This window comes from Salsuginibacillus halophilus (assembly GCF_003014715.1).
Taxonomy (GTDB): domain Bacteria; phylum Bacillota; class Bacilli; order Bacillales; family Marinococcaceae; genus Salsuginibacillus; species Salsuginibacillus halophilus.
The window spans coordinates 173,014-228,721 of record NZ_PYAV01000004.1; the positions used below are offsets into that span (position 1 = coordinate 173,014).

At 50.1% G+C, this 55,708-nt stretch carries 62 protein-coding genes and 1 pseudogene (2 of these 63 running past the window's edge); 40 read left to right on the forward strand and 23 right to left on the reverse strand.

Translation table 11 applies throughout. The annotated features are described in order from the left end of the window. Nucleotides 1-736, reverse strand: the 5' portion of a protein-coding gene (locus B0H94_RS04710) for a MurR/RpiR family transcriptional regulator (RefSeq protein WP_106588101.1). Its footprint begins 152 nt before the window's first position; only the first 736 of its 888 coding nucleotides appear in the window; the start codon lies at nt 734-736; the stop codon falls past the left edge of the window. A 317-nt stretch (nt 737-1,053) separates the two neighbouring features. On the opposite strand from B0H94_RS04710, the gene gnd reads away from it, so the two are divergent. The 4 genes from gnd to B0H94_RS04730 all read left to right on the forward strand — a co-directional run bounded on the left by gnd (nt 1,054) and on the right by B0H94_RS04730 (nt 5,290). After that, nucleotides 1,054-1,953, forward strand: coding sequence for a phosphogluconate dehydrogenase (NAD(+)-dependent, decarboxylating) (gnd, locus tag B0H94_RS04715; protein ID WP_106588102.1), 900 nt, complete (start codon nt 1,054-1,056; stop codon nt 1,951-1,953). A gap of 80 nt (nt 1,954-2,033) precedes the next feature. Next, nucleotides 2,034-2,528 carry a tripartite tricarboxylate transporter TctB family protein gene (locus tag B0H94_RS04720; protein WP_106588103.1) on the forward strand — a complete coding sequence of 165 codons (495 nt, stop codon included), beginning with the start codon at nt 2,034-2,036 and terminating at the stop codon, nt 2,526-2,528. Nucleotides 2,529-2,672: 144 nt separating this feature from the next. After that, the gene (locus B0H94_RS04725) at nt 2,673-3,737 is read left to right on the forward strand and encodes a tripartite tricarboxylate transporter substrate binding protein (protein WP_106588104.1); all 1,065 of its coding nucleotides are present in this window, start codon (nt 2,673-2,675) and stop codon (nt 3,735-3,737) included. Nucleotides 3,738-3,808: 71 nt separating this feature from the next. Continuing rightward, nucleotides 3,809-5,290: a tripartite tricarboxylate transporter permease gene (locus B0H94_RS04730; protein ID WP_106588105.1), complete on the forward strand. Its 1,482-nt coding sequence runs from the start codon at nt 3,809-3,811 to the stop codon at nt 5,288-5,290. Between the two features lie 96 nt (nt 5,291-5,386). Here the strand turns inward: B0H94_RS04730 and B0H94_RS14970 are convergent, their stop codons facing one another. Beyond that, on the reverse strand, nt 5,387-5,644 hold the full coding sequence (locus B0H94_RS14970; protein WP_146139915.1) for a hypothetical protein: 258 nt from the start codon (nt 5,642-5,644) through the stop codon (nt 5,387-5,389). Between the two features lie 79 nt (nt 5,645-5,723). Between B0H94_RS14970 and B0H94_RS04740 the strand changes: the two genes are divergently transcribed. From B0H94_RS04740 to B0H94_RS04750, 4 genes are all read left to right on the forward strand, one after another. Then, nucleotides 5,724-6,845 carry an NAD(P)/FAD-dependent oxidoreductase gene (locus B0H94_RS04740; protein WP_106588107.1) on the forward strand — a complete coding sequence of 374 codons (1,122 nt, stop codon included), beginning with the start codon at nt 5,724-5,726 and terminating at the stop codon, nt 6,843-6,845. A 26-nt stretch (nt 6,846-6,871) separates the two neighbouring features. Beyond that, nucleotides 6,872-7,033 (forward strand): hypothetical protein, encoded by a 162-nt coding sequence (locus B0H94_RS15100; RefSeq protein ID WP_181315261.1) that lies wholly within the window; start codon nt 6,872-6,874, stop codon nt 7,031-7,033. A 107-nt stretch (nt 7,034-7,140) separates the two neighbouring features. Next, nucleotides 7,141-8,037, forward strand: a complete 897-nt coding sequence (locus B0H94_RS04745) for an AEC family transporter (RefSeq protein WP_106588108.1) — start codon at nt 7,141-7,143, stop codon at nt 8,035-8,037. A 112-nt stretch (nt 8,038-8,149) separates the two neighbouring features. Beyond that, a complete protein-coding gene (locus B0H94_RS04750) occupies nt 8,150-8,473 on the forward strand; it encodes a hypothetical protein (protein ID WP_106588109.1) in 324 nt (107 codons plus the stop codon). A 72-nt stretch (nt 8,474-8,545) separates the two neighbouring features. Here the strand turns inward: B0H94_RS04750 and B0H94_RS15105 are convergent, their stop codons facing one another. After that, a complete protein-coding gene (locus B0H94_RS15105; protein WP_181315262.1) occupies nt 8,546-8,710 on the reverse strand; it encodes a hypothetical protein in 165 nt (54 codons plus the stop codon). A gap of 13 nt (nt 8,711-8,723) precedes the next feature. Further along, nucleotides 8,724-10,811: a thioredoxin domain-containing protein gene (locus B0H94_RS04755; RefSeq protein WP_106588110.1), complete on the reverse strand. Its 2,088-nt coding sequence runs from the start codon at nt 10,809-10,811 to the stop codon at nt 8,724-8,726. A 129-nt stretch (nt 10,812-10,940) separates the two neighbouring features. Here B0H94_RS04755 and B0H94_RS14975 point away from each other — a divergent pair, with 129 nt between their 5' ends. Then, nucleotides 10,941-11,243 (forward strand): hypothetical protein, encoded by a 303-nt coding sequence (locus B0H94_RS14975; protein ID WP_181315263.1) that lies wholly within the window; start codon nt 10,941-10,943, stop codon nt 11,241-11,243. Beyond that, a complete protein-coding gene (locus B0H94_RS14980) occupies nt 11,188-11,700 on the forward strand; it encodes a hypothetical protein (RefSeq protein WP_181315264.1) in 513 nt (170 codons plus the stop codon). The genes B0H94_RS14975 and B0H94_RS14980 overlap by 56 nt, the downstream gene beginning before the upstream one ends. On the opposite strand, the gene B0H94_RS04765 is transcribed toward B0H94_RS14980, so the two are convergent. Continuing rightward, nucleotides 11,660-12,442, reverse strand: coding sequence for a polysaccharide deacetylase family protein (locus B0H94_RS04765; RefSeq protein ID WP_245893904.1), 783 nt, complete (start codon nt 12,440-12,442; stop codon nt 11,660-11,662). The genes B0H94_RS14980 and B0H94_RS04765 overlap by 41 nt on opposite strands. 60 nt (nt 12,443-12,502) lie before the next feature. After that, nucleotides 12,503-12,940, reverse strand: a complete 438-nt coding sequence (dut, locus tag B0H94_RS04770; protein ID WP_427909927.1) for a dUTP diphosphatase — start codon at nt 12,938-12,940, stop codon at nt 12,503-12,505. A gap of 184 nt (nt 12,941-13,124) precedes the next feature. Between dut and B0H94_RS04775 the strand changes: the two genes are divergently transcribed. From B0H94_RS04775 to B0H94_RS04785, 3 genes are read left to right on the forward strand one after another with little or no spacing between them, the layout of a single operon-like run. After that, nucleotides 13,125-13,985 carry a transporter substrate-binding domain-containing protein gene (locus B0H94_RS04775; RefSeq protein ID WP_106588113.1) on the forward strand — a complete coding sequence of 287 codons (861 nt, stop codon included), beginning with the start codon at nt 13,125-13,127 and terminating at the stop codon, nt 13,983-13,985. Nucleotides 13,986-14,018: 33 nt separating this feature from the next. Next, complete coding sequence (locus B0H94_RS04780; protein ID WP_106588114.1) at nt 14,019-14,678, forward strand: amino acid ABC transporter permease; 660 nt, start codon at nt 14,019-14,021, stop codon at nt 14,676-14,678. Continuing rightward, nucleotides 14,671-15,393 (forward strand): amino acid ABC transporter ATP-binding protein, encoded by a 723-nt coding sequence (locus B0H94_RS04785; RefSeq protein ID WP_106588115.1) that lies wholly within the window; start codon nt 14,671-14,673, stop codon nt 15,391-15,393. The genes B0H94_RS04780 and B0H94_RS04785 overlap by 8 nt, the downstream gene beginning before the upstream one ends. Before the next feature lie 13 nt (nt 15,394-15,406). Here B0H94_RS04785 and B0H94_RS15500 read toward each other — a convergent pair whose 3' ends face one another. After that, nucleotides 15,407-15,901 (reverse strand): hypothetical protein, encoded by a 495-nt coding sequence (locus B0H94_RS15500; protein ID WP_427909928.1) that lies wholly within the window; start codon nt 15,899-15,901, stop codon nt 15,407-15,409. Between the two features lie 330 nt (nt 15,902-16,231). Between B0H94_RS15500 and B0H94_RS04795 the strand changes: the two genes are divergently transcribed. Next, nucleotides 16,232-16,432: a hypothetical protein gene (locus B0H94_RS04795; protein WP_106588117.1), complete on the forward strand. Its 201-nt coding sequence runs from the start codon at nt 16,232-16,234 to the stop codon at nt 16,430-16,432. Here the strand turns inward: B0H94_RS04795 and B0H94_RS04800 are convergent. Continuing rightward, nucleotides 16,345-16,842 carry a single-stranded DNA-binding protein gene (locus B0H94_RS04800; RefSeq protein WP_106588118.1) on the reverse strand — a complete coding sequence of 166 codons (498 nt, stop codon included), beginning with the start codon at nt 16,840-16,842 and terminating at the stop codon, nt 16,345-16,347. The two genes, B0H94_RS04795 and B0H94_RS04800, sit on opposite strands and share 88 nt — an antisense overlap. Before the next feature lie 157 nt (nt 16,843-16,999). Between B0H94_RS04800 and B0H94_RS04805 the strand changes: the two genes are divergently transcribed. The 3 genes from B0H94_RS04805 to B0H94_RS04815 all read left to right on the forward strand — a co-directional run bounded on the left by B0H94_RS04805 (nt 17,000) and on the right by B0H94_RS04815 (nt 22,591). Beyond that, on the forward strand, nt 17,000-20,137 hold the full coding sequence (locus B0H94_RS04805) for an efflux RND transporter permease subunit (RefSeq protein ID WP_106588119.1): 3,138 nt from the start codon (nt 17,000-17,002) through the stop codon (nt 20,135-20,137). Further along, entirely contained in the window at nt 20,134-21,015 is an 882-nt protein-coding gene (galU, locus tag B0H94_RS04810; RefSeq protein ID WP_106588120.1) for a UTP--glucose-1-phosphate uridylyltransferase GalU, read from the forward strand. Before B0H94_RS04805 ends, galU begins: the two co-directional genes overlap by 4 nt. Nucleotides 21,016-21,097: 82 nt before the next feature. Further along, on the forward strand, nt 21,098-22,591 hold the full coding sequence (locus tag B0H94_RS04815) for an S-layer homology domain-containing protein (protein WP_106588121.1): 1,494 nt from the start codon (nt 21,098-21,100) through the stop codon (nt 22,589-22,591). Nucleotides 22,592-22,617: 26 nt separating this feature from the next. On the opposite strand, the gene B0H94_RS15505 is transcribed toward B0H94_RS04815, so the two are convergent. From B0H94_RS15505 to B0H94_RS04830, 3 genes are all read right to left on the reverse strand, one after another. Continuing rightward, nucleotides 22,618-23,076, reverse strand: a complete 459-nt coding sequence (locus tag B0H94_RS15505) for a hypothetical protein (RefSeq protein ID WP_106588122.1) — start codon at nt 23,074-23,076, stop codon at nt 22,618-22,620. Then, nucleotides 22,982-23,986, reverse strand: coding sequence for an LCP family protein (locus B0H94_RS04825; RefSeq protein ID WP_245893905.1), 1,005 nt, complete (start codon nt 23,984-23,986; stop codon nt 22,982-22,984). The genes B0H94_RS15505 and B0H94_RS04825 overlap by 95 nt, the downstream gene beginning before the upstream one ends. 180 nt (nt 23,987-24,166) lie before the next feature. Then, nucleotides 24,167-24,826 carry a YigZ family protein gene (locus B0H94_RS04830; protein WP_106588124.1) on the reverse strand — a complete coding sequence of 220 codons (660 nt, stop codon included), beginning with the start codon at nt 24,824-24,826 and terminating at the stop codon, nt 24,167-24,169. Nucleotides 24,827-25,157: 331 nt separating this feature from the next. Between B0H94_RS04830 and B0H94_RS04835 the strand changes: the two genes are divergently transcribed. Continuing rightward, complete coding sequence (locus tag B0H94_RS04835; protein WP_106588125.1) at nt 25,158-26,312, forward strand: sensor histidine kinase; 1,155 nt, start codon at nt 25,158-25,160, stop codon at nt 26,310-26,312. Nucleotides 26,313-26,436: 124 nt separating this feature from the next. Beyond that, a complete protein-coding gene (locus B0H94_RS04840) occupies nt 26,437-27,156 on the forward strand; it encodes a response regulator (RefSeq protein ID WP_106588126.1) in 720 nt (239 codons plus the stop codon). Here the strand turns inward: B0H94_RS04840 and B0H94_RS14985 are convergent. Next, complete coding sequence (locus B0H94_RS14985) at nt 27,153-27,734, reverse strand: hypothetical protein (RefSeq protein WP_146139918.1); 582 nt, start codon at nt 27,732-27,734, stop codon at nt 27,153-27,155. The genes B0H94_RS04840 and B0H94_RS14985 overlap by 4 nt on opposite strands. Continuing rightward, nucleotides 27,703-28,785: a DUF3800 domain-containing protein gene (locus B0H94_RS04850; RefSeq protein ID WP_106588128.1), complete on the reverse strand. Its 1,083-nt coding sequence runs from the start codon at nt 28,783-28,785 to the stop codon at nt 27,703-27,705. The genes B0H94_RS14985 and B0H94_RS04850 overlap by 32 nt, the downstream gene beginning before the upstream one ends. A 152-nt stretch (nt 28,786-28,937) precedes the next feature. On the opposite strand from B0H94_RS04850, the gene B0H94_RS04855 reads away from it, so the two are divergent. Next, nucleotides 28,938-29,288, forward strand: a complete 351-nt coding sequence (locus B0H94_RS04855; RefSeq protein WP_146139919.1) for a hypothetical protein — start codon at nt 28,938-28,940, stop codon at nt 29,286-29,288. Nucleotides 29,289-29,332: 44 nt separating this feature from the next. Then, complete coding sequence (locus tag B0H94_RS04860; RefSeq protein WP_106588130.1) at nt 29,333-30,184, forward strand: DegV family protein; 852 nt, start codon at nt 29,333-29,335, stop codon at nt 30,182-30,184. Nucleotides 30,185-30,255: 71 nt separating this feature from the next. On the opposite strand, the gene B0H94_RS04865 is transcribed toward B0H94_RS04860, so the two are convergent. Continuing rightward, nucleotides 30,256-30,696, reverse strand: a complete 441-nt coding sequence (locus tag B0H94_RS04865; RefSeq protein ID WP_106588131.1) for a YaiI/YqxD family protein — start codon at nt 30,694-30,696, stop codon at nt 30,256-30,258. A 369-nt stretch (nt 30,697-31,065) separates the two neighbouring features. Here B0H94_RS04865 and B0H94_RS14990 point away from each other — a divergent pair, with 369 nt between their 5' ends. After that, entirely contained in the window at nt 31,066-31,383 is a 318-nt protein-coding gene (locus tag B0H94_RS14990; protein ID WP_146139920.1) for a hypothetical protein, read from the forward strand. A 132-nt stretch (nt 31,384-31,515) separates the two neighbouring features. After that, the gene (locus tag B0H94_RS04870) at nt 31,516-32,898 is read left to right on the forward strand and encodes an ATP-dependent helicase ComFA (RefSeq protein WP_106588132.1); all 1,383 of its coding nucleotides are present in this window, start codon (nt 31,516-31,518) and stop codon (nt 32,896-32,898) included. Here B0H94_RS04870 and B0H94_RS15115 read toward each other — a convergent pair. Continuing rightward, nucleotides 32,895-33,143, reverse strand: a complete 249-nt coding sequence (locus B0H94_RS15115) for a hypothetical protein (protein ID WP_181315267.1) — start codon at nt 33,141-33,143, stop codon at nt 32,895-32,897. The two genes, B0H94_RS04870 and B0H94_RS15115, sit on opposite strands and share 4 nt — an antisense overlap. A 63-nt stretch (nt 33,144-33,206) precedes the next feature. Between B0H94_RS15115 and B0H94_RS15120 the strand changes: the two genes are divergently transcribed. The 10 genes from B0H94_RS15120 (at nt 33,207) to B0H94_RS04920 (ending at nt 41,475) form a co-directional block, all read left to right on the forward strand. Then, nucleotides 33,207-33,662 (forward strand): ComF family protein, encoded by a 456-nt coding sequence (locus B0H94_RS15120; protein WP_181315268.1) that lies wholly within the window; start codon nt 33,207-33,209, stop codon nt 33,660-33,662. A 38-nt stretch (nt 33,663-33,700) separates the two neighbouring features. Further along, complete coding sequence (locus B0H94_RS04880) at nt 33,701-34,141, forward strand: TIGR03826 family flagellar region protein (protein WP_106588134.1); 441 nt, start codon at nt 33,701-33,703, stop codon at nt 34,139-34,141. A 97-nt stretch (nt 34,142-34,238) separates the two neighbouring features. After that, entirely contained in the window at nt 34,239-34,499 is a 261-nt protein-coding gene (flgM, locus tag B0H94_RS04885; RefSeq protein WP_106588135.1) for a flagellar biosynthesis anti-sigma factor FlgM, read from the forward strand. 454 nt (nt 34,500-34,953) lie between these two features. Then, nucleotides 34,954-35,454 (forward strand): flagellar protein FlgN, encoded by a 501-nt coding sequence (locus B0H94_RS04890; protein ID WP_106588136.1) that lies wholly within the window; start codon nt 34,954-34,956, stop codon nt 35,452-35,454. Nucleotides 35,455-35,859: 405 nt separating this feature from the next. Next, nucleotides 35,860-37,875, forward strand: a complete 2,016-nt coding sequence (gene flgK / locus B0H94_RS04895; RefSeq protein ID WP_181315269.1) for a flagellar hook-associated protein FlgK — start codon at nt 35,860-35,862, stop codon at nt 37,873-37,875. Nucleotides 37,876-37,908: 33 nt separating this feature from the next. Then, entirely contained in the window at nt 37,909-39,021 is a 1,113-nt protein-coding gene (gene flgL, locus B0H94_RS04900) for a flagellar hook-associated protein FlgL (RefSeq protein ID WP_106588138.1), read from the forward strand. Nucleotides 39,022-39,057: 36 nt separating this feature from the next. After that, nucleotides 39,058-39,645 (forward strand): DUF6470 family protein, encoded by a 588-nt coding sequence (locus B0H94_RS04905; RefSeq protein ID WP_106588139.1) that lies wholly within the window; start codon nt 39,058-39,060, stop codon nt 39,643-39,645. A 284-nt stretch (nt 39,646-39,929) separates the two neighbouring features. Continuing rightward, on the forward strand, nt 39,930-40,382 hold the full coding sequence (gene fliW, locus B0H94_RS04910) for a flagellar assembly protein FliW (protein WP_106588140.1): 453 nt from the start codon (nt 39,930-39,932) through the stop codon (nt 40,380-40,382). Beyond that, the gene (gene csrA / locus B0H94_RS04915) at nt 40,382-40,609 is read left to right on the forward strand and encodes a carbon storage regulator CsrA (RefSeq protein WP_106588141.1); all 228 of its coding nucleotides are present in this window, start codon (nt 40,382-40,384) and stop codon (nt 40,607-40,609) included. The genes fliW and csrA overlap by 1 nt, the downstream gene beginning before the upstream one ends. Before the next feature lie 179 nt (nt 40,610-40,788). After that, nucleotides 40,789-41,475: a response regulator transcription factor gene (locus tag B0H94_RS04920; RefSeq protein ID WP_106588142.1), complete on the forward strand. Its 687-nt coding sequence runs from the start codon at nt 40,789-40,791 to the stop codon at nt 41,473-41,475. Here B0H94_RS04920 and B0H94_RS04925 read toward each other — a convergent pair. After that, nucleotides 41,472-41,945 (reverse strand): competence protein ComK, encoded by a 474-nt coding sequence (locus tag B0H94_RS04925; RefSeq protein WP_106588143.1) that lies wholly within the window; start codon nt 41,943-41,945, stop codon nt 41,472-41,474. The genes B0H94_RS04920 and B0H94_RS04925 overlap by 4 nt on opposite strands. A 514-nt stretch (nt 41,946-42,459) precedes the next feature. Here B0H94_RS04925 and B0H94_RS04930 point away from each other — a divergent pair. Both B0H94_RS04930 and B0H94_RS04935 read left to right on the forward strand, forming a co-directional pair. Continuing rightward, entirely contained in the window at nt 42,460-43,908 is a 1,449-nt protein-coding gene (locus B0H94_RS04930) for a flagellin N-terminal helical domain-containing protein (RefSeq protein WP_106588144.1), read from the forward strand. Nucleotides 43,909-43,986: 78 nt separating this feature from the next. Then, the gene (locus B0H94_RS04935) at nt 43,987-44,574 is read left to right on the forward strand and encodes a hypothetical protein (protein WP_106588145.1); all 588 of its coding nucleotides are present in this window, start codon (nt 43,987-43,989) and stop codon (nt 44,572-44,574) included. A gap of 267 nt (nt 44,575-44,841) precedes the next feature. On the opposite strand, the pseudogene deoA reads toward B0H94_RS04935, so the two are convergent. Beyond that, a pseudogene (deoA, locus tag B0H94_RS04940) lies at nt 44,842-45,105 on the reverse strand (pyrimidine-nucleoside phosphorylase); the annotation flags it as partial. A 174-nt stretch (nt 45,106-45,279) separates the two neighbouring features. Next, nucleotides 45,280-45,579 (reverse strand): hypothetical protein, encoded by a 300-nt coding sequence (locus B0H94_RS04945; RefSeq protein ID WP_106588147.1) that lies wholly within the window; start codon nt 45,577-45,579, stop codon nt 45,280-45,282. Between the two features lie 527 nt (nt 45,580-46,106). On the opposite strand from B0H94_RS04945, the gene B0H94_RS04950 reads away from it, so the two are divergent. The 3 genes from B0H94_RS04950 (at nt 46,107) to B0H94_RS04960 (ending at nt 51,043) form a co-directional block, all read left to right on the forward strand. After that, nucleotides 46,107-47,327 (forward strand): Fic family protein, encoded by a 1,221-nt coding sequence (locus B0H94_RS04950; protein WP_106588148.1) that lies wholly within the window; start codon nt 46,107-46,109, stop codon nt 47,325-47,327. 265 nt (nt 47,328-47,592) lie between these two features. Continuing rightward, complete coding sequence (locus B0H94_RS04955; RefSeq protein WP_106588149.1) at nt 47,593-48,399, forward strand: flagellin N-terminal helical domain-containing protein; 807 nt, start codon at nt 47,593-47,595, stop codon at nt 48,397-48,399. Between the two features lie 433 nt (nt 48,400-48,832). Continuing rightward, nucleotides 48,833-51,043, forward strand: coding sequence for an S-layer homology domain-containing protein (locus B0H94_RS04960; RefSeq protein WP_106588150.1), 2,211 nt, complete (start codon nt 48,833-48,835; stop codon nt 51,041-51,043). Between the two features lie 302 nt (nt 51,044-51,345). Here the strand turns inward: B0H94_RS04960 and B0H94_RS04965 are convergent, their stop codons facing one another. Both B0H94_RS04965 and B0H94_RS04970 read right to left on the reverse strand, forming a co-directional pair. Continuing rightward, entirely contained in the window at nt 51,346-52,296 is a 951-nt protein-coding gene (locus B0H94_RS04965; protein ID WP_106588151.1) for a nuclease-related domain-containing protein, read from the reverse strand. A gap of 253 nt (nt 52,297-52,549) precedes the next feature. After that, on the reverse strand, nt 52,550-52,900 hold the full coding sequence (locus tag B0H94_RS04970; RefSeq protein ID WP_106588152.1) for a DUF4870 domain-containing protein: 351 nt from the start codon (nt 52,898-52,900) through the stop codon (nt 52,550-52,552). Between the two features lie 440 nt (nt 52,901-53,340). Here B0H94_RS04970 and B0H94_RS04975 point away from each other — a divergent pair, with 440 nt between their 5' ends. Further along, nucleotides 53,341-54,210 (forward strand): pirin family protein, encoded by an 870-nt coding sequence (locus tag B0H94_RS04975; RefSeq protein WP_106588153.1) that lies wholly within the window; start codon nt 53,341-53,343, stop codon nt 54,208-54,210. Nucleotides 54,211-54,247: 37 nt separating this feature from the next. Here B0H94_RS04975 and B0H94_RS04980 read toward each other — a convergent pair whose 3' ends face one another. From B0H94_RS04980 to B0H94_RS04990, 3 genes are read right to left on the reverse strand one after another with little or no spacing between them, the layout of a single operon-like run. Continuing rightward, nucleotides 54,248-54,628 carry a DUF4870 domain-containing protein gene (locus tag B0H94_RS04980; RefSeq protein ID WP_106588154.1) on the reverse strand — a complete coding sequence of 127 codons (381 nt, stop codon included), beginning with the start codon at nt 54,626-54,628 and terminating at the stop codon, nt 54,248-54,250. A gap of 31 nt (nt 54,629-54,659) precedes the next feature. Continuing rightward, the gene (locus tag B0H94_RS04985) at nt 54,660-54,932 is read right to left on the reverse strand and encodes a DUF4190 domain-containing protein (protein ID WP_106588155.1); all 273 of its coding nucleotides are present in this window, start codon (nt 54,930-54,932) and stop codon (nt 54,660-54,662) included. Between the two features lie 51 nt (nt 54,933-54,983). Beyond that, nucleotides 54,984-55,325, reverse strand: a complete 342-nt coding sequence (locus tag B0H94_RS04990; RefSeq protein WP_106588156.1) for a DUF4870 domain-containing protein — start codon at nt 55,323-55,325, stop codon at nt 54,984-54,986. Between the two features lie 362 nt (nt 55,326-55,687). On the opposite strand from B0H94_RS04990, the gene mqo reads away from it, so the two are divergent. Next, a protein-coding gene (mqo, locus tag B0H94_RS04995; protein WP_106588157.1) for a malate dehydrogenase (quinone) crosses the window boundary here: on the forward strand, nt 55,688-55,708 show its start. Its footprint extends 1,488 nt past the window's final position; 21 of the gene's 1,509 nt are visible here — the first part of the coding sequence; its start codon is at nt 55,688-55,690; its stop codon lies beyond the right edge, outside the window.

Consider the following 55,708-nt stretch of genomic DNA (forward strand, 5'->3'; position numbering starts at 1 on the left):
CAGTTGAGACCGTATAAAGCGGCACATCAACCCCTTGACTTAATGGTGATTTTGCAAGTGTTGTAATCCCGATCGTTGCGGCTCCATGTTCTTTAGCAATTTCAAGGGCTTGCAGGATGTCCCGGTTTGTGCCGGAGTGGGAAATAAAAACCGCCGTATCTTCTTCAGTTAGCTGAGAAGCAGCCATCACTTGAAAGTGGGAATCACTGTAAGAAGCTGTTTGCAGCCCGGTCCGCATAAATTTATGGTGTGCATCGTGCGCAATTACCCCGGAGCCGCCATTGCCATAAAACTCAATACGCTTTGCATTAGAAATAAGTTGTACAGCCTGCTGTAAATAATCGTTTTCCATGACAGATAACGTTTCTTCAAGAGAACGTATATTGGAACGGAATACCCGTTCAGCAACTGTACGTTCATCATCACTTTCTTGAATCGTTTCATGAATATCTGTCATTTCATTTTCAACATTTTCAGAAGCAAGGGCAATTTTCATTGCTTGATAGCCTTTAAAACCGATGCGTTTACAAAAACGAAAGACGGTCGCTTCAGCAACGTTAATTTCTTCAGCGACTTCACTAATGGTGGAGTGAACGATAACTTCCGGATGGTTCAAAATATAATCAGCGATTTTGCGTTCTTTTTCTCGGAAATCTGCATAAAGGGCTCGTATTCTATGTTTACAGTGGCTCGTTTCGACAGTAGTCAAAGTTATACCCCTTTCAGAAAATGTCATTGTTAACAAAAATATAGCACGAACTTTGGCGCTGCATGAAGAAAACGATTACAAAAATGCGAAAAAATTTTTCATTTACTTAAGGGAAGCTTTAAGGGAACATTGAAACTCAATTCATATCTCCATTGTACACATGCCAATATTTCTGTAGCAAAAAAGCAATTTCGAGAGATTAGCTCTTAAAGATATTATAAAAGAAAGCGCTTAATAAAAAAATATTTTTTCAAAAAAACCTATTGAAAATGAAAAAATTTATCTTATAATGTGAATTACAGACGAAATCGTCAGAAATTATTTACACCTAAAGGAGTGGAACGATGGACATCGGATTGATCGGTTTAGGAAAAATGGGATCTAATCTAGCAAAAAATCTGCTCGACCATCATCACAACGTTGTCGCAAACGATGTCAATCCAGATGCGGTGGATGAAGTCAAAGCTGCCGGGGGGGTCCCTGCTTATTCCGTTACAGAAGTTGTGAATCAACTTGAATCACCGCGGGCCATTTGGCTGATGGTGCCGGCCGGAGACGTTACAAAACAGGTTGTAACAGAGCTTCGTGACCAGCTTGAAGCAGGAGACGTCATTATAGACGGGGGTAATTCCAACTATAAAGAGTCACTTGCACGGGCAGAAGAGTTAAAAGAAAAAGGGATTCACTTTATTGATGCCGGTACAAGCGGTGGGGTAGAAGGTGCACGAAACGGGGCCTGCATTATGATCGGCGGCGACCGGGAAGTTGTTGCTCCCCTTGAAGATATGTTTTTTGATATCACAATTGAAAACGGTTACCTGCACGCAGGAGAAGTCGGGAGCGGCCACTTTTTAAAGATGGTACACAACGGCATTGAATACGGCATGATGCAGGCGATTGCTGAAGGCTTTGAAATCTTAAATAAAAGCGATTTCAACTATGATTACGAAGAGGTTGCCCGGATGTGGAACAGCGGCTCAGTGATCCGCTCCTGGTTAATGGAACTTGTGCAAAGTGCATTTGCAAAAGATGATAATCTGGATCAAATCCGGGGTGTGATGAACTCTTCCGGTGAAGGCAAGTGGACAGTGGAAACGGCTTTAGATTTTGAAACGCCGGCTCCGGTTATTGCATTATCGCTTATGATGCGCTTCCGCTCCCAGGAGGATGATACGTTTACTGGAAAAGTTGTCGCTGCGCTGCGCAATGAGTTCGGCGGGCATGATGTTGTTGAAAAGTCGTAAAATGGAAACGGTCTGACCTTGTGCGTTCATAGAGCGCTGCTGAGGAAAGTGAGCGTGCAGACCGGGGAGGTGCACAAACGTTGTCCAACTACATTTTAGGAGTTGCAATCCTGCTGTTCGCCGGTGCGGCTTATACGCAGACGACCGATTTTGATACGGATGCAGCTTTGTTACCGAATCTCGTGTTAGGCAGTATGGCCGTCATCGGTGTGCTTATGGTAATTGATCCACTGGTACGAAAAGCGCTGAACAAACCGAAGATGGAAGAAAAAGATGGTGAAGAAAAGCAGCCTTTAACGTGGCGGATCTTCTTTTTGCAAATTTTGATTCCGGCCCTTATTCTGCTTGGTACGTACTTGCTGCTTGAGTTATTTGGTTTCTATATTTCTTCACTTATTTTGATTATTGTTGTCTTTTTCTATCACAATTATTTAATCAATAGACGCCGGCCGGATAGAAACACCGTCATTAAAGGGATGATATTTGCAGTTGTTGCTGTAGTCTTTATGTATATTCTCTTCTCGATATTGATCGGCCTGCCGACACCGGATGGATCGATTATCGATTTGGACTAGCTTATGTTTTTTTGAAATGAATGCGCTTACGCAACTCGATCTTGTGCAAGGGGGGATGGCTTTAAACATTAGCAACCGTCAGTGTATATAGGTTTAAAGCGGAAAATTACAGACACTTAAATTTTTTAAAGGGGTGGAGTTGAAATGAAAAAGTTTTTGCGTACAACAACAGCACTAGGACTAGCAGCCGTGGTGGCAGCAGGCTGCGGTGATGAGGCAGCTGACGAGCAAACAGAAGGCGAAACAGACGATGCTGGTGATGCAGAAGAAACAGATGAAGGTGTAGATGATGTAGATGATGAAGATGATGAAGCTGAGGAAGATGGAAGCAGCTATCCAGAACAAGACATTGATATCATCGTGCCTTACAGCGCAGGTGGCGGCGGTGACACAGTTGCCCGTATCTTGACCGATCATCTTGGAGATGAACTTGATGCTTCATTTAATGTGATCAACCAAGAAGGTGCTGGTGGTGAAGTAGGGATTCAAGCAATGGCAGACGCGGATCCTGACGGCTACACTTTAGGCGTGTTCGGTTACCCGGATAACGTTGTACTTGAAAATACGGTAGATACAGATTTTGAATACGACAGCTTTGAATACCTGGGTGCGTTTGACGATGTGCCGCATTCCTTGTTTGTTGGTCCGGATAGTGACTTTGAAGATCCAGACGAGCTTGTCGAATATGCAGAAGAAAATCCTGGCGAGATTACAGTCGGTGAGTCTGGCGCACTCGGTTTGTTGAAAGTGCTAGCTTTTAACGATGAAGCTGATATTGAAATGAGTCCGATCAACTACGATGGTGGTGGTGAGCTGGTGAATGATCTGCTCGGCGGACACATTGATGTCGCTTCCACATCGATCACTTCCTATGATGAAATCACAGCGGAAGGCGGGGAACCGCTTGGTTATGCCGCTGAGGAGCGCATCGACATGTTTGATGATGTACCAACGTTTGAAGAGCAGGGGTATGACTTAGATCTTGGTGTGTCCCGTGTGCTTGTAGCTCCAGATGGTATTCCTGAAGAAGTAGAAGCTGAACTCTCTGAAGCGCTAGATGCGATCGGTGAATCTGAAGAGCTTCAGCAAGCCTTTGAAGATGCGAACCTGCCGTACCGCTACCTTGATAATGATGAAGTCGACGATGTACTCGAAGATCGCAATGAAAACTTGCAGCCAATCATCGAAGAAAACGCAGATGACTTCTAAAGATAATCACACCGAATCGTTGAAAGAAAGCACTAGCTTTCTTTCAACACTGCTTTTAGGGGGCTGAGTCCATGGATGCGCTTGAAATCTTTTTAGGAATTTTATCACTCGATGTCTTTTTCATCGTTTTCGCGGGGGTGCTCGTCGGTATATTTGTCGGTGCCATTCCCGGTTTAAATGGTGCGATCGGAATTTCGCTTTTACTACCGCTTACGTTTGCGCTTGAGCCGCAAAATGGGATCCTGCTTCTTGGCGGAATTTATATGGGCGGTATGTATGGCGGATCAATCACAGCAATTTTATTAAATGTACCCGGAGACGTTGTTGCTGCACCTGCTGCAATGGAAGGCTATCCATTGACGAAACAGGGTCGCTCAAAGGAAGCGCTATATTACTCGATTTTCTCAAGTATGTTCGGCGGCTTTATCGGCGTGGTCATTCTCATCTTATTTACGCCGCCACTGGCTGCTTTAGCGCTTGAATTTGGTCCGGCAGAGATGTTTTTCATCTCCTTAAGCGGTCTCGTCGTCATCGGGGCTTTAACCGGAAGCAACATTTACAAATCGCTCTTTGCCGCTTTGTTCGGCCTATTTATCGGCATGATTGGCGTGAGCAGTGTTACGGCAACAGAACGTTTTACCTTAAATATGCCGCAGCTCCGCGAGGGCATTGAAGTGGTTCCGGTCGTACTTGGTCTTTTCTGTCTTGCAGAGATGTTTCTTAACATCGGTAAAAAAGCCAATGAAACGGTACAGTACGAAGATCAAAGCATTAAACGAATTACTGTGCTTCGCAATATTTTCAAACGGAAGTTTCTCGTGTTGAAATCCGGTGTGATCGGCACATGTATCGGCCTTCTTCCGGGTGTCGGAACAACGCTTGCCGTTTTCATGTCCTACGGTGAAGCGAAGCGGACATCGAAAAAACCGGAAATGTTTGAAAAAGGAAACCCGGAAGGTATTATGGCCAGTGAGGCAGCCAATAACGCTACAGTCGGTAGTTCAATGGTGCCGTTACTTGCTCTTGGTGTTCCGGGGAGTCCAACCACCGCGATTATTGCAGGCGCATTAATCATCCATGGGATTATTCTCGGCCCTGACTTGTTTAATACCCGACCTGATGTCGCCTACACATTCTTGTTCGGGATGCTGCTAACTGTCGCTGCGATGGCGATCATTGGTGCTATTGGCATTAAGTACTTCTCCTACATTTTGAAAGTTAACATTATGTATATTGTGCCAGTCGTACTTGTTTTCGCACTATTTGGTGCTTACAGCCTGCGCAACAGCATGTTCGATGTCCTCGTTGCTATTTTAATTGGTGTTCTCGGTGTTGTCTTCAAAAAGATCGATGTTCCACTTGCACCAATTATTATCGGCTTAGTCCTTGGTCCGTTGATCGAGACGAACCTCGTACGCTCGATGGACATCGCGGAAGCACGCCAGCAGCCGATTCTGCAGTTTATGCTATCAAGCCCATTATCGATCGGACTGTTGATCATGCTTGTTTTAATGATCATCGTCGTCGTCCGTCTACGCCAGCGTACCGGCTGACCCCCGGCCGGTGCCGGCAAATACGGATAATGAAAATTGTTTCCCCCTTAATATTGCATATAGATACTGCTGCCCTGCGATTTGCAGGGCATTTTTTTACAAGTGGCGCGCTGCCCCGCGCATAAAAGGCGCTGCCCCGCGCATGAAAGGAGTTGCCCCGCGCATGAAAGGAGTTGCCCCGCGCATGAAAGGCGCTGCCCCGCGCACAAAAGGCGCTGCCCCGCGCATAAAAGGTGCTGCCCCGCGCATAAAAGAGGTAGCCCCGCGCATAAAAGGCGCTGCCCCGCGCATGAAAGGAGTTGCCCCGCGCATGAAAGGAGTTGCCCCGCGCACAAAAGAGGTTACCTCGCGCATGAAAGGATTCGTAATTCAGTTTCAGCACCTAAACTGTTAAAATAGGTAACGATGAAACGAACGGAAAGCAGGTGGACGTATGGCTTCTTATATTGTTGCAGGCGCTGGAATCCTCGGCGCCTCAGCTGCATATCATTTAGCAAAAGCAGGAGAGACGGTGACGCTCATCGACCGGGAAGAGCCGGCGCAGGCAACCCACGCCGCTGCAGGCATCATTTGTCCGTGGCTCACCAATCGGAGAAGTGTTCCGTGGTACAAGCTCGCTTTAAATGGTGCTGCGCAGTACGGGGGGCTTGTACATGAGCTCGAAGCAAGCGGAGCAGCTGAAACCGGCTTTGCCCGGGTAGGGACGCTCCGGCTGCATACAGATGAAGACGAGTTAAAGCGAATGGAAGAACTCGCTTACGAACGCCGCGAAGCAGCACCGACAATGGGAGAGATCCACCGCATGCCACCAGGACAGGCAGCAGAAGAATTCCCTGTGCTTGATGAAGCTTACGGCGCAGTTCGGATTACCGGCGGCGGCCGGGTCAACGGTCGCGCCATGCGTGATGCTTTAATTACTGGAGCCAAAGCGCACGGCGCCCGCGTGCTCTACGGTGACGCACAGCCGGTCACCCGCGGGACAACGGTAACCGGGGTGGATGTTGACGGAGAAAACGTTGAGGCAGATGCCGTCATTCTCTGCACCGGTGCCTGGATGCACGAAGCCATGGAGTCCCTCGGCTACCACTTTTTAATCCGCCCCCAGCGCGCCCAAATTTTACACATGGACACTGGCTGGGAAGACAGCGGTCATTGGCCGGTGATCATGCCGCCGAGCAACCACTACATGCTCGCTTTCGACGGCGGCCGCATCGTAACCGGCGCCACCCATGAAAACAAAGTCGGCTTCGACGCCCGCACAACCGCCGGCGGTGTCCACAACCTGCTCACAAAAGCGTTAAACACGGCTCCAGGTCTAGAAGACAGCACCCTGGCGGAAACGAGGGTCGGCTTTCGCCCGATGACGCCCGACTCGCTGCCGCTCTTCGGGCCGGCACCGTACCATGAAGGCCTGTTTCTCGCGAATGGTCTCGGCGCCTCCGGCTTAACGACCGGCCCTTACATCGGCAAAGAAATCGCAAATATGGCGATGGATCGTCCGATTGACGTTGACCCGGCCGACTACGAGATTAGCAAAGGCTTGCGCAACCGGTAAACTTCAGAGGCAGCGGCCTAAAGGAAATGGAGCGCGACTTAGTGGAAATGGACCGCGACTTAGCGAAAGTGGACCGCAACTTAGTGGAAATGGAGCGCGACTTAACGAAAGTGGAGCGCGAATCAGCGAAAATGGACCGCAACTTAGCAAAAGGGGAACGCGAGCCAGCGAAATGGAACGGGATTTAGCAAAAGTGAAAGCATACAAGAGACACCGGAACGAGCTTCATCGGGAGCGCTCAAAGAGCATATGATGACTTGAGCGCTGCCTTTATACATCAAAAGGAGCTTCACTTATGGACATATTTATTCAAGTCGTGCTGCCGGTACTTCTCGTATTTGCGGCAGGTTTTCTTGTGGAAAAGTGGAAAAAACTTGATCTTGCACCGCTTTCCGCTGTTGCCTTATACGTACTCACCCCGGCACTCGTTTTCGAAACATTTTATGAAGCAGAATTGAATATACAGTATACCTATATGTTGATATTTTCGGTCCTGCTCCTTGCGGCATTAATTATCGTGAATAAAGTCTTCGTTAAGCTGACCCGCGCTTCTAGCGATGATGAGAGCGGCTACATACTAGCTACAGCGTTTATGAATTCCGGAAATTACGGCGCGCCCATCATTTTATTTGCTTACGGAGATACCGGTTTTGCTTATGCTGTAACATTTATGGTGCTGCAATCGGTTATTATGAATCTATTTGGCATTTATTATGCAGCCAAAGGGCATTACGGTGTACGCTTTGCTGTGCGTACGGTGTTAAAAATGCCGGTCACTCATGCCCTTTTGCTCGGCGTACTGCTGCAGATGACCGGCTGGCAGATGCCGGATAATTTGATGATGTCGGTTGGCATATTAGCTGAAGCTGCGATCCCTGTTGTCATGGTGATTTTAGGAATTCAGCTTGCGAAAATGGAGTGGGGGCACTTTGCGTGGGGACGCGTGAGCTATGGTGTCGTTGTACGGTTATTTGTTTCACCTGCGATTGCTTGGCTCATAACGCTTGCCATGCCGATGGACCCGCTTCTTGCTCAAGTGTTAATTGTATCAGCAGCCATGCCGTCAGCAGCAACGATTGTCATGTTTGCGGTACAATTCGACAGCCAGCCGCGCTACGTTTCAAGTGTAACGTTAGTATCAACGATCGTAAGTATCTTTACTATTACAATACTCCTCGCGATTTTTAATTAAAAAGTCGGCACCGCATTCAAACTCAGGATGCGGGCCGCTATTGATTTACACATTTATGCGATTGAATTTTCAGTCAATACACCACAATATGGGGCTAAAAGGAGGTGTTATCATGATCGAACAAGCTGGACTTAACCCAATGGCACAGGCGAATGTTCATGCTGGTGCCAATCAGAGGAACGGACAGGAGCTTGAGAAAAATCAAGCAGAGGCTGCGGAAAAAGGTGAAGTCGAAGGTGTAGAAGCTTCAGAAGGTATTGAAGCTCAAGCAGCCTCGCAGGCAGGAGGGCTGCCATCGGTAGAGGCACCGATTGGTAACTACGACCCAATGGCCCACACAGCTGTAAGTTATGGTCAGCCGGCGATGCCGCAAGGTGCTGATCCAATGGCTGCATTTACACAAGGTCAAGTTGCGCCAACAGACTTTAGAGTTTAAGTGAATCGAAAAAGCCGGCAGCATAGCTGCCGGCTTTATTCATGACCCGGCTACAGCCGGTATCAGCTTTCGTTAATTCAAACTCCGTGCGGCGCGGGCGATAAAGAGTGCCAACACGAAAGCGGTGATAATAAAGAGAAGTCCCCATAAGTTGGCGCCGGCGTTTAATGCGTAATAAGCGGCAATAATTGAGGCGAGCAGTCCGACAATATACCAGATGACGCTTGTAGATTCCATCGCGAATCCCTCCTTACGCATCCGGCTGCCGGAGCGCATCGCGCCAGGCGGCCTCAGCGTCTGTTGTCGGTGCGTGACAGGCGAAGTGCCGGCAAACATAGTATGCTGTTTGCTCATCGATCAGCCCATGCCCGCTCGTAAACGGTGCCGGCTTTTCAATTTTTGGATCAGCATCATTTCGTCCGACAAGTGCAATGTGCGGGGCAAGTGTTTGCTGAAAGCGCTCTAGAACAGGGTCTTGTCCTTTAGACCCAAGCGTCAGCGATTCAGCATCAGGTGAAGCCACCACAATTTCAGCGCCGCCCATTTCCCAAAGCAGTTTCGCCTGGATTAAGTGGGTATGCCCGTGCGGATAAGCATTCACGGTTTTCGCCGCCGCTTCGACTGCGGACTCAGCGAACCGGGCGTAGCGCATTTCTCCGGTTTTGCGCGCAAGACGTGTCAGCTCAACGGCTGCGACACTGTTTCCTGCCGGCATGGCGCCATCAAAGGTTTCTTTCGGCCGGACAATGAGCGCCTCTTGATCACTTCCGTAAAAGTAAAAACCGCCGCGAACCCCGTCCCAAAAGAGCTGGACAAGCTCATCCGCTGTACGCCGGGCTTTCGTCAGCCACGCGGCGTCCATTGTTGCTTCGTACAGTGACTGATACGCCCAGACTAAATTCGCGTAGTCATCAAGAAATGCCGGGTGCGCAGTGTCTCCTTCGCGGTACCGCGCCATCCAGCGCCCATCCACGTACAAGTTTGTTTCAAGAAAGGTTAAAATGCCGGCTGCCGTTTCAGCATAGGCAGGCTCTTGAAATGCCTGCGCGCCTTTGGCGAACGCTGCTGCTGTTAAGGCGTTCCAAGACGTTAGGATTTTCTCATCACGGTGCGGTCGGGTGCGTTTCTCACGCCACGTAAACAGCTTGTCGCGAAGCTCGGCGATGCGGGTGGTAAAAGCTGCAGGGTTTTCACCAAGGTCTTCAGCATATTCATGAAGCGAGTGATCGAGCAGGTTCGGTACTGAAGCGCCGTGGAAATTCCCTTCTTCGTTAATTCCGAAAACGTCGTTAAACAAGGGGCCGTCTTCTTCGCCAAGCGCTTCAATCACTTGTGAAGGTGTGAAAACGTAAAATGTACCTTCAGCACCTTCAGAGTCTGCATCTTCCGCCGCATAAAACGCACCATCAGGATGCTGCATGTCGCGTTTTAAGTAGGCGAAAATGTCTTCAGCGACCGTGCGGAAATCGGAGCGGCCGGTAACTTGAGCTCCTTCAATATACGCCATGGCAAGCAGTGCATTGTCATACAGCATTTTTTCAAAGTGAGGCACCTGCCAGAAGTTATCCACGGAATAGCGGGCAAAACCGCCGCCGAGCTGGTCATAAATCCCACCGCGTGCCATCATTTCAAGTGTTGTCTCCGCCATTGTTTTTGCTGCATTTTCTTTTGTGTGCACGTAGTAGCGCAGCAGGAAAAATAAGTTGTGCGGCTGCGGGAACTTTGGCGGGTCTTGAAAGCCGCCGTACATAGGATCGAAACCGCGGGCCAGCTGGCGGTACGTATCCTGGGTGAGCGTGTCGTTTAGCTCGGCACGACGGTCTTTTGCTTCATTATCCTGCAGTGCCTGCGCTGCGCGACCAGCCGTTTTTTCGATCCGATCCGGCTCATTTTCGTAAATCTCAGCGAGCTGCTTAACAACATCAGCAAAGCTCGGCAGGCCATGAGCAGCGACCGGCGGAAAGTAAGTGCCAGCATAAAACGGTCTATGGCCCGGCGTCATAAAAATGCTGAGCGGCCAGCCGCCGTGCCCGGTCATCGCCTGGCACGCGTTCATATAAATCGCATCAATATCCGGGCGCTCCTCCCGGTCGACTTTGATGGCAACGAAGTGTTCGTTTAACAGCGCTGCCACCGTTTCATCAGAAAAAGATTCCCGTGCAAGGTTGTGGCACCAGTGGCACGTGGAGTAACCGATCGATAAAAAGATTGGCTTATTTTCCTGTTTTGCTTTTTCAAGTGCTTCCTCTCCCCACGGATACCAGTCCACAGGGTTATACGCATGCTGCTGCAAATACGGTGACGCTTCGTGAATTAAACGATTCGGCTCTTTTGGCATAATGACCTCCTTCAGCGCAACATCATCTTTTCCCTACCATATCATACCCAGCGTCGAAAAAGCACGAGCGCCGGTGGAAGAAGCTGTATAGCGCGGGGCGGAGCGATTTGTGCGCGACTGGAGCGTTTTGTGCGCGGCAGGAGCGTTTTGTGCGCGGCAGGAGCGTTTTGTGCGCGGCAGGAGCGTTTTGTGCGCGGCAGGGAGCGTTTTGTGCGCGGCAGGGAGCGGTTTATGCGCGGCAGGATGCGATTAGTGCGCGGCAGGATGCGATTAGTGCGCGGCAGGATGAGATTTGTGCGCGGCAGGATGCGATTAGTGCGCGGCAGGATGAGATTTGTGCGCGGCAGGAGCGAATTGTGCGCGACTGGAGCGTTTTGTGCGCGGCAGGAGCGAATTGTGCGCGACTGGAGCGTTTTGTGCGCGGCAGGATGAGATTTGTGCGCGGCAGGATGAGATTTGTGCGCGGCAGGTGCGATTCGTGCGCGGCAGGGAGCGATTTGTGCGCGGGCAGGTGCGATTTGTGCGCGACTGGAGCGTTTTGTGCGCGGCAGGAGCGTTTTGTGCGCGGCAGGAGAGATTTGTGCGCGGCAGGAGAGATTTGTGCGCGGCGAGGTGCGATTTGTGCGCGGCAGGAGCGTTTTGTGCGCGGCAGGATGCGATTTATGCGCGGCAGGAGCGTTTTGTGCGCGGCGAGGTGCGTTTTGTGCGCGGCAGGATGCGTTTTGTGCGCGGCGAGGTGCGTTTTGTGCGCGGCAGGGAGCGATTTATGCGCGGCAGGGAGCGTTTTATGCGAGGCGAGGGCAAACAAAATGTAAACAAGCCGGACCCTACGCCGGGCCCGGCTTGTTTTATCTTGCATAAGGGATGTTTAATAAATCAGGGACGGTGACGAATTCATATCCTTGCGCCTGCAGCTCCGGGATGATTTCGCGCAGCGCTTCGATCGTTTCAGTGCGGTCCTCCTGCGCTACGGCACCGTCGTGCATGAGAACGATCGCACCCGGTGCGATGTCATCTACGACATTGGTGCGGATCTCATCCGGTGTTAAGTCCTGCCAGTCGAGTGAGTCCACCGACCAGGCAATAATCGAGTAGTCGCGCTCTACAAGTTCAGAAGCTAGCTCTTCATCTAAAAATCCGTACGGTGGGCGGAATAAAATCGGCTCAAAGCCGAGCACTTCTTCAATGATTTCATCTGTCCGATCCACCTCATTTAATAAAGTCGCAACGTCGCCTTCTTCCACAAGATCCGGGTGCCAGAATGTATGATTGCCGACGATATGTCCTTCATCCTGCATCCGCTGCAGCAAGCCGGGCTCGGCCTCTGCACGCGCGCCCATCACAAAGAAGGTCGCCGGTACATCAAATTCTTCAAGCACATCGAGCACACCTGGCGTGAAGCGCGGGTCCGGCCCGTCATCAAAAGTGAGGGCGATTTGGTTTTGATCCGTCGGGCCGCTTAAAAACACATTATCCGGGAACAGTTCCTGCAGTTCATCAAGTGCGAGCGGGTTGCTTTCACGGTGATCTTTTTCCGGGCCGCCACGCAGTTCCGGCGGATCATCTGCCGCAGCAGCCGGCGCTGTGATCAGCATTGCCGCAAGCAGACCTAACCCCATTTGTTTCAGCATAGCAATGCACTCCTTTTCGCGTAATCATTTCCTGCTTACGCTGTCCAGAGGCTGCTAAAATTATACGCCGGTGCTGCCGAAACCGCCACTGCCCCGCTTTGTTTCACTTAATTCATCAGCTTCCACAAAATCGACATGCGGCACCTCTTGAATCACACCCTGCCCGATCCGGTCACCAGTCTCAATATGGTATGACTCTTTTGAATCCGTATTTTCAAGCAGCAGCTTCACCTCGCCGCGGTAGTCACTATCGATCACGCCGACGCTGTTTGGCTGGCGCAGCTTTGTCTTTTTACTTAAGCCGGAGCGAGGCATTAAATACATCACATAACCTTCCGGGATTTCAAATGCAAGGCCAAGCGGAACCGCAGTCACTTCGCCGGGAGCGAGGGTGACATCTTCAGCTGCGCACACGTCAAAACCTGCCGCACCTGCTGTCGCATAAGCCGGGAGCGCTATCTGGTCACTTAGCCGTTTTACGTTCACATTCATCACGATCATCCTCCTTTTTGTTTCCACCGAAATTGTAGCATAACCTACCAGCAAAATTTAGCATGGCTTAAGTGGGAAAAAGGTATTGCATTTTTGTGCAGGCATGATAGAATTCATACACGGATTGAATAAATATAAACTACATTGTATCTTTCATTCATAGATACGTTATTTATAGGAGGAAGCAGTCATGAAAAAATCAGCTTTGTTTGGCATGGGGATCTTGGCAGCCGGGATGGTGACAGCGTGCGGTAACGGCGGTGATGGTGAGGACGAGCAGGAAACGTTAACGATGGGGACATCAGCGGATTATCCACCGTTTGAATACATTGAGACGGGTGAAAGTGATGAAATTGTCGGTTTCGATGTGGACTTGGCAGAAGCGATTACAGATGAGCTTGGCTATGATTTGGAGATTCAGGATATGGAGTTCGGCGGTTTGATTCCGGCGTTAAACTCCAACCGGGTTGATTTTGTCATGGCCGGCATGCGTCCAACTGAAGAGCGCCGTGAAAACGTAGATTTCTCCGATATTTATTTTGAGTCGAATCATACCATTGTAACGAAAGAAGAGTTTGGTATTGAAGAAGCTGAAGATCTCGAAGGCGGTACGCTCGGCGTGCAGCTTGGTTCGATTCAAGAAGGTCAGGCAGAAGAGCTGGGTGAAGAAGTCCCTGACTTAGAGGTTGAAACGCGCGACCGGATTCCGGAGCTCGTTCAAGAAATTATTAACGACCGGTTTGATGCAGCGATCATTGCTGATACAGTTGCTTACGAATACATTGAGCGCGAAGACGGTCTGAAAGGTTTTGACCTGCCGAACCAGGCTGAAGAAGACGGCAACGCGATTGCTTTTCCTCAGGATAGCGAACTGACTGAAGAGTTTAATGAAGTACTTGATGATATGAAAGAAAGCGGCGAGCTTGATGACTTAATCATTAAGTGGTTCGATGAAATGGAGATTGATGAAGACGATGTTTCTGATGAAGGCGGCGAAGGCTACGACGGTGAAGATGAAGACGACGCTGATGACGAAGAGGCAGACGAATAATTTCACGAATGAAGGTAGGAAGGGGCCTGCATCATGAATCTTGATTTTACCCAGGTCATTCCGTCACTACCGTTTATATTACAAGGGATCGGGGTCACGCTCAGCATTGTAGCGGTGGCCCTCCTTTTCGGTTTTGTGCTCGGAGTGTTCCTTAGCTTATTAAAAATCGGAAAGTATAAAACGCTGCGTTTTCTAGCAGATGCATATACGTCAATTTTCCGCGGTACACCGCTTGTGCTGCAGCTAATGATTTTTTACTACGGACTGCCGCAGCTGATTGAAATGGATGTGCCCGCTTATTTGGCCGCGGTACTCACGTTCGGATTAAATTCAGCAGCTTACGTCTCTGAAATTATCCGCGCTGGTATTGAGGCGGTGGATGAAGGCCAGAAAGAAGCTGCTATGGCGCTTGGTATTCCGTATTCGGAAATGATGAAAGACGTCATTCTTCCGCAGGCGATGAAAAATATTTTACCGGCGCTTATGAACGAGTTTATTACTTTAACGAAAGAATCGGCGATCGTAACCGTCATAGGTGTGATGGATATTATGCGGCGGGCGTACATTGTCGGCGGTGACTTATATCTTTATTTGGAACCGCTCATCGTTGCTGGTATGATTTACTATGCGCTTGTGATGGGCTTAACGCTGCTTGGCAAACGGCTTGAACGGAGGTTGAGGCATAGTGATTAACGTAAAAAATCTGGATAAGAGCTTTGGCGATGCACGTGTCTTAAAAGACATTTCTACAACGATTGAAAAAGGCGAAGTTGTGACCGTGATTGGTCCGTCCGGCTCCGGGAAATCAACGTTTCTCCGCTGTTTGAACAAGCTCGAAGACCCAAGTGGCGGCAGTGTCGTTGTTGATGGCAAAGATATTATGGACCCAAACACCAACATTAACGATGTCCGCGAGCAAATCGGCATGGTGTTTCAGCACTTTCATTTGTTTCCGCATATGTCGGTTTTAGATAATCTGGCGTATGCGCCGACAAAAGTGAAAGGCCTCTCGAAAGCTGATGCCGAAGCGCGCGCGCAAGATTTATTACAGAAAGTAGGCTTGTCTGATAAAGCAGAACAGTATCCAAGCCGCCTCTCCGGCGGGCAGAAGCAGCGCGTTGCTATTGCCCGCGCCCTTGCGATGGAGCCGGACACGATGCTGTTTGATGAGCCGACCTCCGCCCTCGACCCGGAAATGGTGAAAGAGGTGCTTGATGTGATGAAAAGCCTTGCCGACACCGGCATGACAATGGTCATTGTGACCCACGAGATGGGCTTCGCCCGCGAAGTGGCCGACCGCGTCCTCTTTCTCGATGAAGGCCGTCTCGTTGAAGACGCCCCGCCGGCGACATTCTTCAGCCAGCCGGAAAGCGAACGCGCCCAGGACTTCCTCGCAAAAATCTTATAGCTGTAATGAAAAATCAACCCGGCTTCTGCCGGGTTGATTCTTTATTTATGCGCGGCGAGGAGAGATTTATGCGCGGCGAGGAGAGATTTATGCGCGGCGAGGAGAGATTTATGCGCGGCGAGGAGAGATTTATGCGCGGCGAGGAGAGATTTATGCGCGGCGAGGAGAGATTTATGCGCGGCGAGGAGAGATTTATGCGCGGCGAGGAGAGATTTATGCGCGGTGAGGAGAGATTTATGCGCGGCGAGGAGCGATTTATGCGCGGCGAGGAGAGATTTATGCGCGGCGAGGAGCGATTTCTGCGCGGCGAGGAGAGATTTATGCGCGGCAGGGTGCGATTTGTGCGCGGCAGGGTGCGATTTGTGCGCGGCAGGAGCGATTTGTGCGCGGCTGGAGCGATTTGTGCGCGGCTGGAGCGATTTGTGCGCGGCTGGAGCGATTTGTGCGCGGCTGGAGCGATTTGTGCGCGGTTGGAGAGAAAACTGCACGCGTGGAGAGAAAACTGCACGCGTGGGAAGAAAACTGCACGCCTGCCCTCGCCATAGAACGTGTCAACGCACAAAAAACGACGCCGTCCTCAGGCGTCGTTTTAACGTCATACGCATGTTATACTGTATGCATCCAGGCTGATGTGCAAAGGAGGCATACGAATGAAGCAGCTGTCACCTTGGGGATTTGCCCTTGTCATTTTCGGGGCGGTCACCGTAATGATCTCAACCTTAATTGATGGAAAGTATTAAAGTTGCATATAACCCCTGCTTACATACGAGCAGGGGTTTTGTATATCGCAAAAACAGGAATAAAGAAGCAGGACGTGTTAAGAGAAGGAGGGGGATTGTTGCGCACCATTCGTTTGCTGCCGGCTGTGCTCGTCATGCTCTTCGCTATGAGTGCATGTTTCAGCGTAGAAGAGGAGCAGCCGGGTGAGGAAGATACGCCAGGTGAAGAATATTATGAGCCGGAAGTAGATGAACCTGATGGCTCAGATATGCTTGATGATGACGATACAGAGGAATTCGAAGAAGCCCCGGAAGAATAAACCGGCTCCTCGCGCACCATCTCAGGCGGTGGTGCTCCGATGACCTCATGCTCTGCTCCTTCAGTTTCTGCCGCCGGTGTTTCTGTTTCTGCTTTGTTCGTAATTAAAAACCGGACGCGCTCTGCCACAATCTGAGTTTGTGTGGCCCGTTGACCGTCGCGCGTCTCAAATGAGCTCGTAACGACCCGGCCGTTCACAGATACGAGGGCGCCTTTATGGCAGTATTCTGCAGTGGTTTCAGCCTGCCGCCGCCATGCGACACAAGGGATGAAGTCCGCATCGAATGTTCCGTTGTTGTTACGGAAGCTGCGTTGTACTGCGAGGGTGAATTTACATAAACTGATCCCGTCTTTTGTATAAAATAGTTCAGGATCGCGGGTCAGCCGCCCGACCAAATTAACTGTATTCATATTACGACCGCCTTTCAATGAAAAAATGAGGGATGAAGCAGGTGCGGACCTCCTTTCAAGCGAAGATAAATCTTAATATAGCACAGCCTTTCATTTATGTTAATTTTCAAAAAATACAGTTTGCCGCCGCAAAGATGACCGAGGAGTTGTTGTACATATGAAATCCATCATCGATTGGACGATTCAGAAGCGCAAAGTTACATTTTTGTTTTTTATTATGATCATTATTGTGGGTGCCATTTCTTTATTTCAGCTGCCGCAGCGCGAGATCCCTTCGATCGAACCGCCGGTCGCCCAAGTATCGACAGTTTATCCTGGTGCTTCAGCTGAAGAAGTTGAAACGAATATTACCGCACCGCTTGAAGAAGGACTGCTTGGCATAGCTGAAGTAGAAGAAATTAATTCAGTATCAAGTCCAGGCATTTCCTCGATCACGATCTCATTTATTGATGACGGCTCAATTGATCAGGAGGCGGCATTAAATGATGCTGAACAGGTCGTTAATGACGAAGCCCCGGCGCTCCCGGATGATGCTGAAGAACCTGCTTTCAGCGATGACTTAAACCAGCAGGGACTTGCCACGTATCAAATCACTTATGAAGATGAAACAGCTTTCAATGAAGTGAACGAAAAGCTGAACGACTGGCGGAGTGAGTTTACCGCTGTACCTGATATTGCAGATCTCGGGGTGCAGGGGGCGCTTGAGGAAGAACTGCGCATCACGGTGGATCCGGAAGCGTTAGCTGATGAAGGTCTTGCTGCTGGTGCAGTGATCGGCGCGATTGAAGGTGAAATCGGCACAGTGCCGCCCGGTGAATGGGAAGGGGAAGATGAGCGCTACCGACTTACCCTTGAAACGTATGAACAAGCTGATGAATTAAGCACACTTTCCTTAAATGGTGACGGACTTGAAGTCGGCGACGTAGCTGATGTTGAACAAACGTATGCCCCAAGGGAGGAGCATGTTCACTTTGAAGGCGAACAGGCGCTGTCATTAACCTTCTTCCTCGGCGAAGAGGCAAGTGTCCCGCCGGCACAGGATGCGCTTGACCCGGTCGTTGCTGAATTTATGGAGGAGCTGCCTGCCGGGGCGGAGATGGAGCTTTTATATACCCAAGGCGACTTAGTGACTGAATTGTTTCAAGAACTTGCCGTTGCCTTTTTGATCGCATTTGCTTCAGTTTTGATCGTTTGTTCGTTCGGCTTGAACTTACCGACAGCATTATCTGTCGCTGCTGCTGTGCCAGTTTCAATTAGTATCGGCATGACTGTGCTGCCATTTACAGACATTGGCTTAAACCAGATTTCATTAATTGCTTTCATTATCGCACTCGGGATTTTAGTAGATGATGCGATCGTTGTTAATGAAAATATTGAACGAAGGCTCCGGCTTGGCGAGAAACCGCTCACAGCAGCAAGCCGCGGGGTTCGGCAAGTGGCAGCTTCCGTGATCACCTCCACATTAACGGTTGTATTTACGTTTATGCCGCTCTTATTGTTACCTGGTTCAGCCGGCGCCTTTATCGCCCCGCTTCCAGGCGTGTTGATTGCGGTTATTATCGCTTCAACTGTTGTAGCGCTGCTTTTAATCCCGGCATACCGCTACACGATTGACAGCCGAAAGCAAAAGCGTAGCCAGAAAAATAAAGAGCGAAAAGCGCCAGGACTCTTCGGCCGAATCATTGACCGCGGAGCCGGCGCTTACAGTGAGCGTGCACTGACACGTGTCGTAAAGCGTCCGGGTTTAACAGCATTGATCGGTTTTATTCTCGGGACGGCCGCCTATGGTTTGATTCCATTTACGCCGCTTGAATTTTTCCCGGATACTGACCGCGAAGAAATTTTTATTGAAACAAGTTTAGAAGAAGGCTCGCTTCTTTCTTCTACAGAAGAAGCAGCTGAAGAAGTAGAAGCCTGGCTTCAAGCTGAGCCGAACGTACAGACTGTTTCCACTTACATCGGGACAGACATTCCGGAGCTTTTCGGCGGTGGGAGTGACGCAGGTGGTGGCGCAGCCAATGAAACAAACGCCAATTTCCTCGTCTATATTGATAAAGAAGAAACTGCCGCCCGGGCGCAGATGAATGAGTGGAGCGAAGATTTTCAAGATGATTTCCCGGCCTTTGATGAAGCTGTATTTTCCATCATCGAATCCGGCCCGCCGGTAGGTGCACCAATTGCAGTCGAAGTGAGCGGCGAAGACATTCCAAGCATTATTGATAAAGCAGAAGACATTGAAGCGATCTTTGCTGAAACGGAAGGTGTGGCCAATACGACCATTGATGCCGGAAGCAGCTTCTCCTCCTATGAAATGACGCCGGACCGCGATGCGCTTGAGGAGAGCGGACTTACAGCAACAGATGTAACGGAACAACTCCGGCTGCTCGGGGAAGGACTCCCGCTTGGTGAAGTTACCGCAGCAGATGAACTGCGCGAACTGCGGCTCGTTTATGGCAACGATGGCGCTGTGAGCCCAGATGATTTAAACCGGATTGAGTTAAGTGAGCAGGCTGCCGGTGGCCCGCCTGAGGAAGGGCCTGAACCTGGTGCCGAAGCTGAACCTGAAACAACCAGCTTAGATGAGCTCGTTAATGTTGAAGAAAGTACAGCTGTCGCCTCCATCCCACGGACAAATACTGAGCGGACTGTAACCGTACGCGCCTTCCCAGGGGAACGAAGTGAAGACGACATCCTGGCTGAGCGCGGCGAAGAAGTGGAAGCATTCGCTGATGAAGAACACGATGTAGTTATCGGCGGGGAGACAGAAGAGCGAACCGACGTATTTTTAGATATCGGTCAAATCTTTACCATTGTTGTCTTTCTCATTCTCATCGTGATTGCCGTGCAGTTTTACTCGCTCTTTATGCCGCTTATCATTTTAAGCGTAGTGTATTTAGCCATTTCCGGTGCAATTATCGGCTTGTTTATCACCCAGACCGGTCTCGGTTTTATGTCCATGATGGGCGGGGTGGCGCTTGCCGGTATCGTCGTTCGTAATGGTATCGTGTTAATCGAGTTTATCGAGCAGCGCCGCCGCGACGGATCCGGCGCAGCAGATGCTGTGATTAGTGCCGGCCGCGACCGGTTCCGCCCGATTGTCCTGACGAGCGCAACCTCCCTTGCCGGGGTGTTACCGATTGCGCTCGGGGATAATCCATTGTTCCAGCCGCTCGGGATTGCGATCGCTGCCGGTCTGATTTTCTCGACCGTTTTAACATTGTTCGTTGTGCCGGCCCTTTACTTGTTGAAAGTCCGCTTCATTGAGCGCTCCAGCCGAAAGGGGCGTACAGCATGAACGTAAAAAAAGCGATTATCCCGGCAGCAGGGCTTGGCACCCGGTTTCTTCCAGCGACGAAAGCCCAGCCGAAAGAGATGCTGCCGGTGGTTGATCAACCGGTCATTCAATATATTGTTGAAGAAGCCGCCGCTGCCGGTATTGAAGATATTATGATTATTAGCGGCCGCGGCAAGCGGGCGATTGAAGACCATTTTGATCAATCATATGAGCTTGAAGCCGTACTGACGAAAAAACAAAAATGGGAACAGCTTGAACAAGTCCAGGCCATTTCAGCGCTTGCAAACATTCACTACATCCGCCAGCGCGAACCAAAAGGCCTCGGCCACGCCATTTACTGCGCCCGCCGCTTCATTGGTGATGAACCATTCGCCGTGCTTCTCGGTGATGATCTCGTTGATGCGAAAACCCCGTGCATCGGCCAGTTGATGCACGTGTATGACGCTGCAAAAAAACCGGTGATCGGCGTACAGCAAGTCGACAAAGCGGAAACCGGTGCTTACGGGATTGTAGCTCCCGGCGCACCGGGCCCGCTTCCCGGCACGTGGTGCGTCAATGAGCTTGTGGAAAAACCTGCGCCGGCTGAGGCTCCATCTGATCTCGGCATTATCGGCCGCTACATTTTAGAACCGTCCATTTTCAGCCATATTGCAAATACACCAGCTGATGCCGGCGGTGAAGTGCAGCTGACTGATGCTTTAGCAGAAGCGAACGAAGCAACGCCGATTCTCGCATCCTCATTTCAAGGGGAGCGTTACGACATCGGTCACCATGCCGGCTGGCTCCATGCTTCGTTAGCATTTGCTTTAAAAAGAAATGAGGTTAATGAAGCTGACCGGGAGAAACTGCGACGATTGATCGATGAGGATCAAAAGTGAAGTCTCTTTTCAAGCCGAATGCCGTCAAGTAAAATGAAATTTAAATTCACGAGTCATTTGTGGGTGAAAGGGGATCGACATCATGGTGAAAAAAGGGATGCCGGTGATCGGTGGTTTGTTGCTCGCTGGCTTCATCGGGACGCAGGCAGCTGGTGCCGGTAGTTTTACAGACGTTGATCAAAATTTCTGGGCGGCTTCTGAAATTTCCTATATGACAAGTGAAGGTGTCATTTCAGGCTACCCGTCGGATCAAACGTTTCGTCCAAGCGGTGAAATTACGCGGGGTGAAACGGCAGCTATGTTGACGCGGGCTTTGGACCTTACAAGTTCCATAAAAACTGCGAGCTTCTCGGATGTTGAATCGGATCACCCATTTCACCATGACATTGCTGCAGTTGAGAGCAACGACATTATGCAGGGCAATGAACACGGCAACTTTCACCCGGATGATGCGTTAACACGAGCGGAAATGGCTGAAGTACTCCGCAATGCGTTCGAACTTAATGCCTCATCTGAAGCTGAAGTGTTTACAGATGTGGCCCGGGATCACTGGGCGGCAGACGCAGTGCACAGCTTAGTTGAAGAACAGGTTACAACCGGCTATCCAGACGGCACGTACCGGCCGAACAGCGAAACGACACGGGCCGAGTTTGCCGTGTTTACCGCCCGGGCTGTCACTGATCAGTTCACTGCTGAACGTGATGCAGCTGGTGAACGCACAGACGTCTGGACGATTGGCGGGGTTGCCTTGGGCGACACAGAAGCTGAAGTGAAAAAGACGCTCGGGGAGCCTGAAGCGGTCGCAGCTTCACAGTACAACTTTGATTGGGAGATTTATCACGATGACTATGAATCTTACGTTCAGATTGGAACAGAAGACGGCGAAGTTGTAGCGATGTACACACCGCAGCGCAACTGGTCCGCGCCAAAAACGTACGATTTACACCCGATGAGCACGTCTTCTAGTGTTGAACGGGAGCTCGGAACCCCGCGGGAGACGATTGAAAAAGATGGTGTACAGCATATGCAGAGAGGGAGTTACCGTGATGTGCACCGACTTGATGATGCGTTTTACACTTTCTTTTACGACCGGCATCAATATGAGCGGGTCACGTCGCTCTTCATTTGTAATGCTGATGTAGAAAAGGCGTTCACAAACAGCTACGCAGCAGCATCAGATTCGTGGCGCACCTCACTTGAAGCACAGAGCAGACATTTAGTGAATGCCACCCGGGCTGAAGAAGGGATCGCACCGGTTAGTGCGAACAGCGAGGTCGCTGACGTGGCGCGCGCCCACAGTGAAGATATGGTGCAGCAACAGTTCTTTTCGCATTACAGTCCGGATGGTGCAGATTTGAGTGACCGTTTTCATGCAGCAGAGCTTTCGTTTATTTCAATCGGTGAAAACATTGCCCGCGGTCAAACCGATGCGATCCGGGCACACGAAGGCTGGATGAACTCCAACGAAGGCCACCGCGAAGCGATACTCAACAGCCGTTACCACGAACTCGGCGTCGGTGTCGCCTTCACAGAAAACAACGAACCCTACTACACCCAAAACTACTATACACCTTAAAAAACCCCGGCGGCGGCCGGGGTTTTTCATCGCCGTGTGCGCGGCGAGGTGCGGTTTGTGCGCGGCGAGGTGCGGTTTGTGCGCGGCGAGGTGCGGTTTGTGCGCGGCGAGGTGCGGTTTGTGCGCGGCCGGGTGCGGTTTATGCGCGGGGTGGTGCGATTAATGCGCGGCCGGGTGCGGTTTATGCGCGGGGTGGAGCGATTTGTGCGCGGCTGGTGTCGATTAATGCGCGGCGAGGTGCGGTTTATGCGCGGGGTGGAGCGATTTGTGCGCGGCAGTGTGCGATTAATGCGCGGGGTGGAGCGATTTGTGCGCGGCAGTGTGCGATTAATGCGCGGCCGGGGTCCTGCCAATATAAAAAACGATCCCCGGCTGGCGGGGATCGTTTCATTATGAGCTGTTTTCTTCGTCGTCATCATCTTCGTCGAGTTCCATATGCTCTCTGAAAGTGTTAGAGATCTCGTTACGAGATTCATCAAGGACATTGTAATAGTAAATGTTGCTTAAATATAAGTCATTCCCTTCGAGGTGGAGCGACTCGATGTTATCAAGCTCGCCGGCGTAGGTGTGCAGCGACAACATGTTGCGGAAGCTCATGTTCATCGTCATGTGATCATTTACGCTGTTTAACACGGAATTAAAGCTTGTGATGGAAGATAATGAAGCGCCTTCTGCAATGACGGCGCGGATAATTTCCTGGTGCCGGCTGCCGCGCCCAATATCACCCTCAGGATCATCGTAGCGCATCCGGGCGTAAGCGAGCGCTTCTTCGCCATCTAACGTTTGTTCACCTTCTTCAATGGAGATCGCATCAGGATTATCTTCACTGTCCATTTCTGTAAACGCGCGTTCAGATTCAATCTCAATGCCGCCGAGGGCATCCACGATTTCAATAAACGCAACGAAATTCATTTTCATGTAATAATCAACGGGAACATCCAGAAAGTTCTCCACTGTTTCAACAGCAAGGTCTGTCCCGCCGAATGCGTGGGCGTGCGCAATCTTATCCTCACCTCGCTCTGGGATGGTAACGAGTGTATCGCGCGGAATACTAGTCATCTTCACAGTGCCTTCATTCCGATTAAATGTGGCGTAAACGAGGGCATCCGTCCGCCCGGACAAGTCTCCGTCACGGTCATCTACACCGAGAAATAAAATCGATATGCTGTCACTGCCCGGGTCCACTGCTTCCATTCGCATTTCTGATGAGTCCCCGCGGTCGAGCTCTTCCTGGCTGTCTGAAGCAACATCCATAATTTGGTATATACCGTAACCGAGCAGTCCGCCGAAAATTAGAAACGAGAATAAGCCGAAGACGAGAAATAACTTAAAAATGCGGCGGTTGCGTCTACGGCGCCGCTCCCTCCGGCGGTGCTGTAATCGTTCTTCATTCATCATACAGTGCCCCTTTATTATCTAAAAACGAATGCATGAAGTGTGTCGCTTTTATTCTACGTGAAGTTACAGCCACGGTAAATTAGAAATTTCCATGGCAAATCGTGAAGAAATTTCCCGGGAAATGATGATCGATGCAGGACTTCCTTATGAATTCTTTGAAAAAGGGTGCAGCCAAAGCTACACCCGTCCTTCTGTATGTGTCACATCCGTTTCAAGATACACAGGCTCACCCGTTGAAAATGCAGCCTGTCCGTTCGTTAAATTCGTAAGCCACGTTTCAAAACGCTCGCCCTCACCAGCTTCTTTCGGCACATAAACATGCACGTTGACCGCTTCTGCGTAATCGATCGAATGAAGGTCATACGTGGAGTTTCTAAGCTCATTCTCCACTTTTCCAAGCAGTGTGTAATCAACGGCTACAGTATAAACGTCCATTAAGCGCCGCTCAACAACGCCTGTTTCATTTAACCCTTCTGAAACAGCATTCCCGTAAGCACGGATTAAGCCGCCCGCACCAAGTTTAATCCCGCCGAAGTAACGGGTGACCACGACGACGGTGTCTTTTAAGCCACGCTTTTTTAACACTTCAAGCATAGGCAGGCCTGCCGTTCCGCTTGGTTCACCGTCATCATTTGCTTTTTGAATGTCGTCCTGCTCGCCAATTAAGTATGCTGAACAGTTATGGGTGGCGTTCCAGTGCTGTTTTTTAATCTGTTCAATAAAGCTTTGAGCTTCAGCTTCAGTTTCAGCCCGTGTCACATAAGTAATAAAGCGGGATTTTTGAATGACGATCTCCGTTTCCCCGTACGTTTTCACTGTATAATAAGACGTAAGCATATAAACCCCTCCGAAAACAATGTAATTTTCATATAATATTGCTGTAACCTTTGAAACTAGACAGCCGTGATACGATGTAAATGGGACTTGCGCCGTGTGTGCTCACCCGCATTGATCACAATAACATGAAATATTTCCTGCAAAATATCGACAGTGATGAAGTTTCGTAACGTAGATTGTCGACAGGTTAAGGTTTTCTCGCAAAATGTGGAATATCTTAAAGTTTTGCACCGTTTTTTCATATAGGCCTTGAAGATTGTGATAAAATAATCATAACGAATCGTTGACGCATGTCAAATCGACGATTCATGCTCAAAGGCTGGTGAGAACCATGACAGAAAAGCCAAGCTTGGATCAAATTATTGAGCAGATGCTTTCAACTGTAGAAGAGAGCAAAGAGCAGATATTTGAAATCAGCGAACAATCACGCCAGGAGTATGAAACACTCACCCAGGAGCTCGAGCAGGTACAGGCCCAGGTTGGCGAAACGATTGACCGTGTAGATGCTTTGGAAAAAAACGCGCGGCTGGCGCGCAACCGGCTGGCAGCGATGAGTAAAGATTTTACCGACTACTCGAATGATGATGTCCGCCGGGCGTATGAAGCTGCCAATGAACTGCAGGTACAGCTCGCCGTTGAACGGCAGAATGAACAGCAGCTGCGCGAGCGCCGGGATCAACTCGAACGCCGGCTTGTACAACTTGAGGATACGCTGAACAGGGCAGAAGGTCTTGTCGGTCAAGTGGCTGTCGTGCAGAACTTTCTGAACGGTGATCTTCGTGAAATTGGAGATATGGTGGCCGATGCGCAGGAGAAACAGGCGTTTGGTTTAAAAATCATTGAAGCCCAGGAAGAGGAACGAAAACGTGTGGCCCGCGATATTCATGACGGGCCTGCGCAGATGCTTGCCAATATTATGCTGCGTTCAGAGCTTGTAGAACGCGTCTATCAAGAACAAGGCGTTGACCAGGCGCTTGCAGAAATCCAGGATATCCGCAGCTTAGTAAAGACAAGCCTTGGTGAAGTCCGCCGTATCATTTATGATCTGCGCCCGATGGCACTTGATGACCTAGGGCTCGTACCAACGCTCGAAAAATATTTACGCAATATCCAGGAAAATACCGACCTTGATATCCGTTTCACCCAGCATGGCAAAGACCAGCGGCTGCCGGCCAATATGGAAGTAGGTTTGTTCCGGCTCGTGCAGGAAGCGGTGCACAACACGTTGAAGCATGCAGAAGCAACTTATGTTCATATTAAGGCAGAGCTGCTTCGTACGAAGGCGACAATTATTGTTGAAGATGACGGCGTTGGTTTCGATGAAGAAGAAAAAGAAGCGCATTCTTTCGGTTTAATTGGAATGCGTGAGCGGGTGGAAAACCTGCGCGGGGAATTGACCATTCAGTCTACACCGCACCAAGGAACAACCATTCATATTTCTGTTCCTGTCGGTGATGGTGAAGAAGCTGAAATGAAACATGCGTAAAACAACCGGTAAGCGGGAAAACTGTATGTAGATCTTACGTTCGAGGCATAAAGCTTCACAAATGTTTTACCGGCTGCCGGTAGGTTGAAAGTTGAAGTTAGGACACGGAGAAAGGATGAGGGATATGCAGGAGCAAGACCAAGTAGAAAACACTGTACGCTTAGTGCTTATCGATGATCATAAATTATTCCGCGAGGGCGTAAAGCGGATTTTAGACATGGAACCGGGCTTTGAAATTGTTGCAGAAGGCGATGACGGTGATGAGGCAGCAGCGCTTGCGGCGGAATACCAGCCGGATGTTGTGCTGATGGATATTAACATGCCAAACACCAATGGCGTAGAAGCAACCCGGGAGCTGATCGCGCGTTTTCCGGAAATTCGTGTGCTCATTCTTTCGATTCATGATGATGAATCCTACGTCACTCACGTGCTGAAGACCGGGGCAGCCGGCTATCTTTTGAAAGAGATGGATGCGGATGCCTTGATCGAAGCGGTGAAAGTCGTCAGCTCCGGCGGCGCTTACATTCACCCGAAAGTGACGCACAATTTAATTAAAGAGTACCGCCGGCTTGCAAATGGTGATGAAGAAGAAGTGGATGAGTCAGAAATTGGCTACCGCGAAGTGGAGTACCGGAAGCCGCTGCACCTGCTCACCCGTCGTGAGTGCGAAGTGCTGCAGCTGATGACAGACGGCTACAGCAACCGGATGATCGGTGAAACGCTTTATATCAGCGAGAAAACCGTGAAAAACCACGTCTCCAACATTTTACAGAAAATGAACGTAAACGACCGCACCCAAGCCGTCGTTGACTCAATTAAAAAAGGCTACGTGAAAGTACGCTAACTCGTAAAACCGCTCCCTGCGCTGGAGCGGTTTTTTCGTGAGAGAGGGGGGACGAACGCTGAGTTGTCGGAGGGAACGAACGCCCGATCGAAGAGTGCGAACGCCCGATCGAAGAGTGCGAACGCCCGATCGAAGAGTGCGAACGCCCAATCGAAGGAAGTGAACGCCCAATCGAAGGAGGTGAACGCCCAATCGAAGGAGGTGAACGCCCAATCGAAGGAGGTGAACGCCCAATCGAAGGAGGTGAACGCCCAATCGAAGAGTGCGAACGCCCAATCGAAGGAAGCGAACGCCCAATCGAAGGAGGTGAACGCCCGATCGAAGAGTGCGAACGCCCAATCGAAGGAAGTGAACGCCCAATCGAAGAGAGCGAACGCCCAATCGAAGGAGGTGAACGCCCAATCGAGGGAGGTGAACGCCCAATCGAAGGAAGCGAACGCCCAATCGAAGGAGGTGAACGCCCAATCGAAGGAAGCGAACGCCCAATCGAAGGAGGTGAACGTCCAATCGAAGGAAGCGAACGCCCCATTCGTGCAGAAGGAAGCTTTAAAATCGAGGCCGGCCGGAAGCTTGTTCAATATAGCCTCGTATTGTTCGTGCTTGGCTGTTGCTATAACTTAGATGCTTCCGAACATGACGTGTTTCTATTTCAGGATATTGTGAAATTAATTGTTGTACCTTTAAAATCTCGGAGAGGTCATTTTTTTGCTTTTCGATCATAAAACGGCTAATATATGTGCTTAGTGAAATGGATTGTAACAGCTCGTCTGTCCCCTCCCACTTGTACAAAGTTATCTTGCTTAAAAACTTTTCTAAATTTCGGTTTTGAGAAAGGAATCGAAATACCATTTCACTTTGAATTTGCTTTGTCGTCGTCAGTTTTTCAGACGGTTTAGTAGGGAGAAAGCTTTGTTCCATTAAGAATGAAACCAACCCCAATATGATATCAGTTATTTGTAATGGATAAGAGTAATAGGAATCTAAAGGTTCTAGGGTGTGAATGGTGTAAGCTTTTTTTCTGTACAATGCATGAGCTTGCATTTGGTCTTTAATCTTGCCGTAAAGCCATTGATATTCATTATTTTGATCCATGTAAACTTCCACTTCTTCAGCGTGCTCAGCTTCTATACCTCGAGTCATTCCGTAATATAGCCGCTCTGGAATTTTCACGTAGAACAACTTACGCAATTCCTCTTTGCTAAGGTTCATCGTTTCAGATGATACCTTCGCCTCAGAATTATTGATAATCATCGCATTAAACTGTAAATCTTCTTCTTGCAAAAATTCATTTAAAGCATGGATGTAAAGGTGCATATACTTATCATCTTTAAGTTGAGAAAAATGAAGTTCATGTGAGGGGGTTGAAGGGAGCGTAGACGCCAGGCGGTGATCAAGAGATGTCCAAGCATCTAAGGAGCCTCCGGCAGCCCCATAATAAGAATACATTTTTTTGTCGTCAAGCTTGCCGGACTCATCAAAATATATTTTATACACAGTTTTAGCTCCTTTGCTCAAATTGACGGTTAAGCGCAAGTATAGTAAAGTATAGTTAGAAATATAATAGTGATGAAACAGTACTTTCCCCGCCACCTTTAGGCTTAGGGCTGGTACTGTTTCAAGTGAGAGCACCTTTCCTCGCCACCTTAGGCTGAGGCTTGGTGCTTTTTTTGTATATCAACATTTTAGCATGGCCTGCATGAATTGAAATCACAAGGAAGGTGAAATTTTACTTTCGCTTATCCAAACCGCTCCCTGCGCTGGAGCGGTTTTTTCGTGAGAGAGTGGGGAACGAACGCTTAATCGAAGGGAACGAACGCCCGATCGAAGAGTGCGAACGCCCGATCGAAGAGTGCGAACGCCCGATCGAAGAGTGCGAACGCCCAATCGAAGGAAGCGAACGCCCCATTCGTGCAGAAGGAAGCCAGTCGCGCAGAACTGGAGCCAATCGCGCAGAAACCGCGCCAGTCGCGCAGAACCGGAGCCAGTCGCGCAGAACCGGAGCCAGTCGCGCAGAACCGGAGTCAGTCGCGCAGAAATCAGAAACCGCGCCTCAGCCGAAAGTCGGTCTTGAATCACGACGCATGGAAGGATATGATAAAAATAGCAGATCAGCCGGTCTACATAAGAAGTAAAACAAGAAAACGGCCGAAATTTCATGAAAAAGAGAGGTCAATCTATGGCAAACGTAGCAATTGTCACTGACAGCACTGCCTATTTAAGCGAAGAAATGCTCAATGCGTACAACATTCACACCATTCCGCTCAGCGTCGTTTTCGGCGAAAAAACGTACCGAGAAGAAATCGACATGACGACAAGTACGTTTTACGAAAAAATTCAGGAGGTGGATCAGCTTCCGACCACCTCCCAGCCGCCGCTCGGCGAGTTCATCAAGCTGTACGAGTCCTTGGCCGAAACGTACGACGCCGTCATTTCCATCCACTTGTCCAGCGGCATCAGCGGAACGTTTGCCACTGCCCAAACCGCCGCAGAATCGGTGGAAGGCATTGAGGTGCATCCGTTTGATTCAGAGATCAGCTGTGCGCCGCAAGGGTATTTCGTGCTCGAAGCCGCCGAGCGCGCCGCAAAAGGGGAGGATGTCGACGAAATTTTCGCCCGCCTTGAAGAACTGCGAGAGCGGATCCGCGCGTACTTTATGGTTGATAATTTAAATCATCTGCACCGGGGCGGCCGGTTAAGCGGTGCGCAGGCGCTTGTCGGCAGTATGCTGCAGATTAAGCCGGTGCTCCATTTTGAAGATAAAATGATTGTTCCGTTTGAAAAAGTGCGTACATCGAAAAAGGCCCTCAACCGGATTTATGAGCTCTTTGAAGAAGATGCAGGCACAGGCAAGCCGATCCGCGCGACCGTGATCCATGCAAATCGGCCGGCGCAGGCGGAAGAGATGAAAGCAGAGCTCGAGAAAAAATTTAATAATGTCACGATCGATATCAGCTATTTCGGCCCGGTGATCGGCACCCACCTCGGCGAAGGAAGTCTCGGCCTCGGCTGGTACATTTCTGGAGCCTGACCCCCGCCCGAACACCGCGTTAACGTGATAAAGTATACCGATGTGCAAAAAGCCGGCCGCGTGCCGGCTTTTTATTTGTTTAAGAGATCGCGCACAGCGGAGCGAAACGCCTCCCGCTCAGCGTCGGTGAAGGCTTTCGGCCCCTTCGTTTTCTGCCCGCTCCGCCGCGCAGCTGCGCTCGCATGCCGGGCTTCGAGCATCGCATCAATCGTCTCTGGCGTATATACGAAGCCGGTCGGGTGGATCACGCGGCAGCCTTTACCAAGCGCGAGCGAAGCCAGGCCGTAGTCCTGCGTCACCATAATGTCGCCCTTTCCCGCAAGCTGCATCAGCTTGTAATCCGCCGCCTCCCGCCCGGTATCCACGTACACGTGCGCCACCCCAGCCGGTGCATCCGCCCCCGAAAAATGAGCGTAACTCTGCACGAACACGACCTCCGCCCCAGCCGCGAGCGCTTCCTCTGTCACTTCCGTCTTCACCGGGCACGCGTCCCCGTCTACATATACTATCATGCGCCCGCCCCCTTTCATCTTTCTCTATTGTACTATACGCGGCTTCGTGCGAGCCATGCACTGACCCTCGATCGACCGAACCCGGCGTCATGCCGGGTTCGCACATCATTAAAAATGACATACGGAAGAAAGCCGGCACCGGCCGGCTTTCCATCCTGCCAACATGAGCGTGCAGAAGCGAGGTACAGCCGTGCAGTATCGAGCGTGAGCGTGCAGCAGCGTGGTGCAGCTGTGCAGTAGCGAGATGTAGCCGTGCAGCAGCGAGAGTTGAGCGTGCAGAAGCGAAGCGCAGCCGTGCAGTAGCAAGAGTTGAGCGTGCAGTAGAGAGAGTGAGCGTGCAGTAGCAAGAGTTGAGCGTGCAGAAGCGGGATGAAGCCGTGCAGTAGCGGGTTGCAGCCGTGCACTGGCCCTGGATCGACCGAACCCGGCGTCATGCCGGGTTCGCACATCATTAAAATGACATACGGAAGAAAGCCGGCGCCGGCCGGCTTTCCATCCTGCCAACATGAGAGTGCAGTAGCAAGGGTTGAGCGTGCAGCAGCGAGGGTTGAGCGTGCAGCAGCGAGGCGCAGCCGTGCAGTAGCAAGGAGTGAGCGTGCAGTAGCGGGATGTAGCCGTGCAGCAGTGGAATGCAGCCGTGCAGTGGCGAGGGTGAGTGTGCAGAAGCGAGGAGTGAGCGTGCAGTAGCGGGGTGTAGCCGTGCAGTAGAGAGTTGCATCCGTGCGGTAGCTAAGCACCCCTGCTACTGGCGCAGCCGGCGCGGGTGGGCTATAATAACAATAGGCGCCCTGCCGCCTGCCCCAGAAAGGAGCCGCTGCCATGTCCAATATGCCTGCATTTCTCGCCGGCCGGCGCCTCCTCCGCGCCGAGCTCCCGTTCTCTGACGACGAGCTCGCTCCGCATCTTGCCGCCGGCACCATCCGCACCACACCAGGTATCAGCACCACCCGCGCCGAGCGCCTGCTCCGCCCCGCCCGCCATTTCTGCCACCGCTGCTGCACGACCGACGCCCACCAGTTTCAGCCATTCCCGTGTGCCACATGCGCCGCGCCGTGCGTGTACTGCCGCAACTGCGTTGTGATGGGGCGCGTCAGTTCGTGCACGCCGCTGTATACGTGGCACGGCGCCGCGCCACGGCCGCGAGCAGACGCAGGAGCGTGTGCGTTTTCCGGCACGCTCACCCTATCACAGCAAAAAGCGGCAGATGCGATCACCGCGCGCCTCGGGCAAGCTTCCGAGCTGCTCATCTTTGCCGTCTGCGGCGCCGGCAAAACGGAGCTTCTCTTTCCGGCGATCAGCGAAACGCTCGCCGCCGGCCGCCGCGCCCTCATCGCCACCCCGCGCGCCGATGTGGTGCATGAGCTTCTGCCGCGCATGAGATCGGCGTTTCCAAACGCCCGCGTTACCGGCTTGTACGGCGGGAGCGAGGACCGCAACGCCTACGGTGACCTTGTCATCAGCACGACGCACCAGCTCCGCCGCTTTCACCACGCGTTTCATCTCACCATTGTAGATGAAATTGACGCCTTTCCGTACACGTTTGACGCCACCCTCCGCCACGCCGTAAGCGAAGCGGCCCACCCGAGCGCCTGCCGCGTTTACTTAACCGCCACGCCCGGCCGCGCCGAACTTGCCCGGATGAAGCACGGGACGCTCGATTACGCCCTCATTCCCCGCCGCTTTCACGGCCACGACCTGCCTGAATTAAACTTTACGTGGTGCACCGGCTGGAAAAAAGCCCTCGAGAAACAACGCCTGCCGAAGCCGGTCGCCGCCTGGTGCGAAGCCCAGCTTCATCATAAAAAGCCGGCCATGATGTTTGTCCCATCCAAAACCGCTGCGGAAACGCTCGCCGCCATGCTTCATCCTCTTCATCCCGCCATCACAAGTGTTCACGCAGAAGACCCAGCGCGGAAGGCGAAAGTCGAAGCCTTCCGCCGCGGCGAGATCCCCATCCTTGTTACCACCACCATCCTTGAGCGCGGCGTCACCGTGCCCGGCGCCAATGTCGCCCTATTCGGCGCCGATGACAACATCTTCACCGCCGCTGCCATCATTCAAATGGCCGGCCGTGCCGGACGCAGCGCCGACGAGCCAGACGGCGATGTCCGTCTTTTTCACGACGGACGCACAAACGCCATGTTTCAAGCCGGCCGCTACATCGAAGCCATGAACGCCGGCACCGCCCCAAAAACCATCTAAAAGGAGAAAACGACATGCACCTTCGCGACCTCACCGCCACCGGTCCCCCGTGCCTCGCCTGCCACACCCCCATCGCCCAGCCTGTCTCCTGGCGTGCGCTGCTCATCCCGGACAAAGACAAGTTCTGCCACGCCTGCCGCAGCCAGCTCTGCCTTCTCCCGGAAGGTTGTCCCGGCTGCAGCCACCCGCTTCTGCCGCAGGAAACGTCGTGCTACAGCTGCCGCAAATGGGACCAATCCCTGCACTGGCGCGGCCTCATCAACCAAAACGTCGCCATTTATCCGTACAACGATTTCTGTCGAAACTTAGTGGCGCGCTGGAAATACCGCGGGGACGCCGCCATCGCGGAAGGATTCCGCCCGGCGTTTGTGAAGGCGTACAAACGTCACTTTCCCGACTGCCTGCCTGTGCCGATCCCACTCGCCCCTGAGCGGCTGCTCGAGCGCGGGTTTAACCAGGCCGAACAGCTCGCTTCGTTTGTCGGTGAGCCGGTTAATGTGCTCAAACGGCCGGAGATGGCAGAAAAGCAGAGTAAAACAAGTTATGCCGGGCGCCTAAACGGAGACAGCCGTCCGTTTGTTTTCGACAATCATCGGGAATTTGCGATAAAAGATCGACATCTTCTGCTCATAGATGATATATATACTACAGGAGCAACAGTACGAAAAGCGGCCCGCCCCCTGCTTGAAGCAGGAGCAGCAGCAGTTTCAGCCCTCACGCTCGCCCGGGCGGTCAAGCTGGCAGATGAAGGCGGTTTCGTGTAAAATAGTAGATAGATAAACTTTCGGTGGAGGTGCGGCGTATGAAAGATTTGGCCAACTGCCCGCGGTGCGGCAACTTGTTTGTGAAGGCTTTTACAAATGTGTGCAATGACTGCAAACGTGAGCTCGACAAGCATTTTGAAACGGTGTACAAGTTCATTAAAAAGCGCGACAACCGGATGGCGACGATGAAGCAGGTCGTTGAAGCAACCGGCGTGTCTGAAGAAGACATCACCCGTTTCGTCAAAGAAGGACGCTTAAAAACGTCGCAGTTTCCAAATCTTGATTACGGCTGCGAACAATGCGGCACCCGAATTTCCGAAGGACGGCTGTGCGACAGCTGCCGCGGCCAAATTGACTCCGGCTTGAAAGCAGAAGCGGCCGAAAAAGAAGTTGCAGAACGTCAGGAAAAAGAAGAACATGAAAAAGCGAACCGAGCTTACGGAACGCTGAACCGTTATATTGATAAAGGAAACGAATAAGTATTAAACATTCCGGGTAACGTGCCGATATAAGTGATAGATAACACAATCGCTGACCGGCACGCCCGGATTTTTTTAATGAAGCGAGGTGGCACACATGAAAATTAACCCGCTCGGCCCGATGAACAACAACCCGTACCGCCAGCAGGTCGAAAAGCAGAACGAAGCCGGCCAAGCCGCGCAAAAAAAAGATCAAGTGGAAATCTCTGATCAAGCGAAACACATGCAGCAAGAAAGCGGAGACGAGATCCGTACCGATAAAGTGAACGAACTGAAACAACAAATCGATAGCGGCGAGTACAACGTCAACAACAACGACATCGCCCGCAGCCTGTACGACTTCTGGAACGGCAGCTAATCCCCCTGCGCGCAGCTGAACCATAAGCTGCGCCACTTTTGATCCTGGACTGCACAGCTGGCGTAAGTTACTGCACGCGTAGCTGGAGTTACTGCACGATTGAGCGAATAACTGCACGGCTGGCGAGGTAACTGCGCGATTAGCACGGTTACTGCGCGATTAGCACGGTTACTGCGCGATTAGCACGGTTACTGCGCGATTAGCGCGGACTACTGCGCGATTAGCACGGACTACTGCGCGATTAGCACGGTTACTGCGCGGTTAGCGCGGACTACTGCGCGCTTAGCACGGTTACTGCGCGCTTAGCACGGACTACTGCGCGGTTAGCGCGGACTACTGCGCGGTTAGCGCGGACTACTGCGCGATTGAGCAAATTACTGCGCGCCTAGCGAGATAACTGCGCGATCAGCGCGGCTGGAGAAATCTTTACGAAGCAAAGGCGGGGAACGCACAAATGGCAGTCAAAGCCTTATTTGAAACGTTGGCCGAGCTTACGAGGCAGCACCAGACGCTCGCTTCACTCGCCAAAGAAAAAACCGAAACCATTAAACAAAATGATGTGGAAGGCCTGCGCCTCATCACGAAGCAGGAGAACGAAGCGCTCAAAACGATCCGCCGTTTAGAAGGAAGCCGGCTGCAGGCCGTCGCCGACATTATTCAAGCTGAAGAGAGTGATCTCGTGCCGGCGGAAACATCGATCAGCGACTTAAAGCCGCTTCTGCCGGAAGCTTATCACGAGCCACTCGAGCGGCTCCAAGTAAAACTCGGCGACGAGCTGCGCACCCTGCAGCGTCAAAACGAGCTGAACCAGCGCCTCATCCGCGACTCCCTGCAGTTTGTGCACATGTCGCTTGACCTCATCCAGCCCGAGCCGGAAGAAGTCAACTACAGCCGGCCGGACGATAAAACGAAGCCCGACGGCGAAGGCTACTCCATGTTCGACTCCCGCGCATGAGCCAGACTGCGCACTTAGCGGAGCAGACCGAACAGACCGCGCGTTTGGCCCAACGAACTGCGCGTTCAGTGCAACATACTGGAGCTGTCTCAAAAGGTTTATAAACATTCGATTGAAGAAAAAGGCACAGGAAATATACGAGACTCCTGCAGGAAAAGCAACAGCTGAAGATCCCGCAATGAGCGGTTTTTGCTCATGAGGAAGCTGAAGCGTTGCCCGGCGGCAAAGCAGACACGACGAAATCAAGCGGGAGCGCAGATTGAGTCGATGTCGCACTTGTGCCATTGGTGAAAGCGAGTATATTTCCCATGCCTATCATTTAAATCATATCCTATGGAGAGCCCCTTCAGCCAAAATCCTTTGATTCATATACATGGAATTTCACAATAAATGGAGGTAACCTGCATGACTTCAACATTTCACGGCCTGCAGACCGCCACCCGCGGCATGAACACGCACCAGTCCGCGCTGAACACAACCGGCCATAACATAGCGAACGCCAATAACGAAGACTACTCCCGCCAGCGGGTCAACTTCAACCAGACCGAAGCGTTCCCGGCAGCCGGCCGCAACGCCCCGATGATTCCCGGACAGATCGGAACCGGTGTAGAAGCAGGCTCCGTGCAGCGCGTCCGCGAGGCGTATCTTGATGACCAATACCGGGAGCAGAACGCCTTAACCGGCTACTGGGAAACCCGCCACGACAGCTACGAGCGGATCGAGGACCTTCTCAATGAGCCGAGCGACGAAGGCATCAGCCAGACGATGGACGACTTTTGGAGCTCACTGCAGGACCTCTCCGCCAATCCGGAAGACTCCGGTGCCCGCTCTGTCGTCCGTCAGCGCGCTGAAGCCGTCGCAGAAACGTTCAACTACACCGCTGATTCCTTAAAATCCGACCAGCGCGACGTCGCAGCCCAGCTTGATACTGAAAAAGATCAAGTTAATTCACAGCTCCGCCAGCTGAACGAACTGAACAAGCAGATCGCAAGCATTGAACCGAACGGCTACTTACCAAACGACTTGTACGACGAGCGCGACGCTTTACTCGATGACTTATCAAAAACGATGGATATCGAAGTTGAGTACAGCGACGCCGGCGGCAACGCAGACGAAATCGCAGAAGGCATTGCTTCAGTATATATGGTCGATGAAAACGGAGATCGGGTCGGGACTGTGGCTGATGATGACTCAAATAATACAGAAGCGTCTGTTCAAGCGATTGTTGATGGTGAAAACTTAACGCATCAAGAGATGGAAGTGAACTATACGGAAGTAGGTAATCATGAAAATGACCCAGTTGCCAATGTTCGTTTCATCAATTCTGAAGGTAACGAAGGTGATCATTTAGAAGAAGGTGCACTATATTCAGAGCGTGAGCTGCAAGCTGATAGTGAGCAAGCAGGCAGCCTAGATACAACGTGGCAGATCCTCAATGTCAATGGTCGTATGAACAGTTTGATTGAGTCTCATGGCTACGCTTCTGATGGTGAAGTCCACGGCACTTACCCGGACACGCTCAAACAGATCGACGACATGGTTGGCACCTTCGTCGAAGAGTTTAACGAAGTCCATAAGAACGGCTGGAGCCTCAGTGAAATTGAAGACGGTGAGCGCGAGGATATAAAATTCTTTGATTATGAGAGCGATCCCGACGGCGAATATGACAACCAAAACGCTGCAAGCAACATCCAGGTAAGCAACGATATCCGTGACGAACTCGACAACATCGCAGCCTCCGGCGGCAGCAACCAAGTGAACGCACCGATGGAACCGACGAGCGGAAGTCCAAGCGATCACCCACTCGTTACCGGTGTGAACGACTCGGAAAAGGATCTTCATATTGAAGTGAATCGAACCGGCGATGGTGATGATGATTGGGAAGTTACCATCCGTGAAGGCGATGAGGACGGGGAAGTAATTGTTGCTGATGCTGACGCTAGCAGCGGGGAGACTTTTACTCACGATAATGATGATATTGAAAACTTGTCAATTGAGATTCCTGATCCTAACGAGGACGGTGTTGAAATCGAGAATGGTGATTCCTGGTCTCTCGACGTTCCTGGCGGCGGTGCGTTCGACGGTGACGGCTCCAACGCACTTAACCTTGCCAACGTGAAAGACGAAGAGCTCCACTTCGAAGAAGACGGCAGCCGCGATGACGTAATGAGCTACTACGAAGGCGTCATCGGTGATATGGCCGTCAGTAAAAGCGAAGCGGAAGAAATGCTCAGTAACACCGAAAACATTCGCGGTAATATCGACAACCGCCGCAGCTCGATATCCGATGTTTCGCTTGATGAAGAAATGACGAACATGATTCAGTTTCAGCATGCTTACAACGCAGCTGCCCGTAACATCACTGCCATTGATGAAATGCTCGACCGCGTCATTAATCAGATGGGTATCGTCGGCCGTTAACCGGTAGCGCGCCTGTAGAAAGGAGAACAACGTATGCGTACAACAGAGTCAATGCTTGCAAATAACTCTATCAATCACCTGCAGAACAACTTCAGAAATCTCGGCGACCTGCAGGATCAGCTCTCCACCGGTAAAAAGATCACCCGCCCGTCCCAGGATCCGGTCGTTGCCATGAATGGGATGAAGCACCGGAGTACCGTCCGGGAAGTGGAGCAGTTTCAACGCAATGTGAATACGGCGCACAACTGGATGGAAGAAGCCGACAGCGCCCTCTCAAGCACGACCGATGCGCTTCACCGCGTCCGCGAGCTGACGACCCAGGCTGCCAACGACTCGTATGACACCGGCGAGCGGCAGGATATGGCTGAAGAAATCGGCCAGCTTATGGAGCAGCTTGAATCCATGGCCAACACCCGCTCCAACGATAAATACATCTTCAACGGTACGGATACAACGAACGCACCTGCAGACTTAGACGGCGTCGGTGTCGGCACCGGAGCGCTTGAAGCTGATGATGACAACCTTGAGGAACACGAAATCACCTTTAACGGCAGCTTATACACGTTTGATGAACTTGACGGGCAAGACGCCACTTTCACAAGTGAAGAAGGCGACGAAATAACTGTTGATTTTAGTGAAGACAGAGAGATCACTCACACGGCTGACGGCGAAGAAACCACCCTCTCCGAAGGCGATATCTCGGTCAACCGTACCGATGCAGTTTCATCGAACAGCCAGGATGTTGAGCTCGAGCTCTTAAAGGGTGTGGATATTCCGGTGAATGTGAACCCGGAAAACGTCTTTAACAACGGATTGTTTGGCGATTTGCAGCAAATTAAGCAGACGCTGGAAGACCCGGATGCATCCGGCGAGGAGTTAAGCGGTATGATCGATGTCGTACAGGGGCACATTGACAGCACCGTGTCCGAGCAAGCCGAACTCGGTGCCCGCGTCAACCGGATTGAAATGATGGAAAGCCGGCTCGCCGATCAAGAAGTGACCGCGACCCGGATGATGTCGGAAAATGAAGATGCAGATATGGAAGAAGTCATTATTGAGCTGCAGCAGCAGGAAAACGTGCATCAAGCGGCCCTTTCCTCCGGCGCCCGCATCATGCAGCCGACGTTGATGGACTTTCTTAACTAACGGGGGCTGACCCCGCTGTAAAGGGGGATGCCTGCCTTGACGAACGTACCGGAAGTACAAATCACCACAACCGATGCCCGCCTCGGCCTCGACAATCAGCGCCCGCCCATGCAGATGGAGCAGCCGTCAGCGGACATTGATATTATCCACAACCATGTGGACACTGTGAATATCTCAACTGAAGCGATGCAGTTAAACATTGATCAAACCGAAGCCTTCGCTGCCGCCAACTTGATCGCACCGCTGCGCAGCTCCCAGGAATTCAGCGCTGAAGCGGAAATGACGGCGATCGAATACGTGCAGAAAACCGCCCGCCACGGCGAGCAGATGAAAGACAGCGCCCATACCGGTGCAAGTGCCATCCCAAACATGGCTCACGAAAATTGGATGGGCCGGCCGGTGGAAGTGGATCTTGGTTATATGCCCGACAACATGGACCAGACACAAATTGACTTTCAACCCGGCGAGGTGCACTTCCAAATTGACTCTGCCATGCCGGAGTTTAACGTGGAAACCCGCGACCCTATCATTGAGATCCCGCGCTGGGAAGTGAACACGTACATGGAGCAGAAGCCAAGCATCCAGTTCGACGTCCCCGGCCGCCGGGTGGATCAATCACTGTAGCACGCCGGGCCATCGGTGTGCTTTTTTGCTTGCCCGCTTCAGCGTGAGCGCGAACGCCCAATCGAAAGAGGCTGAACGCCCAATCGAAAGAGGTGAACGCCCAATCGAAGTGGCACAAGCACCGAACCGATACATCTCAGCATGAAACGACATCTACAAACGTTGTACAACATAGTACATAATAATAGGAAGAAACTCGGAAAGATAAAAAAGCGGAGGTCTCGTTGCTTCGACCGCTGTCATCATTAAAATTTTAATTCCAAGCTTTTAAAGGAGGCTTACGTTTGCATATCGAAACGAAATATAGCGGCACCGTTAATGTCGCGCCGGAAGAGGTTTATCACTTTGAACACGGCTTACCTGCCTTTGAAGACGAACAGCGCTTTGTCCTTATGCCGTTTAAAGAAGGCACACCGTTTTACATTTTACAGTCCGTCGAAACCCCGGAGCTCGCATTTGTCATGGTGAACCCGTTTCACTTTTTCGCCGATTATCAAGTCGAGATTCCAGAAAGTACAATTACCCAGCTGAACATCACGCAGCAGCAGGACGCAGCCATTTTTAGTATCGTAACGATCCAGGAACCTTTTCAAAAATCAACAGCTAACCTGCAAGGCCCGGTCGTCTTAAACGTCGCTGAACGTCAAGGCAAGCAGATTTTACTCAATGACACAAGCTACGGACGAAAGCACCACATCTTTCCGCAGGAAGAAGCGGCCGGACAGGAGGGACGCTGATGCTTGTACTTTCCCGTAAAACAAACGAAGCGATCCAGATCGGCGAGGATATTGAGCTGAAAGTGATCGCCATTGAAGGAGATCAAGTGAAACTCGGCGTCCATGCGCCCAAACATATCGACATCCACCGCAAAGAAGTGCATCTAGCCATTCAAGAAGAAAACAGCGAAGCAGCCGCCTCCAACGTCTCGCTTTTAGAAAAATTGAGCAAACAGTTTGAATCATAGTATAGGCCTATGAGTGAGCTAGGCTGAAACACACAATTCTTCATATACCGAAAAAATTCAACATAAAGCCGGTTGCTTCGACGCACGAACATTGTATAGAATTGTAATCGTTCGCAAAGAAATGCAAAATCATCCGAATATAAGAAGATTATGGATGGGAGGGGGGTTCACGATCGATCATGGAACGCACGAAACGACAAACACGGCAGGACCCGGTGCTGCTGTTTCATGAATTGAGCGATGAAAAAATCTTTAGTTTAGGCACAGAGTTGAAAAAACGGGGGTACGAAGCGGCAGTCGTGCAGGATGTTGACCGTTTTGAACAACCACTGAAAAGCGGCTGTATTTACCTCGCCTGCCGCAGCCTCAGCCTCTCGCTGCAGAAAAAACACGAAGCTGCGGTGGATTCACTCTTTACAAAAGGCACCCTCGGCTGGATCACACGCGGCGGCGAGGAAGTCACAGAAAAAATTATGCGCGGCTTCTCGATCATCATTGCGGTAGAGCATTCCTTAAAAGAAGCTGCGAATCATATTGAAACAGCGATGCAGTATCCTGTCTATATTGACCCGAAACTGCAAGTGCACGTCTTAAAAAACTATCAATCGCTGAAACCGGAGAGAAAAATCGACAGCGATGGTGAGCTGCACGTCAATATGACGAAGGCGAGGCAGGTGCTTTCCAAGCCGGAAAGCGAGGTCCTTGATTTAATGCTGAAAGGTAAATCCAACCGGCAGATCGCTGAATCTTGTTTTCTCGCCACATCCACCGTGAACAACCATGTAAGTAACTTAACGAAAAAAATGGAAGCGAACGACCGCACCCATGCGGTAAAACGGGCTGTTGAGCTCGGCTGGCTTACTTAACCTGCTTGATCCGAATTAAATAACGTTTGAATCACCACAGTATTTTTCCACTGACCTTCGAGCACCCGCCGTGACACATCGCTTAAATACGTTGTGCCGTTTTTAAAGCAGACCATGCCGCGGCCGGTGCTGGGATCTGTCGTCACCTTCTCCACATGATCCACAAACACCCACACACACGTCGGCTGTGTCTTCCCTTTCGTTGGAAACGCAAATATCCCAAGTGATGCCCGCACAGGCACCGGAATCTTTCTATAAACATCAAAGCGCCGGCGCATCGCAGCAAGACGTCCTGCAAGCGTTGTTCCTTCAAACAAACACGCATCATCAAGCACCGCCAGCTTATCTTTTGCAACTTCAATAATCGTGCCGTCTACCTCAATCACCTGCGTTTGTTTCCCGTCCGGTGACGTGGCAAGCAGCATCGTCCCTTCATGAATGTGGTACTTTTCCTCTTGATCCTGTTTCATCAAACTCCTCCTTGAATGTTGTAATAAAGCGCTAACATCTCAGCGCCTTCATAGTATACAAAGAAACCCAGTAAATTTCTACAAAAATCACAAATAATTTTTAAAATTTTACATGGAAGTATGCTGAAGTATTGGTTTTTAGGTGAAAACAAGGGGATTTTATGCCCGATACTGTGTTGTTCGTTCCGCGCCGTTTTTGGCTCGTTCTTCTGCGTAGGCTTCGCCGCCGATGCTTGTCAGCCGCTCTTTATTTAATACTCGCACTAGGTGTCAGGCACGCCTTTTGTGCCTGACACCTAAAAATAAGCCAAGCCCTCGTCTGAAGTGAAGGTTACGTTCAAAAAGAAATTCAAAAAAATCATCACAAACTATTAAACACTCTGCTCATATTGTCGATATTAAGAGTGAATCAAGCGCTGATGGTGGCAGCGGGCGGCCGACGCCCACCGCACGCTTGAAAAATTCAAGGCGGCCACAAGGACGTGACCGCACGACTTTCAAGGAGGAAGTATACATGATTATTAACACGAACGTAGAAGCAATGAACGCCCACCGTCAAATGGGCATGAACCAGCAGACGCAGCAAAGCTCCATGGAAAAGCTCTCATCCGGTCAACAGATCAACCGTGCCGGCGACGACGCAGCAGGTCTCTCCATTTCCGAGAAGATGCGAGGCCAGATCCGTGGTCTTGAGCAGGCGTCTTCCAACGCCCAGGACAGCATCTCCCTTATTCAGACAGCTGAAGGTGCTTTGGACGAAACGCATGACATCCTGCAGCGTATGCGTGAACTGTCCGTACAGTCCGCGAACGATACGAACGTAGAAGAAGATCGTGACGCTTTGCAGGACGAGATGGATCAGCTTGCGGAAGAAGTTACGCGTATTTCTGAAAACACCGAGTTTAACACGCAGGAACTGCTTGATGACACCTTTGAAGGTACATTCCACATCGGTGCCAACGAAGGCCAGAACCTTGACCTTGCTATCGGTGACATGGGTGCAGAAGCGCTTGGAGTCGCAGGTAATGCGTCAGTAACGGGTGAAGATATCGAAAGCTTTGATTTAGATGGCGATAATATTGAGGTTGAATTATCCGTAGGTGGTACGGAGCAAACCCTTAGTGCAGACGAAGATTATGAAGACATTGACGCGCTTGTTGAAGACTTGAACGAACAAATCGAAGGTGGAGCGCTAGATGGTGAAGTCACAGTAGACAGTGACGGCGATGCGTTAGTATTTAACGCTGCTAATGAAGGCGATGATATTGAGATTAGTAGTGGGAATGGTGATTTGAGCGATTTAGGTTTAGCTCCTACTTCAGTTGATTTAGGAGTGGAGACTGGAGGGGGCGAGCTAGATGGTTTACTTGCTGCTAACTCGAGTGATGATGATGTTGAAATCAACTTCACAGATTTAGATGATGATACTAACAATGACCCTTTAGCGGTTAACGTAGATGATGATGGTACAATTAATGTAACTTTTAACAATGAAGAAGATCATGATTTAGATGATCTTTACAATGCGTTAGAAGAAGCGGATACAGGGGATGTATCGTTCAACTTAGGTGATAATGCTGATACTACTGCTGAATTAACGAACGCTTTAGACAATGAGGAAGTAGATATTGGACCTACACTAGACAGCGGGGTTTCAGGTGGTATTGATATCTCTACCCAAGAAAGTGCCGACGCTGCGATTACAGATGTGAACGAAGCTCTTGAAACAGTTTCTGAACAGCGCTCCAACTTAGGTGCGGTGCAGAACCGTCTTGAGCACACGATCGATAACCTAGATAACGCATCCGAGAACCTCTCGGCTGCAGAATCCCGTATCCGTGACACGGACATGGCTGAAGAGATGATGGAGATGACACAAGCAGACATCTTAAACCAAGCATCCCAGTCCATGCTCGCACAAGCGAACCAGAACCCACAGAACGTATTGCAGTTGTTGCAATAAGAACTCGTAAACATTACAGAGGCTCTAGCTTTGGCTGGGGTCTCTATTTTTCTTAAATATAAGGAGTTAATTATAGAGATGACGACTGGTTCTTTTATTTTGGTATATTTAGATACTAATTTATTGCCTAAATTTGACAGTATTGGGTTTAATGAGCGAGTAAATAAATTAAAAAATTGGCACTTAGAGCAAAAGATAATACTTAGAACTACACAAGGAACTTTAGATGATATTTTTAATAATTTTAATGAAAGAACTAAAATTCCCGCTGAACAACGTCTTAAAACTGTTTATAGTTATACTGAACCTGTCGCAGAAACTATTTTTGAGTGTAATGAAGACTTTGACGAAGAAGACATAGGTTTATTTAGAATTATGTTTCCACATCATGATGTAAATTCTAATAATATTTTTAACTTATATAATGAATTAAAAAGTAATGATAAAAATGATTATAGAATTATCAATTCAGTAATTCATGATTCTCATAGCTATGCGTTTTTTCTTTCTAATGATAAAAATGATTTTATGATTAATGGAAAAAAAGAAGCTATAAGTAAATTTGTAAATGAAGAATACAGAAAAAATTTATTAATTGATACATTAAATGATGAAAGCATGAATCGTATTAAAAAAGCTATTAATGAAGTTTCAGATTTGATTTAAAATTGATTGGATAGGTGCTTTGGATCTTTTCAGAGAAAACTAGAACAAAGTAATCGACAAAAATTAAGATTTCGGTGCCTGTCCCCCGGCCCGATAATGTGGTAAAACATACTTGATTTTGGTGCCTGTCCCCCGGCCCATTAATGTGATAAAGCATACTTGAGCCAGTCCCACTCCGGGCTGCCTTTTTGTGCTGTTGCCAAAGCATCTGGCAGGTGATTATGCCACGCACCTGTCGTGTGAGGTGAAGGATTGTCGCGTTGCAAGCGACTGCCCGGCGAGTGCCAATTTATTTTTGTTAACATGCTCGATAAACTGGGCTTGGCTGATCTCGGTTTCAAACCCGGTAAACGCCTCTAGTTTATCAATCGTGCCGCCGGTATGACTGAGACCACGGCCGCTAATATTTGCTACCGGAACATCGAGTGCTGCAACGAGCGGGCCTAAAATAAATGTCGTTTTATCTCCCACCCCGCCGGTGGAGCACTTATCAACTTTTGTGCCCTTGATTGCAGAAAGGTTAAGCTGGTCACAGGATTTTGCAATTTCCAGTGTTATTGCTCCGAGATACAGATTTCGGTACCTGATCCGCCCCGTTAATTTGATAAAGCGTCATTGAGCCAGTCCACTAGCCGGGCTGGCTTTACTTTGTATGAAAAGGTAGGGCTTCAAACCAATTGAATTCGGTGCCTGTCCCCCGGCCCGTTAATGTAATAAAGCATACTTGAACCAGTCCCCCCGGCCCGTTAATGTGGTAAAGCGTACTTGAACCAGTCCGCAGCTGGTATGGTTTTTGTGTTGCTGTGGAATCACCCCTCCTTCCCCGTTGAATTGTTTAATGATTTCGGTGCCTGTCCCCCGGCCCGTTAATGCGATAAAGCATACTTGAGCCAGTCCGCCAGCCGGGCTTTTTTGTGTTGCTGTGGGCTCAGAAGATAAGGGGCTCAGATCTCTGCCAAAAACGATCACGTCGCTGGTGGCGTTCGCCGACCAGCGTTCGTTCATGCAGGTGTGCTGTTACTTTCGCCGGCGATGGTGTTCGTTTCGAAAGTTACAGTGTGCATTCCGGCCGTCATTATGTTCGTTGCTCGGTGAATCACGGTTATTTCGCTACATTCTTCCATAGAGTGTGGGTAGAAGTCCAGACCCTATCAAAAATCGTGTCAAACGAATATGTTATCTTTTCCGCACGCATAAGCCACATTTTTTGTGCAACACACAAAACTTGAGACTTTAATTATAGGGGTATATAAAAAAATTTTTATGATAAAGATGATAACACCTATTATTTTGGAGGGGTTTAAATGTACGTAACATGCCCATCGTGTGAAAGTAAGGTGAAAATTAAGCCTAATGGACATGGAAGATGCCAATGTGGTGCGCATATAAAAGTGAAATAACAATTAAAATTGTGCAACACAGCAAATTAATTCAACTTAAAGTATAAAAAACGGATAAAATTTAAACTTTGATATAGACAGTCTCTATTTTATATGTAAAAATTCATCTATATAAAATAGAGGTGAAATCTAATGAGATATATCTATAAAATCTTTAATGAAAAAGATCGAATTCAATTCGATAGAGAATACAACGATAGAATTAATTTTCCGGCAACTAAATTGCTAGGTTTGAAAATCAAGCCTGAAGACCAACCGAATGAATACGAATTATATTACGTGCCTACTAGCGATATCATAAGTTTAGTTAGTGAAATTCATTTGATATCTAGAAAGTTAAAGAAAACCTATGATAGTTTACCTTCAATTGCGAAAAAGCAATTTATTTTAGAATATTTAGTGGAAGAGCTTTATAATACGAATGATTTAGAGGGGGTGAAAAGCACGCGAGAAGAAATTGCAAAAAGTGCCAAAGATGTAGAATTGAATAAACACTCTAATCTTAGATTTGAAAGTATGGTTAAGTCATATATGCGCTTAAGGGATGGTGATATTTCACTTCCTAACCTCCCTGAAGATATCAGAAAGGTATATGATGACATCACCCAAGGTGAAATAGATAATCCAGAACTACCAGACGGTGATATTTTTAGAAAAGATGTCACATATGTTTTGAAAAAATCAGGATCTGGAAAGGTTGTTCATACCGGGATTAGTCCTGAAGCTAGAATAAAAACTGAAGTTGGCAACATGATAGAATTTATGAATAACGAGGAAATCCCTATGTTGGTGAAGGTAGCGGTGGGTCATTATTTCTTTGGTTATATTCATCCTTTCTACGATGGGAATGGTAGAACTTCAAGATTTATAAGTAGTATGTATTTGAAAGAAGAATTGGGGGATATCGGAACTTTGTCGGTTTCGAGAGGGTGCAATAAATTTAAAAATAAATATTTGGAGTCATTTGAGATAACAAATAGTATTAAGAATAGAGGGGAAATGAACTGCTTTATTGAAAAGTTTTTAACTATTATATTAGAAGCGCTTAAAGAGATGAATGCCGAAATGAAAGAGAAATCTGAATTAATGAGTATTGCTATGGGTAAAATCAACAAAGATCCAAATCTAACTGGCAAACCTGATAAATATAAACATGTGATGCTTGTGATCGCACAAAACTATTTTTTTGATTCAAGTAAAGGTATTACTGTAAAAGAGATATCGGGCGAATTGGGCTTTTCGACGCCTACGATAAGAAAAATTGTTAATGAGCTTTTAGATTTGTCGCTTGTTGAACAAACGGGAAAAAGACCGGTATATTTTAGTATTAAAAAACAATATTTCGAAAACTGATAAAGGGGTCAGTTCTTCGCCAAAAACAATCACGGTCGCCGGCAGCCAACCAGCGTTCGTTCATGCAGGTACGCTGTTACTTCCGCCGGCGATGGTGTTCGTTTCGAAAGTTACAGTGTGCGTTCCGGTCGTTGTTATGTTCGTTGCTGCAGATAAGAAGGTCATTGGAAGGGGTCTGACCCCTTCCAATGACCCAGGAGACTGTAACCCCCGAAGTTTCTGCCGATATATAAGATAAGCGGAGGCGCGGGGAGGGGCGGTTGGGATGATGATTCGTACGAATATGATGGCGATGCATGCTCACCGGCAGCTTGGGATGAATCAGCGGGCGATGCAGGCGACGATGGAGAAGCTCGCGTCCGGCCAGCGGATTAACCGGGCGGCGGATGATGCGGCGGGTTTGTCGATTTCTGAGAAAATGCGCGGGCAGATTCGCGGCCTTGGACAGGCGGAGCGCAATATTCAGGACGGGGTGTCGCTCATTCAAACGGCTGAAGGTGCGCTGAATGAAACGCACAGTTTGCTGCAGCGGATGCGCGAGCTCTCGGTGCAGGCGGCAAACGGCACAAATACGGCGCAGGATCGAAAAGCGATTCAGGCTGAAATTGATCAGCTGACAGATGAAATGGGGCGAATCGGAGAGAACACGGAATTTAATACACGCTCGCTGCTTGATGGCAGTTTTTCGGGCAAGATGCAGTTGGGCGCAAACGCTGGTGATCATCTTGCATTAGAAATTGCTGATATGAGGCCGGAAGCATTGCTAGGTGAAGACGGGATCTCGGTGATGGACGATCCGTCGCAGGCGATAGGTATGGTAGATGAAGCGATTCAGCGTGTGTCCGGGGAACGGACGACGCTCGGGGCTTATCAAAACCGGCTGGGCCATGCGATGCGTAACGCTTCGAATCAGAGCACCCAGCTGCAGGCGGCTGAATCGCGGATCCGCGATGCGGACATGGCCAAAGAGATCATGGCGATGACGCAGCAGCGCTTACTAAACGACGTCGCCCTCGCAATGCTCGCACATACCTTCGAAAGCCCGCGCCACATATTAAGGCTCCTGCCATAGCAACATACACGCCCTGCGGCAACACGCCGCAGGGATTTTTCTGCGCGATTGGCGGGAAATGTGCGCGGCTGGAGTAGTTTCTGCGCGACTGGCGTGATTTCTGCGCGACTGGCGGGAAATGTGCGCGGCTGGAGTAGTTTCTGCGTGGTTACAGCCGACTCATTCGTAAACTGTTTCATGGCAATTGGCAGTTATACGCGATTCTTGCACGTTACATAGCTTAACGTGTTGCCCTCGTGTTTTATTTGCTCATTGGTGCTTGATGGTCGGCTAAGCTTGGTTTAACGATAATGGTTTAGTTTCTTAATGGTTCAGTTATCCTTTTATAGAAATATATGATTTTCTCAAAATATTGTATATTGTTAATATTTATTTAGTGGTGCGAAGTGTTAAACTTCCACTTCTTAAAATTTTGATTGAGAGGGGTTTGTGTATGAAGTATAAGCGTTCGGTTACGTCTTTGGCGCTTGCTGCTGGTTTGGGCGGTTTGTATGCTTCAGGCGCGATGGCAGATGATGATGCAGCTACGCAGGGGGATGCGCCTGGTGGTGTGCCGGAGACGGATTCTAAGAGTATCGGTTTTTATGTTGGTAGTGATTTAACAGCGGATGGAAATACTATTTTAGGTGGTTTCGGTCATGAGCCGTCGAGTCACTGGATTGATATTGTCCCGCGGCAGACGCATGCCGAAGGGTCAATGACAACTGTAGGTGCAACAGAGGAGGCTCGTTTGACTGGAGAATTGATAGAAATTCCGCAGGTGGAGGAGACGAATAAGTATATCAGTTCTTCGTACTCTGAATTTGCCGGTTTTCCGCAGCCCCTTACCAACGGAGGGTTGAATGATAAAGGTTTGGCTGCGCGCGATATCTGGTCGCCTTCCCGTGATGAGCTGGTGGAGATGACGCCGGATCCGCAGCAGGGGCCGCAGTACAGTGATCTTGCTCGGTTTGCGATGGAGCGGGCAGGCTCTGCTGAAGAAGCAGTGGACGTGATCGGCGGTTTAATTGACGAGCACGGATTCACTACATACGGTGGAAACTCGCACTTGTTTGCTGATGAAGATGAAGGCTGGGTTTTCATTAACTATGCCGGCGGTGAGGGTCTCTGGGCCGCAGAGCGCCTCGGTTCCGATGATATCCGTGTTTCTTATCCCGGCTATATTAACGACTTCCCGGTGGATTTTGAAGACAACGATGACTTCAAAGCATCTGAAAATCTCGTAAGCTTTGCTGAAGAGCAGGGTTGGTATGATCCTGAAGAGGACGACCCGGATTATATGGACCTTCAGAAAGTGTACGGTGAGCCTTTCCCGGCTGAAGGTGTAGAAGAAGATGATGATCACTATATCGCTCAGCGCGATCCGCATGAGCGAGAAGAAGAGCTTGCTGATATGGGTGAGATCACTTTGGAGGATATGCTTGCTCACGTCCGTGATCCGCGTTGGTCTAACGATTACGCTGGCTACGGTCAGACTGTAGAACTCCGTTCAGATGTTCCGGATGAGCTGCAAACGCTCTGGCTCGCAACAACCGGATCTGTAACGACGCCATATGTTCCAATTCCAATTGCAACCGAAGAAGTGCCGCCGGAGTTCTTGCAGCACCGCTATATGACAAAAGATAGCGATAGTGACTTTTTAGACCCGGATTATGCGCATCAGGAAGCGACGCGTTCTGCAGTGCGTGAGTTTAAGCGTCTCATGTATTTCACATGTGAATCGCCTGAAGATTTCCTGAAGCACGTCACTGGTGAAATTGAAGGATTTGAAATGGACCTTCTCGCTGAGCGCAGTGAGCTAGAAGCTGAAGCAGAGGCTTTGTTAAACGAAGGTGATGTTGATGCTGCAGCTGCTTTAATCACGGAAAACGTTAATGAAAATCTAATGGACAGCCTTGCCCTCGGTATGGATTTAACGGATCAAGTTGAAGCTGAAACTCGTGAAAACAGCGGTATTCGACTTCCAGAAGGTGAAGTTGAAGAAGGCGAAACAACCCCGGCCACGAGCCAGCCGATGACTGGCGGTATGGTGACATGTTACGACCCTGAACTCGAATATCCGCGTGAATTTGGTGAGTTCACAGATGCAGCCGATGTCCCAGAAGAAGATGAAGATGCTGAAGCTCCGGCATTCGGCGACGTGCCAGCAGATCATTACGCAGCTTCAGCAATTGCACGCATGACCAATGCTGGTGTCATCACAGGTTATGATGAAGATACGTTCGCACCGGATAATGACATCACCCGGAGTGAAATTGCGACAATGATCGTCCGTGCTTTTGATTTGGATACTAGTGATCGCCCGGCCCTGCCAGAAGAAGCAGGTGTCGACACAGCGCATGACATGTATGAAGCTATCGCAGCGGTTTACAATGAAGGCTGGATGACCGGCGACAACGAGGGGTTCCGCCCGGATGACAGCTTAAACCGTGACGAAATGGCAACGGTATTGACCCGCGTATTCGAACTGGATAGCGGAAGCGCAGCCTATGACGATGTAGAGGCTGACTACTGGGCAAATGACGCGATCGGTGCAGTCACCGAAGCAGGCCTTGCCAGCGGTATCAGCGAAAGCGAATTCGGGCCGCGCCAAGCAACCACCCGCGCCCAACTCGCCCTCTTCCTCGACAGAGGCCTTAACTAAATTTTAAGCTGGAAGCCCGCCGGCCCCGCGCCGGCGGGCGTTTCTGCGCGGCTGGAGGCGTTTCTGCGCGGCTGGAGGCGTTTCTGCGCGGCTGGAGGCGTTTCTGCGCGGCTGGAGGCGTTTCTGCGCGACTGGCGAAAAATGTGCGCGGTTGGAGCAATGTCTGCGCGATTGGCGGAAAATGTGCGCGGCTGGAGGCGTTTCTGCGCGATTGGCGGCAAATGTGCGCGGCTGGAGTAGTTTCTGCGCGGATGGCTGCAAATGTGCGCGAATAAGGTAGAAAACCCGGCATCGCCGGGTTTTTACGTTTTAAACAAGTACATGCCTCGTTTATCACGAGGTGGGGGTGATTGCGCGAGCGGTTGCAGCAGACGCCGACACGTATGACGCGAGCTAATCTGCAAAAAATCGCGGGCTTCGCGGTTGGTAATGTGGTGACCGAATATGGCTTTGTAATCTGCAAGTGCCGCAGCGTGAGCCGATTTTTTCCGCAAGCCACATTGCGCGCACTGCCAGCTTTCTCTCACACGCTGCATCCCCTGCTTTTGGCAATCCGGGCATTGCACGCCGGGTGTGATGTCGTTGCGGGAAATGTTGTGAAATGCGGTATAGTTGGCGGCGGCGGGGTAGTCGTCGGCGTGCAGGTGGTGAAGCAAGCGGGCGATGTCGTAGGCAAAGTTGGTGGATCCGGCGGTGAGTGAGCGAAGCTCGCGGCTGAGGGCGTTGCGGGTGATAATGCGGTTGCGGGCGTCGGTGTGTTCGGGCAGCGGGTGTAAGAAGGATTCGCGGTGGCTGAAGACGATGAGGGTGTGGATCGGAATGTCGGCGAGGCCGTGGCCGGCGCGCCATTCGGCAAACTGCGCGGCCTGGTCTTCGACTTGCAGCAGCGGGCTCGGGAAATGTTCGTCATGACCATCGTAGCGGCGGTGCACCGGGCCGTACAGCGAGGAAAGCTGGAGTTCGCCGCGCCAGTGTTTTACTTCAATGATGATGGCGGCGTCGGGGAGCAGAAGCAGCGCGTCGATTTGCGTATGCTCGTGGCGGACGGGCAGGCGGATGTTCTGGAAGATGTGCGCCTTGCCTGCAAACCGCTCAAGCACGCGGGTTAGAGACTTCTCGCCGTAGTAGCCGGCGGCTGCACTGTGATATTCCTCCTGAATCGCAGCATACGCAGGGTGGTGCGGGGGCAACCGGCGGTGGAGCGCTTCTAATTGAACGAGCGCGGCCGGCTTTTGTAATCGTTTCTGAAACATGAAGACCTCCTTTGGGCCAGGGATTAAACTTAGTTTAGCAGAACAGGAGGAGAAAGTCGCGCGGGAAGTTTGTGCGCAGGTGTGGATGTTTCTGCGCGATTGGTGGAAAATGTGCGCGGTTGGAGCAATGTCTGCGCGACTGGCGAAAAATGTGCGCGACTGGAGAAGTTACTACACGTCTTCAGCTCATCTCAACTATATAAGCGTAAAAAACCTCCTGTCCGGTTACATCCGGCGAGGAGGTTTATAGCAGCTATTTTAGAATTGGAATGGTGAGCGGAATGTTGTAATGTTCACCGGCGTAAGCGCGCATGCAGGCGAGAATGATAACAATTAAGACATAGATGCCGATCGCTGCCATGAAAAGAAATCCGATAAAAATGATACTGAGAATACCAGCAGCAATGTTGTAGATTGCAGCGGAAATGTGCAGGTTGAGCGCTTGTTTCCCGTGATAATCGATAAATGCAGATTCTTCGCGCTTAACGAGCCATAATACGAGGGGGCCGACAAACCACGTAAATATGCCGAGCAAATGAACGAGCATCGCAAGCGTTCGTTCGTTTTCCGGCGGCTGAACTTCCTGTGGCTTTTCTTCTGCCATAACAATCCTCTCCTTTTTTTCGATCAAATTGCTGAGATAAGGACGTCTTCACCGTTACACTGACCACCCGCTATCAGCACCTATGAAATGTTATGCAGAGGACAAGTGCTGCATCCCTCCTTTTCTTTTGAAACGTCATCATTCGAGTTGCTTATACACAGTGTACCACACTTTGTTAATTTTCTGAATATTTTAAGTTAAATTTCACAGTGGTAATTAGCTCGATGAAACAATTGGTTTGCAGATAAAATATGCCTGCTTTTCGCGTTTGAACACCAGTGCGCTCAAGCGTTGCCACTGCCCGCCTATAGAAAAACGCCCCGCCCAACCGGAGCGAGCGCTCGTTCGGCCACACCCTCCTCCCCTTGAGCATTCCGCATGCATTCCGGCGGCGCCTGGCGGTACAATAGAAGTAGTAACAAAGTTGAGGAGGGGTTGAGATGACAAACGAACGAGCGCGGCGCTTTGTGGCGTCGGCCTGGACGGTAGAATATCAAGAATCGCGCTTTCCGTTGAGTCAAAAAGGATGGGTGCTTCCGGCCGGCAACTGGGAGGCATTTGACCCATTTTTGTTAATGGCAGAAGACTGGTTTAAGCGCGGCACATTCGCCGATCACCCGCACCGCGGATTTCAGACGGTGACTTATGTCGTGGACGGGCGGCTTGAGCACGAAGACAACGCCGGCGGCCACGACATTTTAGAGCCGGGGGATGTGCAGTACATGAAAGCCGGCTGGACCGCGCGCCACGCCGAAGAAGGCGTCCAAAACGACATCGCGCACACATTGCAGCTGTGGGTGAACCTGCCGGCGGAAAAAAAGCAGGAAGCCGAGACGACGTATCAAAACATTTACACCGAAGACGCACCGACCATTGACATTGAAGGCGGTACAGTGAAAGTGTTTGCCGGCGACGTTGCCGGCCACACCGGTCCGATGAAAGCAGCAGTCCCGATTACAATGACAGAGATCACTTTAAAAGAGGGCGCGAGTTACCGCCATGTGCTGCCAGCCTCGCACAACGCATTCGCGTATGTGCTGCGCGGTGATGTAACGCTCGGTGAAGGCGATAGCGCAAGGCAGTTACAAAAGCACGATGCAGCGCTCACAGGCGTGGAGGAAGAGGGCGGCGGTGAGAGCGAGCTTCTCATCACTTCCAACCACCGTCGCACGAAGGTGCTCGTATACTCCGGCGAGCCGATCGGTGAATCCGTCGCCGCCCGCGGTCCGTTTGTCATGAATACAGATGATGAAATCAATCAGGCCTTTCATGACTTTCAAGCCGGTAAATTCGGCCCGCCATCGCAATAATAAAAAAGCCGTCGGATGCTCCGGCGGCTTTTTGTCGTTATGTCGAGTGGCGCAGGAAAGGAATGGCCAATGGGAAGTTGAAGCGACTGCCGTTATAAGCGCGTACACATGCAATAATTAGAACAACGATGACATAAATGTAGATAGGTAGTGTCAAGAGCAGGATAAGCAGGCTTAGTGGTGGCAAGATGAGTGATGAAATGAAGAAAGCTGGAAATAAGCCTGCAAAACAAATGGCTGCAGATATTTGCAAATTCAACGAGAGCTTCCCGTGATAATCAATAAACTCAGATTCTCCACGCTTGATAAGCCATAGGACCAGGGGGCCGATAAACCAAGTGAAAATGCCGAGAAGGTGAACGACCATGGCGAGCGTACGATCGGATTCTGATGGATAGGTATAATTATTTGCTTCCATAAAAAGCTCCTTTAATCTAGGCTTTTGTTTTCTATAAGCCGCTCATTTCCACAAAGATAATAAATATCCAGAACATGGCTTTTAAAAGCAGGGCAATGCCGCCTAAGATTAAGCCGGCGATCGCCATGCCGCGGCGGTTGGAGTTGCGCAGGCCGAGCGCGCCAAAAATGATAGCTAAAATTGCTAAACCATACGGGATAAACGGGATTAAATTAAAGACGACGGCAATAATGCCAAGCACTAACGATGCGACAGCAAAACCATTTTCAGCCGTCTGCGGTGCCTCCGTTTGTACAGTGCTCAAGTGTTAGCCTCCTTTCTTTCGTCGGAGAAGATACGTGAATTTACATAAGCCTTAGTGTCGGAAAAATGGAATGACAAGCGGAATGCGGAAATGTTCGCCGGAATAAGCGCGGATACAGGCAATAATTAAAATGATAAATGCATAAAGTCCGATGATCCACATGAAAAAGAACCCGATAAGAATAACGGTAAGAATGCCGGCGATAATATTGTAAATCGCGATGGAGATATGCAGGTTCATCGCTTCTTTGCCGTGAAAATCGACAAAACTTGAGTCGTCTCGTTTTATCAGCCAAATGATGAGCGGGCCAATAAACCAAGTGAAAATCCCAAGCAAATGAATTAACATCGCCATGGTACGATCATTTTCTGCTGGCTGCTGTTGTGTGCTCATAAAAACCCTCCTTCCTTTCAGTTTATGTCAAAATATGAATCTTTCGTTTCATCGTAGCACAAATTGACAAAAGTCGGTATGTTTTTTCATAGGTTGTGAACCACCAACAAGGCATCAGGTAGAAATTGCGGAGCAACCAGATGCATGTATAGTGAAGACTGTCGCGCACGATTCGCCCTTTGCCGTTGACAGAATTTTTACAGTCTTTTCGGAATAAATATTTAAACTTACCGAAAGTAGTGATAAACTAAGAGTAGAAATTAACAACCGGAAAGATGCATCTAAAAGTCGTATCTTGGGCGTGCACTTCAACTTCAGCGGCTGCATCTTTTCTATTAAACAAATAGGGAGTATGACAGTATATGAGCGAAAAAACAATGAAA

Excerpts from the sequence above, each read along its gene's own strand:
- B0H94_RS04725 (WP_106588104.1), top strand. The coding sequence starts at position 2,673 with ATGAAAAAGTTTTTGCGTACAACAACAGCACTAGGACTAGCAGCCGTG.
- B0H94_RS04800 (WP_106588118.1), bottom strand. The coding sequence starts at position 16,842 with ATGAATACAGTTAATTTGGTCGGGCGGCTGACCCGCGATCCTGAACTA.
- B0H94_RS04745 (WP_106588108.1), top strand. The coding sequence starts at position 7,141 with ATGGACATATTTATTCAAGTCGTGCTGCCGGTACTTCTCGTATTTGCG.
- B0H94_RS04835 (WP_106588125.1), top strand. The coding sequence starts at position 25,158 with ATGACAGAAAAGCCAAGCTTGGATCAAATTATTGAGCAGATGCTTTCA.
- B0H94_RS04865 (WP_106588131.1), bottom strand. The coding sequence starts at position 30,696 with ATGATAGTATATGTAGACGGGGACGCGTGCCCGGTGAAGACGGAAGTG.
- B0H94_RS04965 (WP_106588151.1), bottom strand. The coding sequence starts at position 52,296 with ATGTTTCAGAAACGATTACAAAAGCCGGCCGCGCTCGTTCAATTAGAA.
- B0H94_RS04860 (WP_106588130.1), top strand. The coding sequence starts at position 29,333 with ATGGCAAACGTAGCAATTGTCACTGACAGCACTGCCTATTTAAGCGAA.
- B0H94_RS14990 (WP_146139920.1), top strand. The coding sequence starts at position 31,066 with ATGAAGCCGTGCAGTAGCGGGTTGCAGCCGTGCACTGGCCCTGGATCG.
- B0H94_RS04975 (WP_106588153.1), top strand. The coding sequence starts at position 53,341 with ATGACAAACGAACGAGCGCGGCGCTTTGTGGCGTCGGCCTGGACGGTA.
- B0H94_RS04935 (WP_106588145.1), top strand. The coding sequence starts at position 43,987 with ATGACGACTGGTTCTTTTATTTTGGTATATTTAGATACTAATTTATTG.
- B0H94_RS04990 (WP_106588156.1), bottom strand. The coding sequence starts at position 55,325 with ATGAGCACACAACAGCAGCCAGCAGAAAATGATCGTACCATGGCGATG.
- B0H94_RS04960 (WP_106588150.1), top strand. The coding sequence starts at position 48,833 with ATGAAGTATAAGCGTTCGGTTACGTCTTTGGCGCTTGCTGCTGGTTTG.
- B0H94_RS04755 (WP_106588110.1), bottom strand. The coding sequence starts at position 10,811 with ATGCCAAAAGAGCCGAATCGTTTAATTCACGAAGCGTCACCGTATTTG.
- B0H94_RS15505 (WP_106588122.1), bottom strand. The coding sequence starts at position 23,076 with ATGTCCTTGATGAATCTCGTAACGAGATCTCTAACACTTTCAGAGAGC.
- B0H94_RS04970 (WP_106588152.1), bottom strand. The coding sequence starts at position 52,900 with ATGGCAGAAGAAAAGCCACAGGAAGTTCAGCCGCCGGAAAACGAACGA.
- B0H94_RS04775 (WP_106588113.1), top strand. The coding sequence starts at position 13,125 with ATGAAAAAATCAGCTTTGTTTGGCATGGGGATCTTGGCAGCCGGGATG.
- flgM (WP_106588135.1), top strand. The coding sequence starts at position 34,239 with ATGAAAATTAACCCGCTCGGCCCGATGAACAACAACCCGTACCGCCAG.
- B0H94_RS04815 (WP_106588121.1), top strand. The coding sequence starts at position 21,098 with ATGGTGAAAAAAGGGATGCCGGTGATCGGTGGTTTGTTGCTCGCTGGC.
- B0H94_RS04880 (WP_106588134.1), top strand. The coding sequence starts at position 33,701 with ATGAAAGATTTGGCCAACTGCCCGCGGTGCGGCAACTTGTTTGTGAAG.
- B0H94_RS04840 (WP_106588126.1), top strand. The coding sequence starts at position 26,437 with ATGCAGGAGCAAGACCAAGTAGAAAACACTGTACGCTTAGTGCTTATC.
- B0H94_RS04780 (WP_106588114.1), top strand. The coding sequence starts at position 14,019 with ATGAATCTTGATTTTACCCAGGTCATTCCGTCACTACCGTTTATATTA.
- B0H94_RS04830 (WP_106588124.1), bottom strand. The coding sequence starts at position 24,826 with ATGCTTACGTCTTATTATACAGTGAAAACGTACGGGGAAACGGAGATC.
- B0H94_RS04925 (WP_106588143.1), bottom strand. The coding sequence starts at position 41,945 with ATGAAACAGGATCAAGAGGAAAAGTACCACATTCATGAAGGGACGATG.
- galU (WP_106588120.1), top strand. The coding sequence starts at position 20,134 with ATGAACGTAAAAAAAGCGATTATCCCGGCAGCAGGGCTTGGCACCCGG.
- B0H94_RS14970 (WP_146139915.1), bottom strand. The coding sequence starts at position 5,644 with ATGCGCGAGGTAACCTCTTTTGTGCGCGGGGCAACTCCTTTCATGCGC.
- B0H94_RS15100 (WP_181315261.1), top strand. The coding sequence starts at position 6,872 with ATGGAGCGCGACTTAGTGGAAATGGACCGCGACTTAGCGAAAGTGGAC.
- B0H94_RS04740 (WP_106588107.1), top strand. The coding sequence starts at position 5,724 with ATGGCTTCTTATATTGTTGCAGGCGCTGGAATCCTCGGCGCCTCAGCT.
- B0H94_RS04890 (WP_106588136.1), top strand. The coding sequence starts at position 34,954 with ATGGCAGTCAAAGCCTTATTTGAAACGTTGGCCGAGCTTACGAGGCAG.
- B0H94_RS04955 (WP_106588149.1), top strand. The coding sequence starts at position 47,593 with ATGATGATTCGTACGAATATGATGGCGATGCATGCTCACCGGCAGCTT.
- flgL (WP_106588138.1), top strand. The coding sequence starts at position 37,909 with ATGCGTACAACAGAGTCAATGCTTGCAAATAACTCTATCAATCACCTG.
- B0H94_RS04730 (WP_106588105.1), top strand. The coding sequence starts at position 3,809 with ATGGATGCGCTTGAAATCTTTTTAGGAATTTTATCACTCGATGTCTTT.
- B0H94_RS04930 (WP_106588144.1), top strand. The coding sequence starts at position 42,460 with ATGATTATTAACACGAACGTAGAAGCAATGAACGCCCACCGTCAAATG.
- B0H94_RS04980 (WP_106588154.1), bottom strand. The coding sequence starts at position 54,628 with ATGGAAGCAAATAATTATACCTATCCATCAGAATCCGATCGTACGCTC.
- csrA (WP_106588141.1), top strand. The coding sequence starts at position 40,382 with ATGCTTGTACTTTCCCGTAAAACAAACGAAGCGATCCAGATCGGCGAG.
- B0H94_RS04750 (WP_106588109.1), top strand. The coding sequence starts at position 8,150 with ATGATCGAACAAGCTGGACTTAACCCAATGGCACAGGCGAATGTTCAT.
- B0H94_RS15105 (WP_181315262.1), bottom strand. The coding sequence starts at position 8,710 with ATGGAATCTACAAGCGTCATCTGGTATATTGTCGGACTGCTCGCCTCA.
- B0H94_RS04870 (WP_106588132.1), top strand. The coding sequence starts at position 31,516 with ATGTCCAATATGCCTGCATTTCTCGCCGGCCGGCGCCTCCTCCGCGCC.
- B0H94_RS04950 (WP_106588148.1), top strand. The coding sequence starts at position 46,107 with ATGAGATATATCTATAAAATCTTTAATGAAAAAGATCGAATTCAATTC.
- B0H94_RS04805 (WP_106588119.1), top strand. The coding sequence starts at position 17,000 with ATGAAATCCATCATCGATTGGACGATTCAGAAGCGCAAAGTTACATTT.
- B0H94_RS04945 (WP_106588147.1), bottom strand. The coding sequence starts at position 45,579 with ATGAACGAACGCTGGTCGGCGAACGCCACCAGCGACGTGATCGTTTTT.
- B0H94_RS04920 (WP_106588142.1), top strand. The coding sequence starts at position 40,789 with ATGGAACGCACGAAACGACAAACACGGCAGGACCCGGTGCTGCTGTTT.
- B0H94_RS04825 (WP_245893905.1), bottom strand. The coding sequence starts at position 23,986 with ATGAATGAAGAACGATTACAGCACCGCCGGAGGGAGCGGCGCCGTAGA.
- flgK (WP_181315269.1), top strand. The coding sequence starts at position 35,860 with ATGACTTCAACATTTCACGGCCTGCAGACCGCCACCCGCGGCATGAAC.
- B0H94_RS04765 (WP_245893904.1), bottom strand. The coding sequence starts at position 12,442 with ATGCTGAAACAAATGGGGTTAGGTCTGCTTGCGGCAATGCTGATCACA.
- gnd (WP_106588102.1), top strand. The coding sequence starts at position 1,054 with ATGGACATCGGATTGATCGGTTTAGGAAAAATGGGATCTAATCTAGCA.